The organism is Herminiimonas sp., assembly GCF_030655415.1.
In genome coordinates this window covers 400,069-457,489 of the sequence record NZ_JAURVN010000002.1, presented here as the reverse complement: position 1 = coordinate 457,489, position 57,421 = coordinate 400,069, and the positions used below count along the sequence as shown (strand labels likewise).

The 57,421-nt window shown below is 62.8% G+C and carries 47 protein-coding genes and 1 tRNA gene (2 of these 48 running past the window's edge); 16 read left to right on the top strand and 32 right to left on the bottom strand.

What is annotated here, in order from left to right:
• On the top strand, nt 1-4,897 hold the 3' portion of the coding sequence (locus Q7T66_RS02215) for a GH36-type glycosyl hydrolase domain-containing protein (RefSeq protein ID WP_304931622.1). The gene continues 3,470 nt to the left of window position 1, outside the view; only the last 4,897 of its 8,367 coding nucleotides appear in the window; its start codon lies beyond the left edge, outside the window; its stop codon occupies nt 4,895-4,897.
• Here the strand turns inward: Q7T66_RS02215 and Q7T66_RS02210 are convergent.
• From Q7T66_RS02210 to Q7T66_RS02200, 3 genes are all read right to left on the bottom strand, one after another.
• On the bottom strand, nt 4,892-6,064 hold the full coding sequence (locus tag Q7T66_RS02210; protein ID WP_304931621.1) for an AI-2E family transporter: 1,173 nt from the start codon (nt 6,062-6,064) through the stop codon (nt 4,892-4,894). The two genes, Q7T66_RS02215 and Q7T66_RS02210, sit on opposite strands and share 6 nt — an antisense overlap.
• A 220-nt stretch (nt 6,065-6,284) precedes the next feature.
• Complete coding sequence (locus Q7T66_RS02205; RefSeq protein WP_304931620.1) at nt 6,285-7,031, bottom strand: LytTR family DNA-binding domain-containing protein; 747 nt, start codon at nt 7,029-7,031, stop codon at nt 6,285-6,287.
• Nucleotides 7,028-8,089, bottom strand: coding sequence for a sensor histidine kinase (locus tag Q7T66_RS02200; protein WP_370691596.1), 1,062 nt, complete (start codon nt 8,087-8,089; stop codon nt 7,028-7,030). Before Q7T66_RS02200 ends, Q7T66_RS02205 begins: the two co-directional genes overlap by 4 nt.
• A 237-nt stretch (nt 8,090-8,326) precedes the next feature.
• On the opposite strand from Q7T66_RS02200, the gene argH reads away from it, so the two are divergent.
• Both argH and Q7T66_RS02190 read left to right on the top strand, forming a co-directional pair.
• Nucleotides 8,327-9,742 (top strand): argininosuccinate lyase, encoded by a 1,416-nt coding sequence (argH, locus tag Q7T66_RS02195; protein ID WP_304931618.1) that lies wholly within the window; start codon nt 8,327-8,329, stop codon nt 9,740-9,742.
• Between the two features lie 60 nt (nt 9,743-9,802).
• A complete protein-coding gene (locus Q7T66_RS02190; RefSeq protein ID WP_304931617.1) occupies nt 9,803-10,951 on the top strand; it encodes an alpha-hydroxy acid oxidase in 1,149 nt (382 codons plus the stop codon).
• A gap of 19 nt (nt 10,952-10,970) precedes the next feature.
• Here the strand turns inward: Q7T66_RS02190 and Q7T66_RS02185 are convergent, their stop codons facing one another.
• The gene (locus Q7T66_RS02185) at nt 10,971-11,933 is read right to left on the bottom strand and encodes a BLUF domain-containing protein (RefSeq protein ID WP_304931616.1); all 963 of its coding nucleotides are present in this window, start codon (nt 11,931-11,933) and stop codon (nt 10,971-10,973) included.
• Nucleotides 11,934-12,096: 163 nt separating this feature from the next.
• Between Q7T66_RS02185 and Q7T66_RS02180 the strand changes: the two genes are divergently transcribed.
• A complete protein-coding gene (locus tag Q7T66_RS02180) occupies nt 12,097-13,377 on the top strand; it encodes a DNA polymerase IV (protein ID WP_370691595.1) in 1,281 nt (426 codons plus the stop codon).
• 25 nt (nt 13,378-13,402) lie between these two features.
• Here Q7T66_RS02180 and queF read toward each other — a convergent pair whose 3' ends face one another.
• The 5 genes from queF to Q7T66_RS02155 form a co-directional block, all read right to left on the bottom strand.
• Entirely contained in the window at nt 13,403-14,230 is an 828-nt protein-coding gene (gene queF / locus Q7T66_RS02175) for an NADPH-dependent 7-cyano-7-deazaguanine reductase QueF (protein ID WP_304931614.1), read from the bottom strand.
• Between the two features lie 61 nt (nt 14,231-14,291).
• Nucleotides 14,292-15,065, bottom strand: coding sequence for a peroxide stress protein YaaA (yaaA, locus tag Q7T66_RS02170; RefSeq protein ID WP_304931613.1), 774 nt, complete (start codon nt 15,063-15,065; stop codon nt 14,292-14,294).
• 76 nt (nt 15,066-15,141) lie between these two features.
• The gene (locus Q7T66_RS02165) at nt 15,142-15,732 is read right to left on the bottom strand and encodes a DUF3501 family protein (protein WP_304931612.1); all 591 of its coding nucleotides are present in this window, start codon (nt 15,730-15,732) and stop codon (nt 15,142-15,144) included.
• 15 nt (nt 15,733-15,747) lie between these two features.
• Complete coding sequence (locus Q7T66_RS02160; protein ID WP_304931611.1) at nt 15,748-17,097, bottom strand: heterodisulfide reductase-related iron-sulfur binding cluster; 1,350 nt, start codon at nt 17,095-17,097, stop codon at nt 15,748-15,750.
• A 94-nt stretch (nt 17,098-17,191) separates the two neighbouring features.
• Entirely contained in the window at nt 17,192-17,614 is a 423-nt protein-coding gene (locus tag Q7T66_RS02155) for a rubrerythrin family protein (RefSeq protein WP_304931610.1), read from the bottom strand.
• A gap of 285 nt (nt 17,615-17,899) precedes the next feature.
• Between Q7T66_RS02155 and Q7T66_RS02150 the strand changes: the two genes are divergently transcribed.
• Complete coding sequence (locus tag Q7T66_RS02150; RefSeq protein ID WP_304931609.1) at nt 17,900-20,809, top strand: valine--tRNA ligase; 2,910 nt, start codon at nt 17,900-17,902, stop codon at nt 20,807-20,809.
• A 130-nt stretch (nt 20,810-20,939) separates the two neighbouring features.
• On the opposite strand, the gene Q7T66_RS02145 is transcribed toward Q7T66_RS02150, so the two are convergent.
• Nucleotides 20,940-21,944 (bottom strand): D-isomer specific 2-hydroxyacid dehydrogenase family protein, encoded by a 1,005-nt coding sequence (locus Q7T66_RS02145; protein ID WP_304931608.1) that lies wholly within the window; start codon nt 21,942-21,944, stop codon nt 20,940-20,942.
• A gap of 111 nt (nt 21,945-22,055) precedes the next feature.
• Here Q7T66_RS02145 and galU point away from each other — a divergent pair, with 111 nt between their 5' ends.
• Complete coding sequence (gene galU, locus Q7T66_RS02140; protein WP_304931607.1) at nt 22,056-22,937, top strand: UTP--glucose-1-phosphate uridylyltransferase GalU; 882 nt, start codon at nt 22,056-22,058, stop codon at nt 22,935-22,937.
• 38 nt (nt 22,938-22,975) lie between these two features.
• On the opposite strand, the gene Q7T66_RS02135 is transcribed toward galU, so the two are convergent.
• Complete coding sequence (locus tag Q7T66_RS02135) at nt 22,976-23,203, bottom strand: sulfurtransferase TusA family protein (protein ID WP_304931606.1); 228 nt, start codon at nt 23,201-23,203, stop codon at nt 22,976-22,978.
• Between the two features lie 68 nt (nt 23,204-23,271).
• Nucleotides 23,272-24,882 (bottom strand): iron ABC transporter permease, encoded by a 1,611-nt coding sequence (locus Q7T66_RS02130; protein ID WP_304931605.1) that lies wholly within the window; start codon nt 24,880-24,882, stop codon nt 23,272-23,274.
• A gap of 113 nt (nt 24,883-24,995) precedes the next feature.
• Between Q7T66_RS02130 and Q7T66_RS02125 the strand changes: the two genes are divergently transcribed.
• Entirely contained in the window at nt 24,996-26,060 is a 1,065-nt protein-coding gene (locus Q7T66_RS02125; protein WP_304931604.1) for an ABC transporter ATP-binding protein, read from the top strand.
• 84 nt (nt 26,061-26,144) lie between these two features.
• On the opposite strand, the gene Q7T66_RS02120 is transcribed toward Q7T66_RS02125, so the two are convergent.
• From Q7T66_RS02120 to Q7T66_RS02065, 12 genes are all read right to left on the bottom strand, one after another.
• On the bottom strand, nt 26,145-26,930 hold the full coding sequence (locus tag Q7T66_RS02120) for a 1-acyl-sn-glycerol-3-phosphate acyltransferase (protein WP_304931713.1): 786 nt from the start codon (nt 26,928-26,930) through the stop codon (nt 26,145-26,147).
• Between the two features lie 5 nt (nt 26,931-26,935).
• Nucleotides 26,936-28,228, bottom strand: coding sequence for a dihydroorotase (locus Q7T66_RS02115; protein WP_304931603.1), 1,293 nt, complete (start codon nt 28,226-28,228; stop codon nt 26,936-26,938).
• A 232-nt stretch (nt 28,229-28,460) separates the two neighbouring features.
• Complete coding sequence (locus Q7T66_RS02110) at nt 28,461-29,423, bottom strand: aspartate carbamoyltransferase catalytic subunit (protein ID WP_304931712.1); 963 nt, start codon at nt 29,421-29,423, stop codon at nt 28,461-28,463.
• 37 nt (nt 29,424-29,460) lie between these two features.
• On the bottom strand, nt 29,461-29,973 hold the full coding sequence (gene pyrR / locus Q7T66_RS02105; RefSeq protein ID WP_304931602.1) for a bifunctional pyr operon transcriptional regulator/uracil phosphoribosyltransferase PyrR: 513 nt from the start codon (nt 29,971-29,973) through the stop codon (nt 29,461-29,463).
• A 65-nt stretch (nt 29,974-30,038) separates the two neighbouring features.
• Nucleotides 30,039-30,455, bottom strand: coding sequence for a Holliday junction resolvase RuvX (gene ruvX / locus Q7T66_RS02100; protein ID WP_304931601.1), 417 nt, complete (start codon nt 30,453-30,455; stop codon nt 30,039-30,041).
• On the bottom strand, nt 30,452-31,039 hold the full coding sequence (locus Q7T66_RS02095; RefSeq protein WP_304931600.1) for a YqgE/AlgH family protein: 588 nt from the start codon (nt 31,037-31,039) through the stop codon (nt 30,452-30,454). The genes ruvX and Q7T66_RS02095 overlap by 4 nt, the downstream gene beginning before the upstream one ends.
• A 97-nt stretch (nt 31,040-31,136) precedes the next feature.
• On the bottom strand, nt 31,137-37,148 hold the full coding sequence (locus tag Q7T66_RS02090; RefSeq protein WP_304931599.1) for an Hpt domain-containing protein: 6,012 nt from the start codon (nt 37,146-37,148) through the stop codon (nt 31,137-31,139).
• Nucleotides 37,149-37,204: 56 nt separating this feature from the next.
• Complete coding sequence (locus Q7T66_RS02085; RefSeq protein WP_304931598.1) at nt 37,205-39,484, bottom strand: methyl-accepting chemotaxis protein; 2,280 nt, start codon at nt 39,482-39,484, stop codon at nt 37,205-37,207.
• A gap of 32 nt (nt 39,485-39,516) precedes the next feature.
• Nucleotides 39,517-40,047, bottom strand: a complete 531-nt coding sequence (locus Q7T66_RS02080) for a chemotaxis protein CheW (RefSeq protein ID WP_304931597.1) — start codon at nt 40,045-40,047, stop codon at nt 39,517-39,519.
• Between the two features lie 23 nt (nt 40,048-40,070).
• On the bottom strand, nt 40,071-40,436 hold the full coding sequence (locus Q7T66_RS02075) for a response regulator transcription factor (protein WP_304931596.1): 366 nt from the start codon (nt 40,434-40,436) through the stop codon (nt 40,071-40,073).
• Entirely contained in the window at nt 40,436-40,834 is a 399-nt protein-coding gene (locus Q7T66_RS02070; protein ID WP_304931595.1) for a PleD family two-component system response regulator, read from the bottom strand. Before Q7T66_RS02070 ends, Q7T66_RS02075 begins: the two co-directional genes overlap by 1 nt.
• A gap of 79 nt (nt 40,835-40,913) precedes the next feature.
• A complete protein-coding gene (locus Q7T66_RS02065) occupies nt 40,914-41,087 on the bottom strand; it encodes a rubredoxin (protein ID WP_304931594.1) in 174 nt (57 codons plus the stop codon).
• Nucleotides 41,088-41,170: 83 nt separating this feature from the next.
• Here Q7T66_RS02065 and Q7T66_RS02060 point away from each other — a divergent pair, with 83 nt between their 5' ends.
• Nucleotides 41,171-42,136, top strand: coding sequence for a bifunctional hydroxymethylpyrimidine kinase/phosphomethylpyrimidine kinase (locus Q7T66_RS02060; protein ID WP_304931593.1), 966 nt, complete (start codon nt 41,171-41,173; stop codon nt 42,134-42,136).
• Nucleotides 42,120-43,436, top strand: a complete 1,317-nt coding sequence (gene hemL, locus Q7T66_RS02055; RefSeq protein ID WP_304931592.1) for a glutamate-1-semialdehyde 2,1-aminomutase — start codon at nt 42,120-42,122, stop codon at nt 43,434-43,436. Before Q7T66_RS02060 ends, hemL begins: the two co-directional genes overlap by 17 nt.
• A gap of 18 nt (nt 43,437-43,454) precedes the next feature.
• On the opposite strand, the gene purH is transcribed toward hemL, so the two are convergent.
• From purH to dusB, 3 genes are read right to left on the bottom strand one after another with little or no spacing between them, the layout of a single operon-like run.
• Nucleotides 43,455-45,050, bottom strand: coding sequence for a bifunctional phosphoribosylaminoimidazolecarboxamide formyltransferase/IMP cyclohydrolase (gene purH / locus Q7T66_RS02050; RefSeq protein ID WP_304931591.1), 1,596 nt, complete (start codon nt 45,048-45,050; stop codon nt 43,455-43,457).
• A gap of 40 nt (nt 45,051-45,090) precedes the next feature.
• A complete protein-coding gene (locus Q7T66_RS02045) occupies nt 45,091-45,327 on the bottom strand; it encodes a Fis family transcriptional regulator (protein ID WP_304931590.1) in 237 nt (78 codons plus the stop codon).
• A complete protein-coding gene (gene dusB, locus Q7T66_RS02040; protein ID WP_304931589.1) occupies nt 45,324-46,394 on the bottom strand; it encodes a tRNA dihydrouridine synthase DusB in 1,071 nt (356 codons plus the stop codon). Before dusB ends, Q7T66_RS02045 begins: the two co-directional genes overlap by 4 nt.
• A 142-nt stretch (nt 46,395-46,536) precedes the next feature.
• On the opposite strand from dusB, the gene Q7T66_RS02035 reads away from it, so the two are divergent.
• Entirely contained in the window at nt 46,537-47,028 is a 492-nt protein-coding gene (locus Q7T66_RS02035) for a YqaA family protein (RefSeq protein WP_304931588.1), read from the top strand.
• Between the two features lie 7 nt (nt 47,029-47,035).
• Here the strand turns inward: Q7T66_RS02035 and Q7T66_RS02030 are convergent, their stop codons facing one another.
• The 3 genes from Q7T66_RS02030 to Q7T66_RS02020 form a co-directional block, all read right to left on the bottom strand.
• Nucleotides 47,036-47,785 (bottom strand): rRNA pseudouridine synthase, encoded by a 750-nt coding sequence (locus tag Q7T66_RS02030; protein WP_304931587.1) that lies wholly within the window; start codon nt 47,783-47,785, stop codon nt 47,036-47,038.
• A gap of 123 nt (nt 47,786-47,908) precedes the next feature.
• Nucleotides 47,909-49,000: a redox-regulated ATPase YchF gene (ychF, locus tag Q7T66_RS02025; protein ID WP_304931586.1), complete on the bottom strand. Its 1,092-nt coding sequence runs from the start codon at nt 48,998-49,000 to the stop codon at nt 47,909-47,911.
• Between the two features lie 146 nt (nt 49,001-49,146).
• The gene (locus Q7T66_RS02020; RefSeq protein WP_304931585.1) at nt 49,147-50,049 is read right to left on the bottom strand and encodes an MOSC domain-containing protein; all 903 of its coding nucleotides are present in this window, start codon (nt 50,047-50,049) and stop codon (nt 49,147-49,149) included.
• Between the two features lie 87 nt (nt 50,050-50,136).
• Here Q7T66_RS02020 and Q7T66_RS02015 point away from each other — a divergent pair, with 87 nt between their 5' ends.
• From Q7T66_RS02015 to Q7T66_RS02005, 3 genes are all read left to right on the top strand, one after another.
• The gene (locus tag Q7T66_RS02015) at nt 50,137-51,261 is read left to right on the top strand and encodes an FAD-dependent monooxygenase (RefSeq protein ID WP_304931584.1); all 1,125 of its coding nucleotides are present in this window, start codon (nt 50,137-50,139) and stop codon (nt 51,259-51,261) included.
• A 19-nt stretch (nt 51,262-51,280) separates the two neighbouring features.
• A complete protein-coding gene (locus Q7T66_RS02010) occupies nt 51,281-52,000 on the top strand; it encodes a DsbC family protein (protein ID WP_304931583.1) in 720 nt (239 codons plus the stop codon).
• Nucleotides 52,001-52,140: 140 nt separating this feature from the next.
• The gene (locus Q7T66_RS02005; RefSeq protein WP_304931582.1) at nt 52,141-53,961 is read left to right on the top strand and encodes a M61 family metallopeptidase; all 1,821 of its coding nucleotides are present in this window, start codon (nt 52,141-52,143) and stop codon (nt 53,959-53,961) included.
• 15 nt (nt 53,962-53,976) lie between these two features.
• Here the strand turns inward: Q7T66_RS02005 and Q7T66_RS02000 are convergent, their stop codons facing one another.
• On the bottom strand, nt 53,977-54,489 hold the full coding sequence (locus Q7T66_RS02000; protein WP_304931581.1) for a hypothetical protein: 513 nt from the start codon (nt 54,487-54,489) through the stop codon (nt 53,977-53,979).
• A 418-nt stretch (nt 54,490-54,907) separates the two neighbouring features.
• Here Q7T66_RS02000 and Q7T66_RS01995 point away from each other — a divergent pair.
• The 3 genes from Q7T66_RS01995 (at nt 54,908) to miaB (ending at nt 56,976) form a co-directional block, all read left to right on the top strand.
• Nucleotides 54,908-54,984 (top strand) — tRNA-Met (locus Q7T66_RS01995).
• A 93-nt stretch (nt 54,985-55,077) separates the two neighbouring features.
• Nucleotides 55,078-55,548, top strand: a complete 471-nt coding sequence (locus Q7T66_RS01990; protein ID WP_304931579.1) for a hypothetical protein — start codon at nt 55,078-55,080, stop codon at nt 55,546-55,548.
• Between the two features lie 81 nt (nt 55,549-55,629).
• On the top strand, nt 55,630-56,976 hold the full coding sequence (gene miaB / locus Q7T66_RS01985; RefSeq protein WP_304931578.1) for a tRNA (N6-isopentenyl adenosine(37)-C2)-methylthiotransferase MiaB: 1,347 nt from the start codon (nt 55,630-55,632) through the stop codon (nt 56,974-56,976).
• Nucleotides 56,977-56,987: 11 nt separating this feature from the next.
• Here miaB and ffh read toward each other — a convergent pair whose 3' ends face one another.
• A protein-coding gene (gene ffh / locus Q7T66_RS01980) for a signal recognition particle protein (RefSeq protein ID WP_304931577.1) crosses the window boundary here: on the bottom strand, nt 56,988-57,421 show its end. The gene runs 925 nt beyond the window's last position; 434 of the gene's 1,359 nt are visible here — the last part of the coding sequence; its start codon lies off the right edge, out of view; the stop codon is at nt 56,988-56,990.

Here is a 57,421-nt window from a genome sequence, read left to right as displayed (position 1 = left end):
CGCTTCGCGTACTGCGCTGCCCCCCGAGGGGGCTGAACTTGGCTTGGGCGGCCCGGCGAAAAATTTGTCGGCTCCCCATGTGGAGCAGGCTGCGAGATTGAATCATTTGGCCGACCGTTGCGAGCGGCTGTGCATGGCCATGGACTTCCGCGGCCTGTACAACCCCAAACGCCATCTCTTTCATATCGGCTTGCGTATGCATGAGCAGGCGCTCGATGCCAGCTACTACGATCTGATGGCTTCCGAGGCCAGGCTGACGAGTTTTCTCGCGATTGCCAAGGGCGACGTGCCCCGGCGCCACTGGTTGGCGCTGGGCCGCGCATTTCTGACGGTCGGCAGCACGCCCGGGCTCAAGTCGTGGTCAGGCTCGATGTTCGAGTACCTGATGCCCTCGCTGGTCATGACCGAACCCGACCACGGCCTGTTGCACGTTTCCGGGCTGGCCGCCATCAGGGAGCAGCAGGTCTTTGGACGGGCGCAGCATCTGCCCTGGGGCGTTTCGGAGTCGGCCTATTTCGCGCAAGACCATACGCTGGCCTACCAGTACGCGCCCTTCGGCGTGCCGCGGCTGGCCCTGCGCCGAACACCGCCCGGTGACCGTGTTGTGGCGCCCTATGCCAGCGTGATGGCGGCCATGTTCGCGCCCCGCCAGGCCGTCGCCAACTTGCGTCAACTCGAAAAACTCGGCGCCCGAGGAGAATTCGGCTTCATGGATGCGGTGGACTTCACGGCCTCCAGCCAACCCGCTACGCAGGCACTGAGCGTGGTCAACACCTTCATGGCGCACCATCAGGGCATGTCGCTGGTGGCGCTATGCAATGTGCTGCGCGAGGAAGCGCCGCGCCGCTGGTTCGCCCTGGCGCCGCTGGTGCAGGCCCACGAGTCGCTGCTGCATGAAAAGACGCCGCGCCAGATCATCGAAAGCGCCGATCCACGCCGCCTGCCCGAGCCCGACGACGCTGAGAAGCCCCAGCTTTACCAGTCGCGCGAAGTCGATCCTGCCGTCCCAGGCTGGCAGCCCACCCAGTTGCTGTCCAATGGCCGCTACAGCGTGGCGCTGCGCGCCAATGGCGCGGGCGTGAGCCGCTGGCGCGCCCAAAACCGCACGTACAACATCACGCGCTGGCGCGATGATCTCCTGCGGGATGCGTGCGGCAGCTTTCTTTACCTTCACGTCAAAGGCCAGGCGCGGGTTTCGTCACTCACGCTCCACCCCGCCCCCAACCCCGACTGGAATTACAAAACCACCTTTTTGGCGGACCGGGTCCAGTTTGACGCGACATCGCAAGACCTGGAGGCGATGACCACCGTGCTGGTCAGCCCGGAGGACGACACCGAAGTGCGGACCCTCACCCTGCGCAACCTCTCCAGCGCCGTGATGACCTTCGATGTGATCTCCTGCTTTGAAGCCGTGCTGACCGACCCGCGCGCCGACGAGGCCCACCCCGCGTTTTCCAACCTGTTTGTGCAAACCCAGTGGTATCCCCAGTGGCGCGCCTTGCTTTTGTCGCGCAAGCCCCGCCTGCAGGATGACCCGGCCATGGTCGTGGCGCATTTTCTCGCCGATTCGGACGCCAATGTACGGGCAATCGACTTCATCGCGGACCGGCGGCCTTTCCTCGGCCGCAACCGGGTGGCCGGACAGCCGGCCCTGCAGGCGCAAGCCAGAACGGCGGATGGCTCGCCCGTCAACGGGCTGGACCCGGCGGCAGGCTTGCGCGTGCGGGTGCGCATCCCGGCGGGTGGCGCTGCACGGCTGAGCTTTGCAACGGCCGCCGCGGAAAACACCGAAGAGCTGATGACGCGCATCGACAAATACCTGCAACCCATGCACGTGGAACGCGCCGCCCGCATGGCGGCCACGCTGGCACAGGTGCGGTTGCGAGATCTCGGTGGAGACCCCGAAGAAAATGCGGCGCTGCAGGATCTCAACACAGTGCTGATGTACACGACCACCCGTCCTGCGGCCGAACGGGGCCTGGTGAACCAGCGTCAACTGTGGCGTTTCGGCCTCTCGGGCGACAAGCCCATCGTGCTGGTGCGCATCCACGCCAGCAACGGACTGGCGCTCGTGCGCTCCTTGCTGCGCGCTGAACCGGTGTGGAGTTTTGGCGGCATAGCCGCCGATCTCGTGATCCTCAACAGCGAAGTCAACTCCTACCTGATGCCTCTGCAGCGCGACATTCTGGCGCTGCGTGACCACACGCTCCAGCAGGCGGAAAACAGCTTTCCGCGAACGGAGGCAGCCGGTTTTTACCTGTTGCGCGAACATGAGGTTGCGCCGTCCGAAAAGGCCGCGCTGGCGGGCCTGGCGCGTGTCATCTTCATCGCAGATGGGCGCCCGCTGGCGCAGCAGGTGGCGGCTCTGCGAAGCACCGCCAATCTGCAGCGCCGCGCCATGCCGGCCGCCACCACCCCCTTGCTCGCCGCGCTGGCCGAGCCCTTGCCCGGACAGGCAGCCGCCGTGCAGCCGCCCCTGGGCCGTTTCGATGCCGTCACCGGAGAATTTCAGTTTGAAGTAGACAGCCGGCATCGCCCGGCGCGCCCCTGGGTGAACGTGATTTCGAATCCGTCTTTCGGGTTTCAGGTTTCCGAAGCGGGTGCCGGCTACACCTGGGCGGTCAATAGCCGGCTGCACCAGCTCACCCCCTGGTCCAACGATCCGGTGCAGGACCCCGCTTTCGAGCACTACCTGCTGCAGGACCTCGACACGCGCCAGCCCCTCGCCTTGAGCCCGTCCGCCGAAAACGGCTCACCGCTGGCATACCAGGTGCGCCACGGCCAGGGCTACACGGTGTTTGAATGCCAGCATGGCGACATGAAAGTGGAAACCACTTTCTTCGCGGACCGCAGCGATGCCGTCAAGATCGTGCATGTTCGCCTGCAGCATCAGGGTCCACCCGGAACCAGCAAACGCAATCTGCGCGCACTGGCGATGGTGGAGTGGCAGATCGGCGCAGCCCGCCACGAACGCCGTACCGTTCATGCCTGGAAAGCCAAGGAGCTGCCCGCCCTGTTTGCACAGCAACGCGAAAGTCGCGCCGGGTTCGGCGGCAGCACCGCCTTTTTGGCGCTCGCCGGATTGACCGGCCCGCTGCAGTGGACTTGTGACCGGAGCGAGTTTTTTGATGCGGCAGGCCGCCTGGTGCTTCCTGACGTGATGGGCCAGCAAGCCAACAGCGGCACTGACCCCTGTGCCGCGCTGTCGAGTGATTTCACCTTGTCCGCAGGCCAGAGTCTGGACCTGGCCTTCCTGCTGGGCCACGCAGCCGATGCGGCGCAGGCCGAGCAACTGGCGCTCACCTGGCAAACAAGGGATGTGAAGCAGGCGCTCGTTGGCGTGAAAACCTACTGGTCGGGTCTGCTCGGCAAAATTCAGGTGCGCACGCCCGATCCGCTGTTTGACGCCCTGGTCAACCGCTGGCTTCTTTACCAGACCCTGACATCACGCCTGTGGTCCAAGGCCGGCTTTTACCAGGCCGGCGGCGCCTTCGGATTTCGCGACCAGTTGCAGGACGCGATGGCCTTTGCGCTGATCGATGCCGGCCGCTTGCGCGAACAAATTGTTTTGAACGCATCGCGCCAGTTCCCCGAAGGCGACGTGCAGCATTGGTGGCATGCGCCCGGCGGTGAAGGCGTTCGCACGCATTTTTCGGACGATTTGTTGTGGCTTCCCTTTGCCTGCGCGCACTATGTGGCGGTGACGGGCGACACCGGCATTCTTGACGAAAACGTGGCGTTTATCGACGGGCCGGCCATTGCCGAAGGCGCGGAAGACGCGTACTACGCACCCCAGGCCAGCGCCCAAACCGCGTCCGTCTTCGAGCACTGCGCCCGCGCCATCGACCGCAGCCTGGCCACAGGCGTTCATGGCTTGCCGCTGATGGGCACAGGCGACTGGAACGACGGCATGAACCGCGTCGGTCACGAAGGACGCGGTGAATCGGTGTGGCTGGCCTGGTTTTTATGCAGCGTGGTCACGCGCTTTGCACCCCTCGCACAGGCGCGCGGCGACACGGCGCGTGCCGCACGCTGGCTTCAATGCCGTCAGGCGTGGATAGCCGCACTGCACGGCGATGGCTGGGATGGCCAATGGTTCCGCCGCGCATTTTTCGACAACGGCGCGCCACTGGGCTCGTCAAGCAACGAAGAATGCCGGATCGACCTGATCGCGCAAGCGTGGTCGGTGCTGTCGGGCGCTTCCAGCGACCAGTACACCGTGCCGGCCCTGCAATCCATGAAGCGCGAACTGATGGATCACGATGCCGGACTGCTGCGCCTGCTGCACCCGCCGTTCGTCAAGTCGGAAAACAACCCCGGTTACATTCAGGCCTACCCCCCCGGCGTCCGGGAAAACGGCGGCCAATATTCGCATGCCGGCGTGTGGGCCATGATGGCGCAGGCCCAAACAGGCGACGCGCAAGCCGCCTGGGAAAGCTTCCAGGCGCTCAGCCCGGCTCATCGAAGCCAGCATCCGGAACGCGGACCGCTTTACGAGATCGAGCCCTATGTGATGGCGGGCGACATCTACAGCGCAGCGCCCTATGCCGGCCGCGGCGGATGGAGCTGGTACACCGGCTCGGCAGCGTGGCTGCATCGCGCCGCGCTGGAAAACCTGATCGGCTTGACGGTGCATCAGGGCAAAATTTCCCTGTCACCGTGCCTGCCCGCCCACTGGCCCTTTGTAGAGCTGACGCTGGATGTGCAGGAACGCATTTTGCACATTCGCTGGCAACGTGCCGGTGTGGCGGCCGGGGACGGATTCAGGCCGGATCGCGTCGTGTCGGAAGGGCAGTGGCTGTCGCTGGCAGACCTTCCGGCGCGCTCCGTATTGCTTGTGCAGGGGGCTGTGGCCGATTTGCAGCCGATGCTGGCCAAGTCAGACAGGTTGTCATGACCCGAGAAACTCGCCAATCGGCTTCAGGTCATCGACCCGGTCGCAAATGGACTTGACGATCATCAGGATGGGAATGCCGAGCAACAGACCCCAGACGCCCCAGAGCCAGCCCCAGGCCAGCAGTCCGACAAACACCGCCACCGGGCTCATGCGGCCGGTGCGGCTGGTCAGCCAGGGGGTGATCAGGTTGCCGACGAGGGTGTGGATGAGCAGCGAGGCACCAGCGACCAAGAGCGCCATGTTGAGCGAGCCGAACTGCAAAAATCCGACCAGCGCCGAGGCCACTGCCGTCACCAGTGCGCCCACATAAGGCACCAGATTGAGCACGCCTGCGGCAATGCCCCAGACCGCGGCATTATCCAGCCCAATGGCCAGCAGGGCCAGCCAGGTCAACACGCCCACCAGTACACTGGTCAGCAGTTGCACCTGCAGGTAGCGCTGAATCTGGCCGGTGATCTCGTTGAGCGCCTGCAGCGTGATTTTCTTGCCGCTCAGGCTGGGGCCTGCCAGCTTGATGAGCTTGCGGCGAAAGGTGTCGCCAGAGAACATCAAAAAATAAGTGAGAAAAATGACCGCCGTGGTCTGACCGATCAGGGCGATCAGGCCGATGGTGCCCGTCCACAAATAATCTTTCACGTCGAAACGCGACCGCTCGACGACCACACGCACGGCCCCGCGGGTCGCGCCGGAAACTGCACCACTTTCCTGGGCCGCCTGCTCAATTTGCGATGCGGCTTTCTGCACGGTTTTCAGCGTGCTGTCGGATCGGTCGCCTCGTGTTTTCACAGCCTGCCTGAATTTTTGGGCCGCCGCCGGCAGCGACTCCAGTAATTGCGCCGCCTCATCACGAAGGGAATAGGCGGTCGAGCCGATCACACTGAAAATCGCCAGCAACAGCAGCGCAGCGCCCAGCCAGCGCGGCACGCGTTTGATCTCCATCCAGTTGACCACTGGCGAGAACGCGTAGCTGAACAGCACGCTGAGCATCACCGGGATAAAAACCGCCTTGGCCCAATGCAGCACAAACAGACTGGCCAGGCCCGCCAGCACGACCAGCGACATGCTCCGAATGTCCACCGGCATGTGCAAAAGCACCCGCTCCGGCTCTGGCAAAGCCACCGCCTCCACTTGGGCCAGCGGCGGGTCCGTTGGGTGTTCTTCAGTCATTTTTTCTCCTCGGCGACGTCCGTTGGCGCAGCCGCGCCAGCACACGCCAGCGAGCCCGCCATCGAGCGATTGCATTGTGCGTCCATTGCAACCGAAAAACAAAGGCCGCCGTGTAGGACAGCGGCCACGCCGGGAACCGGCCAAAGCGCCCTGGGGCTGCCGCGGCACCCGGACCCGGCCGCTTATGCGGCCCCGTAGCCCTTCTCAGCTTCTCAGCCCGTCAACCCGCAATCGCTTCCCGCACCGCACCAAGCTGGCGTCGCGAGACCGCCAGCAATTCGTTGATGCCCGTGAGCCGAACCGCCCAGCCTTCGCCTTCTTCGGGGTCAAAATGCTTTTCCAGCGCGCGCACCGCGCGGCGCGCCACCAGTGCATTGCGGTGGACACGCATGAACTGCCGGGCATAGCGTTCCTCGAGTTCGTTGAGGCTGCCGTCGAGGATGTAGCTTTTTCCGGCGGTGCGCACGGTGATGTATTTCAGTTCGGCCTTCAGGTACAGCACCTCGGCCAATGGCACGCGTTCGGTCCGGCCACGGTCCTGGATGACCAGGTGTTCTTCATTCGAATCGGGCGGTATCCCTTTTTTTGCAAGCGCAAGGCGCTCGACTTTTTGCAGCGCCTGCTGCAAGCGCGCCAGCCGCACCGGTTTGGTCAGGTAGTCCGCCGCTTCGAGCTCGAAAGCCTGCACCGCATGCTCGGAATGGGCGGACACGAACACCACCGCCGGCGGTTGCGGCAGCTCGGCAAGGGTCTGCGCCAGCGTGATGCCGTCGGCGCCCGGCATACGGATGTCCAGCAGCACGACATCGAAGTTGTCGCGGCGCAATGCGGCTATCGCCTGCACCGCGTGCGCGGCTTCGGCCACCACCGTGGCGGACGGCTCGGTGCATTCACCCAGCAGTGTGCGCAGGCGCGAACGCGCCAGCGCCTCGTCGTCCACAATCAGTGCCCTGAGGTTTGCCGTCATAAGGGAATCTCCAGCCTCACTTGAAAAACACCGTCCTTGAAAACGGTCTTGAACTGCGCCTGTACATCGTGCAGCAGCGCCAGGCGTTCGCGCACATTGGCCAGCGCCAGCCCGTGGCCGCGCTCGCCGACGCCGGCCGGCGAAGAATTGGTTACCTTGAGCACCACCATGCTGCCACGACGCGCGGTCGAGATTTTGACCTGCGCGCCCTGGGCGCTGGGCTCGACGCCGTGCCGCACCGCATTTTCAACCAGCGGCTGAAGCAGCAGGGGCGGCAGTTTGGCCGGCTCGGCCTCGGGATCCAGGCGCCACTGAACCCGCAGGCGCTCGCCAAACCGGATCTGCTCGATCGCCAGGTAGCGCTGCGCCAGCGCAATTTCCTGCCCCAGCGTGACCGACTCGGCCTGCTCGGCCAGCGCGTGGCGAAACAGCTCGCTCAGGTCTTCCAGCACGGCCTCGGCCTTGGCGGGCTCGGCACGCACCAGCGCAATGGCGCTGTTCAGTGTGTTGAACAAAAAATGCGGCCGGATGCGCGATTGCAGCTCGGCCAGCCGTGCCGCGGTCGCCGCCGGTGTGCGCGCCTTGGCGCGCCAGACCAGCCCGGCGACCAGCACCGACGACAGCAGGGCGCCGGCTGCGGCGCTGGCCAGCCACGGGGCCGGCGCCAGCAGACCCATCAGGGCCAACAGGCCGCAGCCGTACAAGCCCGCCAGCGCGCCCAGGCCAATACCGGCCAGCCACTGGTACCCCGTGCGCAGCCGGGCCAGGTAAGCCTTGAGGACACAGGCCCCGATCAGCCAGGTCAGCGTGGCCGGCAGCACCCCCCCGGTCAGCAGCGCAAAGCGCAGCAGCCAGTCGGCCAACAGGCTGGTGCCGAACATCGCGCCGACACCGACCACCGCCTCCACAAACAGCACGGCGCGCAGCACCACCCCGACATTGCAGGCATCGAACACATTGACGCGGGCCGGCAGGCGGACAGTCGGGTCTTCAGGCTGGCTAAGGCCGCCCAGCGCTGTGGACTCGTCAAATGGCAATAAAGCGGACTCGGGATGCATGAAATGGGTTGACCTGTCTCTTCCTGGTCGATTTTGCGGCCTGTTTTTTTTGAGGTTCGACATCCATTCTTTCAGGTCGCCCGGCACACAGATAAAATCGACCTCGTTAGTATTGCAGCATCGGCGGCCTTAAAACCGGCGCCCAACCCGTACTTTCACGAAAATAACGCCAGTTGCCGCCCGGCCCCGGCAATGCGCCATTGCTGCCGGCAGACAGCCGCCCAAAGAAAGCCCGACGTGAGCCAACTCGACAAAAAATCCCAAGCCTGGTCTGCTCTATTCTCCGAACCGATGAGCGATCTGGTCAAACGCTACACCGCCAGCGTCTTCTTTGACAAGCGCCTTTATCAAGCCGACATCGCCGGCTCGCTGGCCCACGCCGAGATGCTGGCGGCGCAGGCCATCATTGGCGCGGCCGACCATGCCGCCATCCAAAAAGGCCTGGCGCAAATCACGGCGGAGATCGAGTCGGGCGCCTTCGAGTGGAAACTTGACCTGGAAGACGTTCACCTGAACATCGAAGCGCGCCTGACGCAGCTCGTCGGCGACGCCGGCAAGCGCCTGCACACCGGCCGCTCCAGAAACGACCAGGTCGCCACCGATGTGCGCCTGTGGCTGCGCGGCGAGATCGACCTGATCGGCGCGCTGCTGCTTGATCTGCAAAAGGCGCTGGTCGCTATTGCCGAGAAAAATGCCGAGGTCATCCTGCCCGGCTTTACCCACCTGCAGGTCGCACAACCGGTCAGTTTTGGCCACCACATGCTGGCTTATGTCGAGATGTTTTCACGCGACGCCGAGCGCCTGCAGGACGTGCGCAAGCGCGTGAACCGCCTGCCGCTGGGCGCCGCCGCGCTGGCCGGCACCAGCTACCCGCTGGACCGCGAGCGTGTCGCCCGAACCCTGGGCATGGTCGATGAACAAGGCCTGCCGCAGGTCTGCCAGAACAGCCTGGACGCAGTGAGCGACCGCGACTTCGCGATTGAATTCACCGCTGCCGCCTCGCTGGCGATGATTCACATCAGTCGGCTCAGCGAAGAGCTGGTGCTGTGGATGAGCCAGAGCTTCGGTTTTATCGACATTGCCGACCGCTTTTGCACCGGCTCGTCCATCATGCCGCAGAAGAAAAATCCCGATGTGCCCGAGCTGGCGCGCGGCAAGACCGGCCGTGTCGTCGGCCACCTGATGGGCCTGATCACGCTGATGAAAGGCCAGCCGCTGGCTTACAACAAGGACAACCAGGAAGACAAGGAGCCGCTGTTCGACACCGTGGACACACTGAAAGACACGCTGCGCATCTTTGCCGAGATGGTGGGCGGCATCACCGTCAAGCCCGAAGCGATGGAGCGCGCCGCTCTCAGCGGTTACGCGACCGCGACCGACCTGGCCGACTACCTGGTCAAAAAAGGCCTGCCCTTTCGCGATGCCCACGAAGCAGTGGCCCATGCGGTCAAGGCGGCGATTTCACACCATGTGGACTTGTCGGAGCTGCCGCTCACCGTGTTGCAGCAGTTCAACCCGAAAATCGAAAAAGACGTGTACGACGTTCTCAGTCTGCACGGTTCACTCCATGCCCGCAACATCCTGGGCGGCACCGCACCCGCACAGGTGCGGGCGCAGATTGCGCGGCACCGGGCGCGGCTGTCGGCCGTCTGATCACGCCGCGCCAAGCCCGCCACCATGGCCTGATTCATTCAAGACGCAAGGAGACAAGAGATGACCGTGATCACCAGCATCGAAGACCTGCGCGTTCTGGCCAAAAAGCGGGTCCCCCGCATGTTTTACGACTACGCCGACTCCGGCGCATGGACCGAGAGCACCTACCGAGCCAACGAAAGCGACTTCCACAAGATCAAGCTGCGCCAGCGCGTCGCGGTCAACATGGAAAACCGCAGCACCGCCACCCGGATGATCGGCCAACCCGTGGCCATGCCGGTGGCGATTGCGCCGACCGGCCTGACCGGCATGCAGCATGCCGACGGGGAAATTCTTGGCGCGCGCGCGGCCAAAAAGTTCGGCATTCCGTTCACGTTGTCAACCATGAGCATCTGCTCGATCGAAGACGTGGCGGCAGCCACGGACCACCACCCTTTCTGGTTTCAGTTGTATGTGATGAAAGACCGCGACTTCATTGAACGCCTGATTGACCGCGCCAAGGCCGCGAACTGCTCGGCGCTGGTCCTGACGCTCGATTTGCAGATTCTGGGTCAGCGCCACAAGGACCTGAAAAACGGTTTGTCGGCACCGCCCAAGCTGACCGCCGCCACCCTCCTCAACCTGATGAGCAAGCCGCGCTGGTGCCTGGGCATGCTGGGCACCTCGCGCCGCGGCTTTGGCAACATCGTCGGTCACGTCAAGGGCGTCGAGAACATGGGCTCGCTGTCGGAATGGACCGCCAGGCAATTCGATCCCGGCCTCAACTGGGGCGATGTCGAGTGGATCAAAAACCGCTGGGGCGGCAAGCTGATCCTCAAAGGCATTCAGGACGTGGAAGACGCCGCTCTGGCGGTCAACAGCGGTGCCGACGCGCTGATCGTGTCCAACCACGGGGGCCGGCAACTCGATGGCGCCGAGTCATCGATTCGCGCATTGCCGAAAATCGTGGCGGCGGTCGGCAGCCAGATCGAGGTACACATGGACGGCGGCATCCGCAGCGGCCAGGACGTGCTCAAGGCCAGAGCCCTGGGTGCCAAGGGCTGCTACATCGGCCGCGCCTTCCTGTACGGCCTGGGCGCGATGGGTGAAAAAGGCGTGACCAAGGCGCTGGAAATCATTCACAATGAGCTGGACCTGACGATGGCGTTTTGCGGTCACACGACGATCAACACGGTGGACCAGGGGATTTTGCTGCCGGCCCCTGACTGAAACTGCCGACCGGCGTGCCTCAGTCCGCGCCCGGCAGCGGCATCGAATCGAAGCTGGGCGCCAGGCTCAGGTCCAGCAAGGGTTCGGCGGCGTCCCACCAGGCCTGCGCGTCGATCCGCCCCGCGAGATCGCAGTCCAGATAGACCAGCCTGCCGCGGCGAGCCGTCTGCTGCAGCGTGGCGTGATCGCAGGGCAGCGGCCCCAATCCCACCACCACGGGCCGGTGCGCAAGACGCACGCAGGCGGCCACCAGCCGCTGCATCAGATTGCCGTCACGGGTGCCGTCGCCGCTGAGCAACAGAATCACGTGCGAGTAGTCAGGCAAGAAAGCCTGCGTCAGTCCGATGTGCAGGCCATTGCGAGCCATGGCGATCACCCGCCGCACGACAGTGCCGGAATCGAGGTCCACATAGTCGGTCGCCACGTCCAGCCCGTCGGCGCGGCTGCCGGCGAACCGCCGATGCACCACCTCGGCATCATGCCTCTGGCCCAACCAACGCACCATGTCGAAGGAATCCGCGCCCTGGGCCGAGCAGACCATGACGCGCTGGAACCGGTCGCTGACAGCCTGCTCGGCCACGCCGGGATGCGTCAGCGGTGTGGACAGGCGCCGCCACACCGTCGCCGGGTCCGGCACGAGACCCTTGCGGTGCTCCTCGCGCAGGGTCATCACCCGGCGTGCGAAATCGGTGGGGCGCTCGCGCGTCTGCACGATGGCCATGGACCAAGGCTCCGTCAGCCGGCGCGGGCCGCCGCTCGAATGCAGCAACTGAAGGCCGCGGTGGCGCGCGTCGCGCGCCACGCGCCCCATCACGGCATGCACGCCCGCCGGCGGCCCTTCCATCCATTCAACGAACCAGCCGCTCTGATGCAGCAGCGCAACGTGAACCTCGTCCGCCACGTTGCGCTGCAACGCGTGGTCGCGAATGCGGTGCATCTCGGCAAACACCGGGCCGTCGAAACTGCTCAGGCTCGCGTACATGAGACGGTCCACCCCCGCACCCGGCGCGGCTGCCGCGCTGTCCCGCCAATCACTCGTCATCGAATCATGCACCGGACGCCTCTCCTGCGCCCGTCGCGGGCAACCTTTCGATCATGCGCGAACTGCCAAACCACGGTATTGAGCCTGGTCAAGTTTGCCGCGAATCAGGCCTACCGGATGGCCGCCGGACGGGCGCTATGCTTACGCTGTGACCACCCCGACCCGCCGCATCGCCCACCTCGACCTGGACGCGTTTTACGCGTCAGTCGAGCTGCTGCGTTACCCGCAGCTCAAAGGCTTGCCGGTGGTCATCGGTGGCGGGCGGCGCAAGGTCGATGAGCGCCTGGCGCAGGCCGGGCGGCAATTGCGCTTTATCCCGGTGGACGCGTTTGCGCGGCTCAAGGACTACACTGGCCGCGGCGTCATCACCACCGCCACTTACGCGGCGCGGCAATTTGGCGTGGGCTCGGCGATGGGGTTGATGAAGGCGGCCAGGCTGTGCCCCCAGGCGATTTTGTTGCCGGTCGATTTCGACGAGTACCGCCAATACTCGCGTCTGTTTAAAAGCCTGATCACCGAAATCGCGCCGCAGATGGAAGACCGGGGCGTGGACGAGGTCTACATCGACTTCACCGACGTGCCCGGCGGTCAGCGTGAAGGCGGGCGTGTGCTGGCGCGCCTGATACAAAAAGAGATTTTTGACAAGACCGGCCTGACCTGCTCCATCGGCGTGGCGCCGAACAAGCTGCTCGCCAAAATGGCCAGCGAGTTCAACAAGCCCAACGGCATCTCCATCATCGACGAAGCGGACCTGCAAGGGAAAATCTGGCCATTGAGTTGCCGCAAAATCAACGGCATCGGCCCCAAGGCCGGTGAAAAGCTCGCCAAGCTGCATATCCACACCATCGGTGATCTGGCTGCGCAAAAGCGTGAACGGTTGATCGACCATTTCGGAAAGGCCACCGGCGCGTGGATGCACGACAGCGCCTGGGGCCACGACGACAGGCCGGTGGTCACTGAAAGCGAACCCGTCAGCATGAGCCGAGAAACCACCTTTGAGCGCGACCTGCACGCGGTGCGCGACAAGGCGGCGCTGGGCGCCGTCTTCACCGCGCTGTGCGAAAAGCTGGCCGACGACCTGCAGCGCAAGGGCTACGCTGGAAAAACCATTGGCATCAAGCTGCGTTATGACAACTTCAAGAGTGTGACGCGCGACCAGACGATTCAAACCTACACGGCGGACGCCAAAACCATACGCCACGCCGCCGGCCTGTGCCTCAAACGCGTCCCGCTGAACCAGCGCCTGCGCCTGCTGGGCGTGCGCGTCGCTGCGCTGGTCAAGGCCGACACCCTCGAACAGGCCCGCCCGAAAACGCCTGTCGTCCGCACCGGCCCGGGGCAAGAGGCTATTGATCGGACGGCGGGAGCCGGCCAGCTTTTTTGAGGCGCCCGTGACCGCCGCCAGCCGCCTACTGCCGCGCAGTGCGGATGTTAGCCGGCAGCGCCTGCGGATAACTGGTCCGAAACGGGTTGATGTCCAGCCCGCCGCGCCGCGTGTAGCGGGCGTAGACCGACAGTTTCAGCGGCCGGCAGCGGGTCCAGACATCCATGAAGATGCGCTCGACGCACTGCTCATGAAACTCGTTGTGCTTGCGAAAACTCACCAGGTACTGCAGCAGGCCTTCCTGGTCAATGGGCGGGCCGGCGTAGCGGATCTGCACACTGCCCCAGTCGGGCTGGCCGGTGACCGGGCAATTGCTTTTGAGCAGGTTGGACACCAGGGTTTCACTGACCGGCGGCTCGTCGGCATCGGCAAACAGCGACTCCGGCGCCGGCGTGTAGTGCAGGCACTCGACGTCCAGCCGGTCCAGGTTCAGGCCGTCAAGCTCATGAACCGGCTCCTGGTCGAACAGCTCCGGCCCCAGGGTTTTGACCCCCACACCGGCCCCCACCACCGCATTGAGGTCGGCGCGAATGCGCTCACGCACTTCGCGCGCATCAAGAAAACGGGTCTGGTTGAAGCTGTTGAGGTAGAGCTTGAAAGACTTGCTCTCGACAATGCGGGGGGACTCGCAGGGCACGGTGATGTGCGCCAGCGCCACCTGCGGTTTCCCGCGCAGGTTCAGCCAGCTCAGCTCATACGCAGTCCACAGGTCGGCGCCAAAAAACGGCAGCGCTTCCTTCAGACCCAGCTCTTCACGCTTGACGGCGCGAGCAATCGGAAACAGCAGCGAGGCATCGTACTGGTCGATGTAGGCAGAGGTTTTGCCCAGTTGGGAGTTTTCCGGGGTGTTCATCGAAAGGCCTGCGCAGCGCCAGGGGCTTTGACTTCAATGCCGATTAATTTTGCGCTTGTTTTCATGGCTGTCTGCGCCGGAACACCAGGCGGTCCGGCCCGGACGCCGCCGGTTCAAAACGGTAGCCTTCGGCACTGAAGCTCTCGAGTTGTTTGACGCTGCCCAGCTTCTTTTCGATGGCGTAGCGCACCATCAGGCCGCGCGCGCGCTTGGCCATGAAGCTGATGATTTTGTACTTGCCGCCCTTGAACTCTTCGAACACGCAGCTCACCACACGGGCTGTGAGCGCCTTGCGGTCCACTGCCTTGAAATACTCTTCGCTGGCGAGATTGACGATGACGGGCAAGGTATCGGCCGCGGCGCGAACATTCAGGTAGTCGGCAATCTGCGAGCCCCAGAACTGGTAGAGGTTTTTGCCGTGGCCGGTGACCAGCGGGGTGCCCATCTCCAGCCGGTAAGGCTGCATCCAGTCCAGCGGCCGCAGCACGCCGTACAAGCCGCTGAGAATGCACACATGGTCTTGCGCCCAGCCAAGCTGCTGCTCGTCAAGCGTTTTGGCGTCCAGCCCTTCGTACACGTCCCCATTGAAGGCCAGCACGGCCTGTTTGGAGTTTTTGGCGGTGAATTTGCCTGACCAGGCCTGGTAACGCGCCACATTGAGGCCTGCCAGCGTGTCCGACAGCTTCATCAGCGTGCCGATTTGCTGCGGCGTTTTGGTTTTGAGCACGTCGATCAACCGGGCCGACTGCCGCGTGAACAGCGGCTTGCTGTGTACCGCACTATGCGGCGGAGTGTCGTAGTCCAGCGATTTGGCTGGCGAGAGTAAAAACAGCATGACTTTGAGTTTCTGACCGAAAGCCTGACTTTACTTGAGGCGTGGCCCGCCGCCGCAAACAATTCGACTCGGCGCTTTATCGCAAGTCGCAGGCCAGCGAGGCCAGCGTCTCGGCGGCAATCGTCACATGCGCCGGGTAGTGGGTGTGGTCGCAGCCAAGCTTGACGCTGGCACCGGCCTTGACCGCCGCGCGCATGGCCGCATTCAGCTCGAAGCGCACAAAGTGTACGGCCGATGTCTTTTCGTCGTTCTCCCTGGCCATGTCTTCGTCGGCAATCGCATACACCCTGGCGTGGCCTTCGACCTCGACAAACAGATGGTCTTCAACACCGATCAGGCGCGCCAGCTCACGCTTGCGCTCGTTGACGTCGGGGTACTCCAGCATCATGGTGGCTTTCCAGTTGCCGCCGTCAGGCATCAAGGGCGCATAAGCCTCGATCTCCTGCTCTATGCCCTCAGCCTCAAAGATTTTCTCGAGGCGCAGCATTTCCTGGATCTGGTAACGGATGCTGGTTTCACTTTCGAACTGCACGTTGATGTGCTCGCCCAGATGCACGCTGCGGAGCTGGCGGTGCGCCATGATGGCGGGCTTGTTTTCCTTGCGGTACTGGGTGTAGGCCTCCAGGGTCATGAGGCTGTCGCGGGTGATTTTTCCGGTGGTCTGCATAGGGGGCGTCCGAGTTTATTCAAGGCCGTAGGCCGTGCGTATCAGGCTCAAAGGATGTTTTTGCGGCGGTGCGCCCAGGTTGTTGACTTCAAAGCCCTGGGCGATGTGGTGACCACCCAGCGGGCAGTCGCTGCTGATGACGTCGGGCAGGCCGCCGTCCTTGTGATCTGCCATGGCCTTGAACAGCGGCTTGCCGATTTTCATCGCCTGCTGGTGATACGGCACCTTGACGCCAAAGGTGCCGGCATGGCCCGAGCAGCGCTCATGCGTGTGTACGCTGGTGCCCGGCACCATCTTGAGCATTTCCTCGGTCTTCTTGCCGATGTTCTGCACCCGGCCGTGGCAGGGAATCTGGTAGCTGATTTTACCGAGCGGCACGGGAAATTCGGTCTTCAGCAGACCGTCGCGTTTGCGCGCCATCAGGTATTCGAACGGGTCCCACATGTGCGCCTTGACCCGTTGCACATCGGCATCGTCAGGGTACATCAGCGGAATTTCCTGCTTGAACATCAGCGTGCAACTGGGCACCGCGCTCAGGATGGCGTAGCCGTCTTTCGCGTATTTGACCAGCACCGGGATGTTGGCCTCCTTGCTGGCGTTGACCGAATCCAGATCGCCGAGCTCCAGCTTGGGCATGCCGCAACACTTTTCTTTTTCCACCAGCACGTAGGGCACTTCGTTGTGGTTCAGCACCTTGAGCAGGTCGTGACCAATGCCGGGTTCGTTGTAGTTGACGTAGCAGGTGGAATAGATCGCCACCTTGCCCGGCGTCTTGGCGCCGTTTTTCACCGGGTGCGGTGGCGACTCCAGCGCGCCTGAACGGAATTTTCGGGTGGCCAGTTCAGGCAGCCAGGCGTTTTTGTCAACGCCCAGCACCATTTCCATCACGGCGCGCGCAGGCTTGGTCTTGTTGACCGCGTTGGCGACCTGGACCACGATGGGTATGCCGGCAAACTGGCCATGCACATCGGTCGATGACAAGAACTTTTCGCCGGCACCGACACCGCCTTTTTTGAACTTGATGGCCTTGGCGCGCAGCATGGTGTGCGGGAAGTCCAGATTGAACTCGTGCGGCGGCACGTAGGGGCACTTGGTCATGTAGCACAGGTCGCACATGTAGCATTGGTCGACCACCAACATGTAGTCTTTTTTGTCGACGCCCTCGACCTCCCCGGTCGTGCTTTCGTCCACCAGATCGAACAGCGTCGGGAAAGCGCCGCACAGGCTGACGCAGCGCCGGCAACCGTGGCAAATGTCGAAAATGCGCTCCATCTCATGGAAAGTCGCCTCCTCGTTGTAGTAGTCCGGGCCTTTCCAGTCGATGGGATGACGCGTGGGCGCTTGCAGATTGCCTTCTGTGGCCATGGTCTGTCTCTTGTCTTGTTGTGGGTTTCAGAAAAGACTTGTACTCGAAATTTTTTCCAAAACCCGCTACGCCCTGCGGCGCAGCGGGTAACAATCAATCCGCCAATTCAGCCAGGGCCTTGGTGTACCGGTTCGCGTGCGAACGTTCTGCCTTGGCCAGCGTCTCAAACCAGTCGGCCACTTCGTCGTGACCTTCGTCGCGCGCGGTTTTGGCCATGCCGGGGTACATGTCGGTGTACTCGTGGGTCTCGCCTGCGACGGCCGAAGCGAGGTTCTGCCGGGTCGCGCCGAATGGCATGCCGGTGGCGGGGTCGCCGCACTGCTCAAGCCACTCGAGGTGACCGTGCGCGTGGCCTGTTTCGCCTTCCGCGGTGGAGCGGAACAGCGCTGCGACATCTGGCTGGCCTTCAACGTCAGCCTTGTTTGCGAAATACAGATAGCGGCGGTTGGCCTGTGATTCGCCGGCAAATGCGGCTTTCAGGTTTTCTTCCGTTCTGGAGCCTTTGAGAGCAGCCATGGAAATCTCCTTCGTGGTTGGTAAAAATCGTTGCTTGCCTTGAACATCATCGTCAAAGACCGGTCAACCATAGCCGGATTCAGGCGCTGCGTCTAATTGCTTGGCTCAATACTGAGAATTGGCAAAGGCTATGAGCGCCCTTCAATTGACAAATATTCTCAATTAGGCAAGCATGAACCCGGTGTCGGGTTGCACGCTGTCGGCCCAGACCAGCCGGTCGAATAAAATCGGGGCAATTCCCCCAACCCAAGGCGGCATCCCGGCGATGCCGTTTTTCATTGCCCCATGACCGACGCTGCCCCCCCCACGCCCGCCAACGCTGCCGCCGCCGAGACCGCACCTGCCCGGGTGGCCGTGCCCACGCCGGAGCTGGACAGCCTGGCCAGGTCCTTCGAGCCCGCCGCGATTGAAAGCCGCTGGGCGCCGCTGTGGGAGCAAAGCGGCCTGTACGAGCCGACGCTGGACGCCGCCAAACCCTCGTTTTCCATCCAGTTGCCGCCGCCCAATGTGACCGGCACCCTGCACATGGGCCACGCCTTCAACCAGACCATCATGGACTCGCTGACGCGTTACCACCGCATGAAGGGCGACAACACCCTGTGGGTGCCGGGTACCGACCATGCCGGCATCGCCACGCAGATCGTGGTCGAACGCAAGCTGCAGGCCGAAGGCAAAAGCCGGCACGACCTGGGCCGCGAAAAATTTGCCGAGAAGGTCTGGGAGTGGAAGGAAGAGTCCGGCACTACCATCACGCGCCAGATGCGCCGCATGGGCGACTCGGTGGCGTGGAAGCACGAGTACTTCACGATGGACCCGAAAATGTCCAAAGTCGTGACCTCGACCTTTGTGCAGCTCTATGAGCAGGGCCTGATCTACCGCGGCAAACGCCTGGTCAACTGGGACCCGGTGCTCAAGTCCGCCGTGTCCGACCTGGAAGTCGAAAGCGAGGAGGAAGACGGTTTTCTCTGGCACATCCGCTATCCGCTGGCTGATGGCAGCGGTTCGCTGACCGTGGCGACGACCCGGCCCGAAACCATGCTGGGCGACGTGGCGGTGATGGTGCATCCGGAAGACGAGCGTTACAAGCACCTGATCGGAAAAAGCGTGAAGTTGCCGCTGTGCAACCGCGACATCCCGGTGATTGCCGACGATTACGTTGACAAGGAATTCGGCACCGGGGTCGTCAAAGTCACGCCGGCACACGATGTCAACGACTACGCCGTCGGCCAGCGTCACCAACTGCCCATCATCGGTGTCTTGAGCCTGGACGCCGCCATCAATGACAACGCGCCTGAAAAATACCGCGGACTGGATCGCTTCGCCGCCCGCAAGCAGGTCGTTACCGACCTCGAAGCCCAGGGCTTTCTGGTTGAAGTCAAAAAGCACAAGCTCATGGTGCCGCGCTGCGCGCGCACCGGCCAGGTGATCGAGCCCATGCTGACCGACCAGTGGTTTGTCGCCATGACCCAGGTCAGCGACACGGACCCCACCGGCAAATCGATTGCGCAAAAAGCCATTGACGCGGTGGACAGCGGCGCCGTCAAGTTTGTGCCCGAGCAGTGGGTCAACACCTACCACCAGTGGATGGGCAACATCCAGGACTGGTGCATCTCGCGCCAGCTCTGGTGGGGCCACCAGATTCCGGCCTGGTACGACGAGGACGGCAAGGTCTATGTCGCCACCAGTGAAGAAGAAGCGCGGAAACAGGCTCCCGGCAAAACCCTGCGCCGTGACGAAGACGTGCTCGATACCTGGTACTCGTCGGCGCTGGTGCCCTTCTCTTCGCTGGGCTGGCCCGAAAAAACCAGGGAGCTGGACCTCTTTTTGCCGTCCAGCGTGCTGGTCACCGGTTACGACATCATCTTCTTCTGGGTCGCCCGGATGATCATGATGACCACCCATTTCACCGGCCAGGCGCCCTTCCACCACGTCTACATCCACGGCCTGGTGAAGGACGCGCAGGGCAAGAAGATGAGCAAGTCCGAAGGCAATGTGCTGGACCCGGTGGACCTGATCGACGGCATCGAGCTGGCGCCGCTGCTGGACAAACGCTCGCAGGGCCTGCGCAAGCCCGAGACGGCGCCGCAGGTGCGGAAAAACACCGAGAAGGAATTCCCCGCCGGCATACCGGCGTATGGCGCCGACGCGCTGCGTTTTACCTTTGCCTCGCTGGCCAGCCTGGGCCGCAGCATCAACTTCGACAGCAAGCGCTGCGAGGGCTACCGCAACTTCTGCAACAAGCTCTGGAACGCCACGCGCTTCACGCTGATGAACTGCGAAGGCCAGGATTGCGGCCTGGCTGAGCACACCAAGGCTGAATGCGTACCCGGCGCGCCGTTTCACAATTACCTGGTTTTTTCACAGGCCGACCGCTGGATTTCATCGACGCTGCAGCGCGTGGAGGCCGAGGTCGCCAAAGGCTTTGCCGACTACCGCCTCGACAACGTGGCGGGCAGCATTTACCAGTTTGTCTGGGACGAGTTCTGCGACTGGTACCTGGAAATCGCCAAGGTACAGATCCAGACCGGCAGCGCCGCCGAGCAGCGCGCGACACGCCGCACGCTGATCCGCACGCTCGAAGCCATCCTGCGCCTGGCGCATCCGGTCGTTCCGTTCATCACGGAAGAGCTGTGGCAAAAAGTCGCCCCGGTGGCGGGGCTGAAAAAAGGCGCTTACATCGGCCAGGCCGCCTACCCGCAGAGCCAGCCGGAAAAAATGGATGCGCAAGCCGAGGCGCATGTGACCAGACTCAAAACGCTGGTCGATGCCTGCCGCAACCTGCGCGGCGAAATGAAGGTCTCGCCCGCCACGCGGCTGCCGCTGTTCGTGGTCGGCGACAGTGGCTTCATGCGCGGTGTTGCGCCCGTGCTCAAGGCCTTGGCCAAGCTCAGCGAGGTCAAGGTGTTTGAAAGCGAAGCCGAATGGGCCGTGGCCGCCCAGGCCGCGCCCGTGGCGGTGGTCGGCGAGGCCCGGATCTGCCTGCACATGGCGGTAGACGTCGCCGCCGAAAAAACGCGCCTGGGCAAAGAGGCCACACGCCTGGAAAGCGAGCTGGTCAAGGTCCATGCCAAGCTGGCCAACGAAACCTTCGTCGCCAAAGTCCCGCCCGCGGTCCTGGCGCAGGAGCGCAAGCGCCTGACGGAGTTCTCGGCAACGCTTGGAAAAATCCGCGAACAGCTAAGCCGGCTGGGTTGAGCGCAGGCACCGGGCTCGCGCGTGGAGGCCAAATTTCCCGCCGGACCGCCCCAAGGGAAATTAGCCCCCTCGGGGGGCAGCGAAGCACACGAAGTGGCAAGCGTGGAGGCCACACTCAGCGAGCCACGAATCACGGTTCGGACCACTGCGAGGGCGATACGGCGCCGGGCAGTTCCAGTTCCATCGGTGCGCTGGTCGGCACACTGTCCACGCCGCGCTCCTCCGCCGTGATGGCTTCATGGATGCGATGCGCCACATACCAGCTCGAGCGCAGGCGCGCTTCGCGGGTGTGTGAACCCAGCCGGGGCGTGATGAACAGGTTTTTCAGCCCACTGACCGGTGAGCCTTCACGGATGAAATTGTCTTCGGCACCGTCCAGAACGCAGGCTTCGATACGGCCATCACACAAGGCGCCGGCCAAAGCGGCTTCGTCGAACAGGGCACTGCGACTGATGCCCACCCACAACTGTCCGATCTTGCAGGCCGCCAGCAGCTTGTCGTTCACAAAACCGCGAAAGCGCGTGGCATACAGCATCTGCACCGACACCGCATCGGACTGGCTGACCAGCTCGGTCAGGGTCACGGGTTGAATGTGCAAACGCTCCCAGATCGGGGCCGTATGGTGGACGGCCGGGTCATAACCGATCAGGCGCACACCCAAGCCCGTGAGCATGCCTGCCAGCGTGTGCGCGGTCGGGGCCAGGCCCAGAATGCCGACGGTGCTGCCGTGCAGTTCGCGGCCCATCTGGGCCGTCGGGTGACGCCGCCCCATCAAGGCCGAGACGATACCGCGCCGGTACAGCAGCAGCAAGCCGCTCAGCAGGTATTCGGCATTGGAGCGCACATTGGCACTGCTGGCATGGATGACCTTGATTCCGCGCTCATTGCAAGCTTCCAGATCGGTGTTGTCGGTGCCCACGTGCAGCCGGCAGACAGCCTTGAGCCTGGGCAGAAAATCAAGAAAGTCACGGGTCACGACGGTGTGGCGGGGAAACACGACGCCGCGGGTTTTATAGGCCGCTTTACGCAAGGCAACGAGGTCGTCCGCCAATTCGGGACGATAGTCGACGCTGTGCCGGGTCCGGAGCCAGGCCATGGCTTCGGGAACCAATGCGTCAAGAAGTAAGATGTCCATGCAAAGTCCCTTTTTTACTGGCCGCGGTACGCGTTGTTATTTTTGCAATCAGTCGGGTTGCCGGTCTGTGTCAATATCGAGACACTCTAGCCCCATTCAAAAACGATGTCGATGAAAAAAGTCACAACTTTAAACAAGGCCGTGTTCCCGGTTGCCGGCTTGGGAACGCGCTTTTTGCCGGCCACCAAGGCCCAGCCCAAGGAAATGCTGCCGGTGGTGGACAAGCCGCTGATTCAGTACGCGGTCGAAGAAGCCTACGCAGCCGGCATACGCCACATGATTTTCGTCACAGGACGCAATAAACGGGCCATCGAAGACCACTTTGACACCGCCTACGAACTGGAAACCGAGCTGGCAACCGCTCACAAACAGGATTTGCTGGCCTTGGTGCGCTCCGTGCAACCCGACGACATGAATTGCGCCTATGTCCGCCAGCCGCGCTCGCTGGGCCTGGGCCACGCGGTTTTATGCGCCGAGCATCTGGTCGGCCATGAACCGTTTGCCGTGCTGCTGGCCGACGATCTGATGGTCGGCACACCGCCGGTGCTGGCCCAGATGGCGGCCCAATTTGAGCAACTGCAGCAATCGTTGCTGGCGGTGCAGGAGGTGCCTTTGGCCCACACGCGGCGCTACGGCATCGTCGCGGGAGAACCCGTCAGCGAGCAGTTGATGAAAGTCACCCAGATGGTCGAAAAACCCGCGCCGGGTGTGGCGCCTTCCCGCATGGGGGTGGCTGGGCGCTACATTTTGACGCCCAATGTGTTCAAACACATTCGCAATCAGTCCAGCGGCGTCGGCGGTGAGATTCAACTGACCGACGGAATTGCCGGACTGATGACGGAGGAAGGTGTCTATGCCTTCCAGTACAGCGGCAAGCGCTACGACTGTGGCAGCAAGGAAGGTTTTCTCGAAGCCACGGTCGAACTCGCGCTGGCGCATCCGGAAGTTGGCGAGCACTTCCGCAACTATCTGAAAAACCTTCAGGTGCGCTGAGACCTTAAAAGGCGCGAAGCGACAAGCGTGGGGACGAGTCAGCGGCGTTTGAGCACGTGGATGAAGTCGCCACCTTCTGTTTGCTGGTCCACCAGCTCGTTGCCGGTCTGTTTGGCAAAGGCCATGAAGTCGCGGGTGGAACCTGAGTCGGTCGACACCACCCGAAGCAGTTGCCCGCTGCTCATCTCGGCCAGTGCCTTTTTGGCCTTCAGGATAGGCAGGGGGCAGTTCAGGCCGCGGGTGTCGAGTTCTTTGTCGATGTGCATGCGTTTGTCCTTGGATCGCTGCTATTTTAAGCAATTCCGCGAATCGGCCTCTCTGTTTTTTTCAGGTCTTATCTGGCACGCAGTGTGCGACCCAGCAGCAGCACCGGCAACAGCCCCACCAGCACCAGCGCCAGCGCAGGCAGGGCCGCCTCGCCCAGGCGCTCGTCTCTGGCCAACTGGTAGGTCACCACGGCCAGCGTGTCGCTGTTGAACGGCCGCAGCACCAGCGTGGCGGGCAGTTCCTTCATCACATCGACGAACACCAGCAGCCCGGCAGCTCCCACGGAGCGTTTGAGCAAGGGCCAATGCACCCTGGCCAACAGCGCGGCGCCCGTGCTGCCCAGCATCCGCGCGCTGTCGTCAAAACTGGTGGGAATGCGCGAGTAGCCGCTCTGCACGGACTGTAGCGCCACCGCCGTGAAGCGCACCAGGTAGGCCCAGACAATGCCCAGCACCGTCGAGGTGATCCAGTAGCCTGCGGCGGTTTGCGGAGCCGCGGCCTGCAGCCAGCCCACCGGCAACAGCAAACCCACCACGATCACGGCGCCGGGCACGGCGTAACCCAGGCTGGCCAGTTGCACGGCGGCGCGTGTCAGCGCATGGGGCTGGTGGCGCAGCGCGAAGGCCAGACTGAGGGCCACCCCCGTGGCCAGCGCGGCGCTCAGGCTGGCCAGCCCCAGGCTGTTCAATGACCAGCGCACAAACTGCGTCCACGGCAGCTCCCCCCAGCCCGCAACCAGGGGACGCAGCATGAACAGCACCGGCAACACAAAACCCAGTGCAATGGGCAGCGCGCACACCGCCCACGCCATGCCGGCCCGCAGGCCGCTCAGCGGGATGGGCGCGGCGTCCGCCGCGCCGGCGCGGCCGCCTCGGCTGCCGGCAAAACGCATGCGCTTTTGCGCCTGATGCTCAATCTTCAGCAACACGGCCACCACCAGCAGCAAGGCCGTGGCCAGTTGGGCAGCGGCCAGGCGGTTGTCCATGGCCAGCCAGGCTTTGTAAATGCCGGCTGTGAAAGTTTGAATGCCGAAGTAGCTGGACACGCCAAAGTCGGCCAGGGTCTCCATCAATGCCAGCGCCACGCCGGCCGCCACCGCCGGGCGGGCCAGCGGCAACGCGACTTCGCGGATGCGGCGGGATAGCGGCGCGCCCAGCAGCCGGGCGGCTTCCATCAGATGCACCGCCCGCTCGGACAGCGCGGTCCGCGCCAGCAAATAGACATAGGGGTACAGGGCGACCGTGAAGACCAGCACCGCACCGCCCAGGCTGCGTATTTCCGGCAACAGCCTGCCCTGCAGTCCCATGCTGGCACGGAGCCAGCTTTGCAAGGGTCCGGCATATTGCAAAAAATCGGTATACGCATAGGCCACCACATAGGCCGGCATGGCCAGCGGCAGCAGCAGCGCCCAGGAGAAAAACCGCCGACCCGGAAACTCGAACAGCGTCACCGCGCTGGCTGTGCCCATGCCGACCCCCGCAACACCCAGGGCCACCGACAGGCACAGCAGCAGCGAGGTGAAGGCGTACTCGGGCAAAACGGTCTGCAGCATTTGCCGCAGGATGGGCAGGGCCTGGGCATCGAGCTCAAGCCAGGACAGCAGCACCGCCAGCACGGGCAGCGTGAGCACGGCCATTAGCAGAAACAACAGGACGGACGAGATGAAACGACGAAGCATGATGTCCCAAAAAAAGGCGGGCTATCGCCGATCAGGCCTGATATCCGCGCCAGCAGGCCGTCTTGACGTCAAGCCGGCGCAAATGAGAATTGTAAGCATCTACAATCGGGGGAATGTTTTTGAACCTTTCCCACCTGGTGGTGCAGTATGCGGGCCGCTCCCGTCCCGCCGTGGACGGCGTGTCGCTCGGTTTGCTGGCCGGGGAGATCGGCGTCCTGATCGGGCCTTCCGGCTGTGGAAAAACCACTTTGCTGCGCGCGGTCGCCGGCCTGGAGCGGGTCCAGGCCGGCACCCTCTTGCTGGCGCAAGAAACCGTCAGCAGCAGCCATCGCCATGTGCCCGCCGAAGAACGCCGCATCGGTATGGTGTTTCAGGACTACGCGCTGTTTCCGCATCTGGACGCCGGGCACAACGTGGCGTTTGGCCTGGCGCACTTGAAGCCGGCGCAGCGCCAGCAACGTGTCAGCGAAGTGCTGGACCTGGTCGGCCTGGGCAATGTACACAAACGCTACCCGCATGAATTGTCAGGGGGTCAGCAGCAACGGGTGGCTTTGGCGCGCGCCCTGGCCCCCAAGCCGCGCCTGCTGCTGCTGGACGAACCTTTTTCCAACCTGGACGTGGACTTGCGCGAACGCCTGGCGCACGAGGTGCGCGGCATTTTGAAACTGGCCGGCACCACGGCGCTGTTTGTCACGCACGATCAGCTCGAAGCTTTTGCCATCGGTGACCGGATCGGCGTCATGCATGAAGGCCGGTTGCACCAGTGGGACGACGCTTACGCGCTTTACCATCGGCCCGCAACCCGCTTTGTCGCCGACTTCATTGGCCATGGCGTGTTTATCCACGCCCAGATTACGCAGCACGGCGACAACGTGGTGGTGCATACCGCGCTGGGTGACTTGAACGACATGCTGGAATGCCCGCTGCCCGGCGCCTATCCCGATGGCGTGTGCGACGTGCTGCTGCGCGCCGACGACATCGTGCATGACGATGCGGCCCCGGTGAGGGCGCAGATTTTACGCAAGGCATTTCGCGGCTCCGAGTTTTTGTACACGCTGCAGCTCCAGACCGGGGAAACCGTGATGGCGCATGTGCCTTCGCACCACGACCATGCGCTCGGCGAATGGATTGGCATTCGGGCCGAGGTCGATCACGTGGTGACTTTCCCGCGCGAATAGGCTTTAAACCTAGAAACCGCAGTTGACCGCTCATTTTCCGCTGGAGATGCTCATGAATGCTGACATTCTTGACCACGACGAACTTCACCTTTTGGGTGAGCGCGCGACACACCCGATTGAGCCGCCCTGGGGCGGGCCGCTGCGCAGGCGCTCGACTTCTCTTTGCAGATCGGCCGCCCAGGTGCGCCGGTCCCGGCCGGCGCAGCGTTGGGGTGCGCCGAAAATCACGTCGGCGCGAAGGTTTTTGACGCACAGGGTTTCCCAGATCGACACGAAAATGGAGTCGTCATCGATATAACGCGGCGCAAAACTGGTTTGCCCGCTGCCGGCGTCAATAAAACGCAATGCCATCGGCTGCACCGGTGCATCCACAGAAATCGCCGCCTGGAGCAAGTTGGCGTGAAACGGCTTGAGACTGATGCTGTCGCCAGTCGTTCCTTCGGGAAACACGGCAAGCACCTCGCCGAGCTGCAGGCGCTCGACCATGTGATGCACGACACGATGGGCATCGCGCTTGGAATCCCTCTCGATGTACAAGGTGCCGGCACCGCCCGCCAGCGTGCCTACCAGCGGCCAGTGTTTGATGTCGGACTTGGAGACAAAGCGGCAGTAGCGCGCGGCATGCATCACCACGATGTCCAGCCAGGACAAGTGGTTGGCTACCAGCAGCGCGGGGCCGCCGGCCACAGGAATGCCCTGGACGGCCAGCGTGATGCCCACCCCCCGCAGCATGGCCTGGGCCCAGGCATGAACGCGCGCTTCTTTCTCGATTTGCCCAAGTTTTGGAAACAGGGTCAAAATGGTCCAGATGCCCCCGGCAATATGGCCCAAGGCCCACAGCAGGCGCCAGACCGCCCTTGCCCGATCCATGCCGGTCAAGCCTCGTAAGCGAGTTGCCCACCGACCAGGGTCCAGCGCACACGGGTTGGCAACGGGTAGCCGGAAAACGGTGTGTGCTTGCCCTGGCTGCGCAGCGTATCGGGCTGGACCGTCCACTCGGACTGCGCATCGAACACGCAGACATCGGCCACGCCGCCCTGAACCAACTGCCCGGCGCTGGCTTGCAAAGCACCCAGTGAACTGCCGAGTATGCGGGCCGGCTCACTGGTGAGCACCGCCAGAGCGCGGGGCAAACCCACACCGCTGTCCCGGCCCCACTTGCAGGCCAGGCCCAGCAACAGCTCCAGCCCGGTCGCCCCCGGTTCGGCTTCGGCAAAAGGCAGGGTTTTCGCATCGGCTTCCACGGGCGTGTGATCGGACACCAGCGCGTCGATGGTGCCGTCAAGCAGCGCCTGGCGCAGCGCATCGCGGTCGCGCTGCTGGCGCAGCGGCGGGTTCAGGCGCATGCGGCTGTCAAAGTAGCCAATGTCGGTATCGAGCAGGTGCAGGCTGTTGATGCTGACATCGGCGGTCACGCCCAACCCTTCGGCCTTGGCCTGGGCCAGCAAGGCCACCCCTGCGGCGCTGCTGACGCGGCAGACATGGACGCGCGCACCGGTGGCGCGCACCAGCTCGAACAAGGTGTGCAGCGCGATGGTTTCCGCCACCACCGGCACGCCGCTCAGGCCGAGACGGGTGGCCAGCGCCCCGCTGGCGGCCACGCCGCCGCCCAGCCAACTGTCCTGCGGACGCAGCCAGACGGTGTAGCCAAAGCTGGCGGCATATTGCAGCGCACGCAGCAGGACCTGGGTGTTGGCCAGCGGCACATCGGCCTGGCTGAAACCGACGCAGCCGGCCTCCGTCAGCTCGACCATTTCCGTCAGCGCCTCGCCTTGCAGCGCGCGCGTCAGGGCGCCCAGCGGAAACACGCGCGACTGGTGCAGCTTTTCGGCGCGGAATTTGAGCATCTCGACCAGACCGGGCTCGTCGAGCACCGGATCGGTGTCGGGCGGGCAGACCAGGCTGGTCACACCGCCCGCCACGGCGGCCGCCAGCTCGCTTTCCAGCATGCCTTCGTGTTCGTAACCCGGTTCCCGCAGGCGCGCCGACAGGTCGATCAGCCCGGGCGCGACGATGCAGCCCGTGGCGTCAAGCGTGCGGTTCGGCGTGAAATCCGCAACCGTGTTTTTCAGCGACAAAATGCGCCCGGCGGCAATCGCCACATCACCGATTTCGTCGAGCCCGGAGGCCGGGTCGATCACGCGTCCGTTCTTGATCAATAGCTTCATGTTGGTTCTCCGCGGCACGCGAAGCGACAAGCGTGGGGGTCGAAGTTTTTCCGCCGGGCCGCCCCAAGGAAAAATGCGCCCCCTCGGGGGGCAGCGCAGTACGCGAAGCGACAAGCGTGGGGGCCGAAGTGCGCCGCGCAGGGCCGCCCCAAGCAAGCACAGCCCCTTTTTCCCGTGCAAGGGGCGGCGCACCGCCATAGGCACGCGAAGCGACAAGCGTGGGGGTCCATGTTCATGCTTCATTCCCGGCAACAATGCTCATGACGGCCATGCGCACGGCGATGCCGAAGGTGACCTGCGGCAGGATCACGCTTTGCGCACCATCAACCACGGCAGAGTCGATCTCGACGCCGCGGTTGATCGGGCCGGGGTGCATGACGATGGCGTCGGGTTTGGCAAGCTTCAGCTTGTCGTTGGTCAGGCCGAAGCTTTTGAAGAACTCCTGGCTGCTGGGCAGCAAGGCGCCGGACATGCGTTCGCTCTGCAGCCTGAGCATGATGATCACATCCGCCCCCTTGATGCCCTCCTCCAACGTATGGCAGACGCGCACACCCATTTGCGCCATGTCGGCCGGCACCAGGGTTTTCGGGCCCACCACCCGCACTTCAGGGCAACCCAGTGTGGTCAGCGCGTGGATGTCCGAGCGGGCCACGCGCGAGTGCAGCACGTCGCCGACAATCGCCACCGTGAGCTGGCTGAAGTCTTTTTTGTAGTGGCGAATGGTGTACATGTCGAGCAAGCCCTGCGTCGGGTGCGCATGGCGGCCGTCGCCGGCGTTGATCACATGCACATGGGGTGCCACGTGCTGCGCGATCAGGTAGGGCGCGCCCGATTCGCCGTGCCGCACCACGAACAGGTCGGCGGCCATCGCGCTCAGGTTGGAGATGGTGTCGAGCAACGACTCGCCCTTGGAAGCCGACGAGCGTGCGATGTCGAGGTTGATCACATCGGCCGACAGCCGCGTGGCCGCGATCTCGAACGTGGTGCGGGTGCGGGTGGAATTTTCGAAAAAGAGGTTGAAGACGCTTTTGCCGCGCAGCAAGGGCACTTTTTTGACCTCACGGTCGCTGACGCTGACAAAGCTGGCGGCAGTGTCGAGAATTTGCGTCAGTGTGGCTTTGGGCAGTCCTTCAGTGGACAGCAGATGAATCAGTTCGCCGTTTTTGTTGAGCTGCGGATTTCGTCGGTACAACATGGTCAAGCCTTCCGCAAGGCCGCCAGGGCGCAAGGCTTCATGCCGTGACTCCTTGCACTTGGAAACTGAAATGGCCGTCGTCATCGCGCGCCAGCGCCAGCGACTGCGACGCCGGCAGGGCCACGCGGGCAGCAGCAAAGTCGGGCTGTATCGGCAGTTCGCGCCCGCCCCGGTCTACCAGCACCACCAGTTTGACGCTGGCCGGCCGGCCGTAATCAAACAGCTCGTTGAGCACCGCACGAATGGTGCGACCGGTGTAGAGCACGTCGTCGAGCACGATCAGGTCGGCCCCGTTGACATCGAAAGGCAGCACGGTCTGGCCGCCGGCCGATAGGCCGCGCCGGGAAAAATCGTCACGGTGCATGGCAGAAGACAGTGTGCCCACCTCGTCCGCCAGAGCCAGGTCGGTGCGCAGGCGCTCGGCCAGCCAGACGCCGCCGGAAGCCACGCCCACCAGCCGGGGCGCTTGAGCATGGGTCGTCACGAGCTGCTGCATGCCGCGAAGGACCTCGCGGTACAGCGCTTCGGCATCCAGGGTCAAGCTGGTCATATCGGTCCTCACGCTTCGCTGCCCTCCCGAGGGGACCTTCTCCGGTTGAAGCGGTTCCGCACTGCTCATGAAAGGCTCCTTAAAAACTGCTCCAGAATTATGCAGGCAGACGCCGCATCCGCATCGGATGCGCCCTGGGACAAAGCCTCGGTGGTGCTGTAGCGCTCATCAACCTCGAACACCTGCAGGCCAAACCGGCCGCGCAACTGACGGGCAAATTTCAGGGCGCGAACGGTATTGTCGTGGCTGGCGCCGTCGGGGTGGAAAGGAATGCCCACCACCAGCGCATCGGGTTGCCACTCGCTGATTTTCAGGGCGATGGCCGAAAAACGGGCATCGCCCTCGGCGGCAATGCTGCCTTGCGGTGTGGCGGTGCGCGTGAGCCGGTTGCCGGTGGCGACGCCGGTACGCTTGAGGCCAAAATCGAAAGCGAGGAATGTTTGCAGGTCAGCGGTCATGGCAGGCTGAGCCACTGCGCTCATGCGTGCCCTGCCTCGGGCGACAGCATCCAGCTCTGCAGGCCAAGCAACATCAGCGCCTTGTCGTAACGCTGCGCGACCGGCGTGTCGAAAATCAGCGACAGGTCCGCCTCGACGGTCAGCCAGCTATTGGCGGAGATCTCGGACTCCAACTGACCCTCCCCCCAAGCCGAATAACCCAGCGAGACAAACACCTTGCGCGGCCCGGCCCCGGTCGACAAGGCTTCGAGCACGTCCTTGGAGGTGGTCATCTCCAGCCCGCCAGGAATCGTCATGGTCGAGGCATACACCGATTCGCTGCCCGCGAGCATGCACTCGTGCAGCACAAAGCCCCGCTCGGTCTGCACCGGGCCGCCCTGGAACACCGGGGATTCGGTCAGATCACTGCGCCGCAATGGCAGCGCCACCTTGTCGAACAGGCTTTTGAGGTTGATCTCGCTGGGCTTGTTGATCACCAGCCCCAGCGCGCCACGGTCGCTGTGCTCGCACATGTAGACCACGCTTTTTGCAAAAGCCTCGTCATCCAGTCCGGGCATGGCAATCAAAAAGTGATGCGTCAGGTTGATCGATGCAAAATCCATGGCCATGCCGCCATTTTACGCACAGCGGGCCTGAGCGGGAAGAAAAACCATCGCCATGCAGCGCCAGCGCGCTTGCAGCAAGGGGAAAAGGCTTTCTTTCTTCCTATGAAACCGGGGCCTCTGCGGTGCAATAGTGGCGAATCAGGCTGAGCAACGCATCTTCGGCGTAAGGCTTGCCCAGGTAATGGTCGACGCCGAGCTCTTTGGCGTGTTCGCGGTGCTTTTCGGCAATGCGCGACGTGATCATGATGATGGGCAAACGACTCAGGCGCACATCGCCCCGGATATTGCGCGCCAGATCGAAACCATCCATGCGCGGCATTTCAATGTCGGACAGCACCACCGTGGGCCGCTCTTCCTGCAGGCGCTCCAGGGCCTGCAACCCATCGGCCGCCATGGACACGCGATAACCCTCGCGCTGCAACAGGCGCTGCGTCACGCGCCGCACCGTGATGGAATCATCGACCACCAGGATCAGCGGAATTTGTGACACTGCCGCCGCCGGCAAGGCGACAGGCGCACGCCCCTCCGTAGCCGTTTGAACACCGGACTGCTCCAGCATGTGCGGCTCGGCGCTGTCGGAACTCCATGCGCGCGCCTGTTGGCCATACACGGTGGCCAAAGCCACCGGGTTGTAGATCAGCACCACCGCGCCCGAGGCCAGCACCGACATGCCGGCCAGACCCGGTAGACGCGACAATTGGGGACCGAGGTTTTTAACCACCACCTCCTGGTTGCCGAGAACTTCATCGACGTGCAGCGCGAGCCGTTGGGCGGCACTGCGGAAGACAAGCACCGAGGCGGTTTTTCCTTGCGACTCGCTGCTGCGGCGCGAGGCCTGCAGCAAAGCGCCTGACCAAAAGAACGGAACGGCCTCGCCGGCGACATCAAGCACACCCGTGTTATAGGCCTGCTGCAAATCCTTCGCTGAAATCCGGCGCACGGTTTCAACCACGTTCGCCGGCACACCCACCAAGGAGGTGCCCGCGCGCAGCATGACCACCTGCGTCACCGCCGTGGTCAGCGGCAACACCAGCTTGAAGCTGGTGCCTTTGCCGGCCACCGTGCTGGTCTCAATGTGGCCGCCCAGCGCGTTGACCTCCGCGCGCACCACATCCATGCCGATGCCCCGACCGGCCAGTTCGGTGACCTGGGAGGCGGTGGTAAAGCCGGGCATGAAGATCATGTTGGCGGCTTCGTCGTCACCGATCTGCCGGCCTGGCGCCAGCAAGCCCGAGGCAAGCGCCTTCTCCCGGATACGCTGCAAATTCAGGCCGGCGCCATCGTCGCTGAACTCGACAGACACGTCATTGCCTGATTGCAGCAGGCTCACGGTGATCAGGCCGCTCGGGTCTTTGCCCGCGTCCGCGCGGGCCTGGGGAGATTCAATGCCATGGGCCACGCAATTGCGCAGCAAGTGTTCGAACGCCGGTGTCATGCGGTCCAGCATGCCGCGGTCCATCTCGATGGTGCCGCCCTGCAGATCAAGGCGGACCTGCTTGCCGGTTTCCTTCGAAGCCTGGCGTACCACGCGGTACAGCCGTTCGGAAATGCCTTCGAACTCCACCATGCGGGTGCGCAGCAGATCGCGCTGCAATTCACGGGTCTGGCGCGCCTGGGCGATCAAATCGTCCTCGGTCGCTTCGACCGTTCGCTGCAAGGTCCGCTGCACGGTTGCCACGTCGTTGACCGACTCGGCCATCATGCGGGTCAGTTCCTGCACCCGTGTAAAGCGGTCGAACTCCAGCGGGTCAAAGCCGAGCTGCGCTTCCTTGGCCTGCTGCAGGCGCGACTGCATCTGTGTTTCAGAGTGAAGTTCAACGTCACGCAGTTGCGCGCGCAAACGGTCCAAGTTGCCGCTCAGATCGTCGAGCGAACCTCGCAACTGGTTCAGCTCGGCCTCCAGACGGGACCGCGTGATCATGACCTCGCCGGCCTGGTTGACCATGCGGTCGAGCAACTGCGAACGCACGCGTATCGAGCCTGAGGCAGCCGTTCTCAAAGGCTGCAATGCTGTGGCCTGTGCCAGGGAACTCGTGACTTTGCGGCCGACAGGCTGCGCCCCCACAGCAGGGGTGTTCTTGTTCTGCGCCTCTTGCGCGTCAGCCGGTACCCGGCCCTCTGCCTGGGCAGGCTGCGCCAAAGGTTGAAGAGGTGCCCGCGCTTCAGGCGCCGCGCCTGGGTGACGCAAGGCCTCGAAGTTGGCTTGCATCGCGTCAAAGGTCACCAGCAGCGATTCAAAATCCTGCGAAGCGGCCGCATCGGTGCCCAGATGCTCGATATCGGACTCGATGCGGTGCGCCATTTCACCCAGCCGCATCGCACCGGCCAGCCGCGCACTGCCCTTGAGGGTGTGCAGGACGCGCAACACCTCGTTGCGCACGCCATGGTTGTCAGGGCGAGCCGCCCATTGCCGCAAAGCGCCGCCCAGTTGCGGCATCAATTCGGCGCCCTCTTCTTCAAAAATCGGGAACAGATCCGGATCGATCACGTCAACCGCATCAAACTCATCGTCCACGTCTTCACTGAAGGCGGCTGCCCCAGGCGGCTTGGCGGCCGCCGGCGCATCGGAAACAGCAGGAGCGGCGGGATGCATCGCTGACGGCAAAACCACGAGCCCATCGGCCACTGCTTTGGCGATAAGGCGCGCAGTCAGCCCTGCTGCGGGCGCGCTGGCGCTGGCCGCCTGCGCGGGCTCAATGGGTGGCGCCGGCACGACCGGCTCGATGCTGACTTCCGCGGCATTCGCACTTTCGACGACACGGGACCCGGCAGCCCCCGGGTCGGAAAAATCGATTTCGCGCAATGCCCGCAAAATCTTCGGGTCGGGCTGCTTGAGAAAGCCGGCTGCAAACTGATGCAGCAAGCGCCGAATATCTTCGGCAGCATCGATAAATAATTGGCTGTGCCTGGCCCCTCCGCGTCCATGCTGGACTTGCGACTGCTGCAAGGCATGCTCAAGCGCACGGGCCATTTCCGACAAGGCTTCAAACCCGACCGTCGCCGAACTGCCGGCCAGCGAATGGGTCAGCGCCAGGGCCGAATCCCCGATGGGGCCGTCCTGCTCCATCGTCCACTCCGTGACTTCAGTCACCAGCCGACGGGACCATTCGTCAGCCTCGTTCAAATACACGTTGTACAACGGAATACCGATGCGCAAGGAGCCAATCGCCTTGACCTGCTCGTCCCCGGCAGTTTCGCTGAGCGCCGGCTCGGCGGGAAAGTCAAAAACTTCAGCGCCCAAGGTTCCGGGCACCTCCTGCAAGGCGGACGGCGCTTGAACGGCCCGGTCTTCGGAAACGGTTGGGGTGAGGAAGTGCGCATCAAAATCAGTGACCGACAATTCGATCGGATTGGCCTCTGCCGCAGGCGCCAGTTCTGCGATGTCGAACTCGAAAATACCATCAACCGGTACCTGAGCTGCCACAGGAGCATCGGCACTGAGTCCCGTCAGCGCAGACAGGCTGTCAAAGTCAATGCCCTGTATATCGGCCAGAGGCTGCCCGGCTGGCGGCGTCTGCACATCCTCCAGCACAAAGTCAAAATCCAGACCCGGTGCAACCAGCAGGTCGGGAGTGTCCTGCACTGCTTGGACGACTGCGCTCGCCGGTGCGGACTGCTGCGGCACCGCCGCAGGCGCTGCCGGCAACCTGAGCGCGCTAAAACGTCCTTCCACGCGCATGGCATCGGCGCTGGCGCGAAACGCCGCGGATTTCCACGACGCGTCGCGGTTGGCCGCGATGTCTTCAATCCAGGCGGAAAACCCGTCCATCGCCTGTACGCACAAGGTCCGGAATTCGTCATTCGAGGGCTTTTGTTCAGCCAGCCAGCCATTGAGCATTTGCTCCATCGACCATGCGGCCTCGCCAAACTCGTTGAGCCCAACCATGCGTGAGCTGCCTTTGAGCGTATGAAAAGCGCGGCGCAGTATCGTCAGCTCACTGATATCCCTCGGTTCATCGGCCAACGCTGCAATAGCGGCTTGCGCCTGCCCGGCGACCTCGCGTGCTTCCTCCAGGAAAATATCGCGCAAGTCGTCTTCTTCCAAATCCACGGAGGCGGTCGCCGAGCCGTCCGGCGCGGCGACCGGCGCTGCGGCTGCAACCAGATGCATCAGCGAACCGGGGGCTGACTTCTCACTGTTTCCAGCCACGGCGACAGCCGCGTCACGGGCGGTCTGCGCGAGGCTCGGCTGGTCGGCCAGCGCAGCGTGGGTTGCCAGAACATCAAGCTTGATGCTCAAATTCTCGGCCGAGGCGCCCGCTTTGGCGTCCTGAACAACGGACAACACTTTCCGGGATAAGCCGCTGTCGACGGCCACTGCGGCGGCAGCATCAAAGGCGGTGTGGATACGCCCCATCAGGGGTTTGAGTTCGCCCTTCAGTTCGTCGTAGACAAAAAGTTTTTTGGCCAGCGCAGGCTGGTAATTGAGCATGTCAATCAAAAAGCTCAATGCGCCCAGGTTGTTGCCCAGTTGGTCAAACGCTACGGCGGCATCGGCCAGCTTCTCGTCACCTTCCACCAGCATTTGCTCTACGCTTTCACGCATACGCAGAACCGCCTGAGAGGCCTGGTCAAGCCCCAGCACGGACAGAACACCCCGCATCTGCGAAAGCTGGCCGGGGACGGCGGTCAACGCCGTTTTGTCCTGCGGATTTCGGAAAAACAGATCCAGCGATTTTTCCAGTTCACCGAGAGCAATGCGCAGCTCGCCCACGACACTTCCCATGGTCTGTTTGTCACTGACGCGCCGGTACAGCTCTTCCATCCAGGGCTCAAGAGGCTGCGCTTCGCCGCCAGTTCGGGCGTTTTCAAGCCGCTCCGCGAGCCGGGCGGCACGGACCACCAGTTGCGGATCGTTGGGATCGAGGTCATCAAAGGCGGCCTCCAGGTAGAGCACGGCCGTGGCCACCTCCAGCGCCAGTTCGATGGGCGGGACTTGCGCCGAGCGTACCGTGGTATCAATGACCCGCGACAAGGCCAGCGCCAGCGGCTGGCTGGGCGGGTGCAATTTGACCAGCGAGTCCGTCACCAGACTGAACTGGTCGGCCACGGTCTTGAATTTGTTGACCTCTCCGGCTGTCAGCGAAGACCATGTTTCCTTGACCGAGACAATCCGCTTGCGGGCTTGTGCCAGCAGCGCCGGATCAAAGCGTCCGAACTGGACCGCCTCATAGTCAACCGGTTTGAACCGGGCCAGTCCGCAGCTTGTGCGAACCGCCGACAACACCGGCGTGTCGCTGGCGCGAGGCGCCACCGCTTGCGAACAGAAGAAAAGCAGATCCTGCGCGAGCCGGTCCGACGCATCGGTACTGCCCTGGGCCAATGCCCCGTACTGCAGCAAGACGCGCGAAGCCGCCCGTTTGACGTAGAGATCGACCTTCAGCAAACCGTGCGCCAGCGCCTCAAAATAACCCGCAGCGATTTTCCAGAACACCCTGGGTTCGCCCTGCGCTTGCGCTTGCGCGAAACCCAGGCACACATCCCTGAGGCTTTGCGCCGCCTGCGGATCACCCGTGCGCATGATCTTCAATACCAACTGGTCAAACAACTGCCTGGATGCATCGTCGTAAGCCCTGGCATCGACGGTTAACGCCAGCGCCGGCTCTATCCAGCGCCACTCAAACACCCAGAGATCCGCCGGATGAATGCGATCCGCGCCGACCAAGCCCTGGATATCACGGTACTGGGGAAACAGGGACACGGCAGACACCGGTTTGTCCGCCAGCACCCCTTCGAGGTATTCGGTCAGGGCAAAACTGGCCCGTTCGACCTTGGCCACTGCGTCCTGATTGCATTGCTCAGGCCGTTGGACAAACCTTTGCACCGCCGCTTCCATTGCGCGCAAAACCAGTGCCGGCGCGCTCAAGCCCACCATCTCCAGCGCGCCCACGGCCTGGTGCAATTGCTGGCGGGCTATGCGCAACTGGCTGGCGTCAAGGGCGGCGAGATCGGAGCCACGCGCCAACTCGGCGTCCCGCACAAAGCGCTTCAAGGCCTTGGCAGACCCGTCGAGTGATTTCCGGAGTTCGTCCAGTACCCAGGCCAGCGGCCCCAGATCATTGACGGCCAGATCGAGTTCAGCAGTTGATGAATTCGGGGCGTTCGATTGCATAAATGGCAGGCCGGTTCATAAATCGGAGGTCACGGACAGGGAAAATCAGGCCTGTATCAGGCGATCTTGAATCGCGAGACGGACTGCCTGAGCTCTTCGGCCATCCGGGACAAGTCACGCACCTGCTGGGCGGTGGATCGCGTACCTTCTCCGGTTTGTTCCGTCACCGCGAAAATGTGCTGCATGTTGCCGGCAACCACGTTCGCCGATTCGGCTTCCCTGGAAGCCGCGGCGGAAATCTGCTCAATCAGCTCAGCCAGCCGGCGTGACACCTGGTCGATTTCGGTCAGTGCCGTACCGGCATTGTCGGACAGTTTGGCTCCTTCGACCACCCCTTGCGTGGAGCGTTCCATGGCGGCTACCGCATCCTGGGTATCGGTCTGAATCGCCTTCACCAGCGCCGAAATCTGTCGTGCCGCATCGGCGGAACGTTCAGCCAGACGCTGCACCTCTTCGGCCACCACAGAGAAGCCCCGCCCGGCTTCGCCGGCTGACGCGGCCTGAATGGCGGCATTGAGCGCGAGCACGTTGGTCTGCTCGGTAATGTCGGAAATCAGCTCGGTGATCTCGCCAATCTCCTGGGACGATTCCCCCAAGCGTTTGATCCGTTTGGAGGTTTCCTGAATCTGATCGCGGATCGAGTTCATGCCGGTAATGGCGTTTTGCACCGCCTGCAAACCCGATTCGGCGGCGGTCAGCGATTGGCGCGCCACCTGGGAAGATTCCTGCGCCTGGCTGGACACCTGGTTGATTCGGGTCGCCATGTCGAGCACCGACTGGCCGGTTTCGCGAATTTCGCGCAGTTGCTCGGTGGACGCCGCCAGCAGTTCGGTGGACGTGCTTTCCACCTGAGCGGTCGTTTGCGCCACCCGTGTCACCGTGTTTTGCACGTTGCCCACCAGTTGACGCAACTCTTCCACCGTGTAGTTCACCGAGTCGGCAATAGCGCCGGTGATGTCCTCGGTCACCGTCGCCTCCTGGGTCAAGTCGCCTTCAGCCACTGTCTGCAATTCGTTCATCAATCGCAAAATGGCGGCCTGGTTGGCATCATTGACGCGTTTGGCATCCTGCTCCTGCTCTTTGGCTTCCAGCCGCTGGCTCTCGGCAACACCCTGGCGTTGCCGGCTGTCCAGAATCTGCAAGCGGGCCAGACCTGCGGCGAAAAGCAGCGCAAAAGCGGCGGCCACCGCCAAGCTGGTCAGCGCCGCGACACCCAGACCGGTCTGCGATGACAGCTTGTGCAGAATATCCTCCAGGCCGCGACGCAAGGCCTCACTGTCGGAAATAATCAATGCTTGGGCCTCACGCGCCGACACCAGGCCCTGCAAGTTGCCCAGAATCGCACCCGCCTGTACGCGGGTCTGCTCATACACCACCAGCAGGGCTTCGAGCCGCTCCCGTGTTTGCGGGTCTTTGGAAGCTGCCAGACGCAGATCGGAACTGCCTCCGAGCAAGCCCTGAGCGATTTCCTTGAACGAATTCAAATCCTTGCCCAGCAAAAAGACGGCCTCCGGACTCACGCCTTCCATGGTCAGAAACTCATTGGCCGATTTACCGATACGCTGCGTCAGCATCACCAACTGGCCGGCTGCGGCAATTTCTTCCGGGGCCGCGTTTTGTTGAAGCTTGAGCGAGGAGACCGTTTCGGCGATTTCAAGCAGTTCCGAGGACTGCCGGTTAATCGTGCGCAAGGCGTTGCCCACCTGGGTCAAAATCGCCTGCTGCCCCATCACCGTCGCCGAGTTTTTCTCGGCGCGCTCCATGAGCGGCGTCACCGTGGCGACATCCGCCTGAAGCTCGTCGGCAACCGGCTCCAGGTGCATCGACGCCTCGCCGGCCTTCAGGCCGCGCACGGCTTTGGCCAGCGCGTCGGAGCTCTCGCGCACCTCGGGAAAGGCCGGGGCACTGCCCAGCATCGCCTGCGACACTGCTTTCGCAAGACGCTGCGCCTGCATCATGGAGTCCCCGGTAGCCGCCACCTGCTGCGCGACTCTGTCGGCCTGGTTCAGGGCGACAAATGTCACGGAACCCAGCACGACCACCGCGAAACCCAGCAAAATCACCAATATCCGCTGGTGCTCCCCCATGGGCCGCCGGCCCAATACCGGCAGCGACAACAACTCGGCCTTTTCAGAGGCGTCCCCCGAGGCCAGGCTGTCAGGGCCGGCGTTGGCACCATCGCCCGCCCGAGCCATGGCGGTCGTGCTGCTCGTCGCGTCCATCGCCCCCGTCGCCGAAGGATCGGCCGACATGTCCAGCGAAACATGATCCATGCTGTCCTGGCGTGACACGGGCTTTGTTTTGAATAGTTTCTGAATTTTTTCAATGACAGACATGGTGAGCCTTCCGGGGAAAACGTGATAACGCGCTAAGCGCTGATGGTCAAAAAATGGGCTTGCTGCGCAAGCGACTGCAGGTTGATTTCCTGCCAGGTGTCGCCGTTGGCATCGACGTAGCTGTGGCCGAAAAATTCCGGTGATTCGGGCAACTTTTCGGAAAAATCGGTGAACTCTTCCGGATGGCGCAATCCGGTCAGCTTGTCGATCTGCAGCGCACAATTGATTTCAAGCGCGCTGTTGAGCGCAACCAGCCGTGATTCGGTGCGCGCCAGTTCGCTGCGTGGCGGCGGGACTTTTCCGGTCACGAAACTCGCCAGGTCCACAATGCCATACAAGCCACCGCGCAAATTGGCAACGCCCGCAAACCAGGCTTGCGTGTAAGGCACATTTTGCGCACCGACCCACGGGAAAATCTCTCCGGACTGGTTCAGGGGAAACAGGTATTTTCCATCCCCCGCCTCCACGGCCAGCCAGGAAGCCGTCACACCCTGGGTCTTGGCGGCCTGCAGCCTGTCGGCCAGGCGGCTTTGCAACTCTCTAAGCGCTTGTCGGTTGGCCATGCTTTAGTAAAATTGGTGGGGGATCAGCCCAGCGCCTTGATTTTGACCATCAAGTCGCCAACATCGACCGGTTTGGTGATGTAGTCCTTGGCGCCCTGACGCATCCCCCAGACACGGTCGGTTTCCTGATTCTTGCTGGTACACATGATGATGGGTACATCGGCATACAGGGGATCCCGGGTGATGGCCCGCGTGAGCTGAAAGCCATTTTGCCCGGGCATCACCACATCCATCAAAATCATATCCGGTTTTTCCTCGGCAAGCCGACGAAAGGCGTCTTCCGCATTCTCGGCGGTTTTCACCGCGAAGCCTTTCTTGACCAGAAGATCGGTCATGTACATCAACTCGGTTTTTGAGTCATCCACGATCAGAATTTTTTTAATTGCCATTACGCTACTCCTTGTTTTGCGCTGCCAAGCTCCTGAACGGTTTGTAACAGCTGGTCTTTGGTGAACGGTTTGGTCAGGTAGTCTTGGGAGCCTACCATCCTGCCTCTTGCTTTATCGAAAACGCCGTCCTTTGAAGACAGCATCACAATCGGTACACTTGAAAATTTCGGGTTGCGCTTGATGATCGCGCAAGTCTGGTAACCGTCCAGGCGAGGCATCAGAATGTCGCAGAAAATCAGGTCGGGCAGATAGTCATTGACTTTGGAGAGGGCATCGAAGCCGTCGTCCGCGAGCAATACCTCATGGCCACCCTGTTTCAAGAATATCTCGGCGCTGCGCCGTATGGTGTTGCTGTCGTCTATGACCAAGACCTTGATCCCGGAACTGGTAATACTCACTGACTGCGCTCCTTATGAACGTGCCGCCGGCACCATGACGCCGGCGGCACGCTTGGCTAGTTAGAACTGACCGGGCCATTCAGACCTGAACCATTTCAAAATCTTCTTTTCGCGCCCCGCATTCGGGACAGGTCCAATTCATGGGAACCTGCTCCCAAGGAGTTCCCGCCGCAATGCCATGTTCTGGCGCGCCAATCGCTTCATCATAAATCCACCCACAAATTAAACACATCCAGGTCATCGTTTGAGTCACAGCTTAAGTTGCCTTCGAATAGAATGCAACAATTGTATCGAGGCGGCGTTGCTTATTCGTGTACAAGGCAAAAATCCAAGCCTATGGCAAACCCCAACCCACCTCCTCTGGATACGCTGCAAATCGAAGAAGACGACAGCGAAACTTCTCCCGCCTGCGTCATGACCTTCAACGCCAATGACCCCAGCGGTGCGGGCGGCTTGACGGCAGACATCACCGCCATGACGTCTGCCGGCGCACACGCGCTGGCGGTCGTCACCGGGACTTATGTGCGCGACACGGCCGAGATTTTCGACCATATTTCCTTCGATGAAGAGGCTGTCGCCGAACAGGCGCGCACCACGCTCGAAGACATGCCGGTCAGCGCCATCAAGGTCGGGTTTGTCGGAAATCCGGAAAATATCAGTGCCATCGCAGAGATCGCATCAGATTACGCCGATGTGCCGCTGATCGCCTACATGCCCAACCTGTCATGGTGGGAGGATGAGGCCATCGACAACTACCTGGATGCTTTCCGCGAGCTGATGTTGCCGCAAACCACCGTGCTGGTGGGCAACCACAGCAGCTTGTGGCGCTGGCTGCTGCCGGACTGGGCCGGCAAAAAAAGCCCGTCGGCACGAGATATCGCCAAGGCAGCCTCCGACTTCGGCGTGCCTTACACGCTGGTCACCGGCATCCCCTTGCCCGAGCAATTCATCGACAATGTGCTGGCCACGCCGCAAGCCGTTCTTTACAGCGAAAAATTCGAGCGTTTTGAAGCGGTGTTTGCCGGCGCCGGCGACACGCTGACGGCTGCTTTGTCTGCCTTGGTGGCCAATGGTCACAGCCTGCAGGCCGCCACCGCCGAGGCGCTGGCCTACCTCGATCACAGCCTGGATGCGGGTTTTCACCCGGGCATGGGCAACATCGTGCCGGATCGCCTGTTTTGGGCGCAGACGGACACCGGTGAGCAGGACGACGATGATGACGAGGCGGCAGACGGTGACCCGGACGACCCCCTGCTTCCCCTGCCCCCTTTCGATTTACCGACCCATGGCACCAAACACTAATCTTGACAATTCCCGCAACGCGATCTTGTTCGAGCGCGCCAAGGCGCTGATCCCCGGCGGCGTCAATTCGCCGGTGCGCGCCTTCAAGGCGGTCGGCGGCACACCGCGTTTTGTGCAGCGCGCCAAAGGAGCGTATTTCTGGGACGCCGACGGCCAGCGCTACATCGACTACATCGGCTCCTGGGGGCCGATGATTCTGGGCCACGGCCACCCCGCCGTCGTCGCGGCCGTGCAGCAGGCCGTGCTGGAAGGTTTTTCCTACGGTGCGCCGACCGAACGCGAGGTGGAACTGGCCGAAGAAATCGTGCGACGGCTGCCTTCCATCGAGATGCTGCGCCTGGTCAGTTCCGGCACAGAAGCGGCGATGAGCGCGATCCGGCTGGCGCGCGGCGCCACCGGCCGCAGCAAGATCATCAAATTCGAAGGCTGTTACCACGGCCATGCCGATGCGCTGCTGGTCAAGGCCGGCTCCGGGCTGGCGACCTTTGGCAACCCGACCAGCGCCGGCGTACCGCCCGAGGTGGTGCAACACACGCTGGTGCTCGAATACAACCACATCGCTCAGCTCGAAGAGGCCTTTGCACTGCATGGCCGCGCCACCGCCTGCCTGATGATCGAGCCGATTGCCGGCAACATGAACTTCGTGCGGGCCAGCGTGCCCTTCATGAAACGCTGCCGCGAGCTGTGTACCCAATACGGCGTGCTACTGATCTTTGATGAGGTGATGACCGGTTTTCGGGTGGCGCTGGGCGGCGCGCAAAGCGTTTATGCGAAAAGCATCCCCGGCTTCCAGCCCGACATGACGGTGCTGGGCAAAGTCATAGGTGGCGGCATGCCGCTGGCGGCCTTTGGCGGTAGCCGCGCGGTGATGGAGCAACTGGCGCCGCTGGGCCCGGTGTACCAGGCCGGCACGCTGTCGGGCAACCCGGTGGCCACGGCCTGCGGACTGGCGACCTTGCGTGAAGTCGCCAAACCCGGGTTTTATGAAGCACTGGGTGAACGCACCCGCAACCTGACCAACAGCCTGACGCAAGCCGCAACCAAAGCCGGTGTCACCTTTTGCGCCGACAGCGAAGGCGGCATGTTCGGCTTTTTCCTGCTGGACCGGCTGCCGCAAAATTACGCAACGGTGATGACGACCGACAGCCCGGCCTTCAACCGCTTCTTCCATGCCATGCTGGACAAAGGCGTGTATTACGCGCCGGCACTTTACGAGGCGGGCTTCGTCAGTTCGGCGCACACGGCGGCCGACATTGAAGCCACGGCGGATGCTGCCGCGCGGTTTTTCGCCGGGGGCTGAGCAGCGCAAGAAACCGGTTCAGTGCCGGAAGTGACGCACACCGGTCAGCACCATCACCACGCCGCGCTCGTCGGCGGCGGCAATCACTTCTTCATCGCGCATACTGCCACCGGGCTGAATCACGCAGGTGGCCCCCACATCGACCACCACATCGAGGCCGTCGCGGAAGGGAAAGAAAGCGTCGCTGGCAACCGCCGAGCCGGTCAGCACCAGGCCGGCATTGGCTGCCTTGATGGAGGCAATCCGCGCCGAGTCGATGCGGCTCATCTGGCCGGCGCCGACACCCAGGGTCATGCCGCCGGCGCAGAACACGATCGCATTGGACTTGACGTATTTGGCCACTTTCCAGGCGAACAGCAGGTCCTGCAATTGCGCCGGTGTGGGCTGCAGCTTGCTGACCACCTTCAGGTCGGCCAGCGCCAGCTCGTGGTTGTCGGCGGTCTGCATCAGCAGGCCGGAGCCCACGCGCTTGACGTCCATCAGGTTGCGGCCCTGTTTCCACGCGGTATCGCCGCCTGGCGGCAGATCAATCTGCAGGATGCGCACGTTGACCTTGGTCTTGAACACTTCCAGCGCCTGCGGCGTGAAGCTCGGGGCCATCAGCACCTCGACAAACTGTTTGGAAATCTGCTGCGCGGCGCGTTCGTCCAGCGTGCAGTTCAGCGCAATGATGCCGCCGAAGGCCGAGGTCGGGTCGGTCTTGAAGGCCTTGCCGTAAGCCTCCAGCGCATCGGCGCCGATGGCCGCACCGCAGGGGTTGGCGTGCTTGACGATGACGCAGGCCGCGGACTGTTCAAGTCCGCCTTTGGCGTCCGTGGTGAAGCTCTTGACGCATTCCCAGGCCGCGTCGGCATCGGCGATGTTGTTGTACGACAGCGCCTTGCCCTGCAACTGTCTGGCCGTCACCAGCGAGCCGGGAGCTGGGTGCAAATCGCGGTACAGCGCGGCCTGCTGGTGCGAATTTTCGCCGTAACGCAGGTCCTGCACCTTGATGAAGCGGCCATTGGCTTGGCCGGGGAACAGGCTGTGCGTGCCGTCGGGCTGGATGCCCGAGAGGTAATCGCTGATGGCGCCGTCGTACTGGCTGATGCGGTTGAACGCGGCCACCGACAGCGCAAATTTGGTGGCGTCACCGAGCTTGCCGGTCTTGATCTCTTCGAGCACGCCGGCGTACTGCGATGCATCGGTCAGCACCGCCACGTCTTTCCAGTTCTTGGCCGCCGAGCGCACCATGGCCGGGCCGCCAATGTCGATGTTTTCAATCGCGTCTTCCAGCGTGCAGCCGGACTGGGCGACAGTGGCTTCAAACGGGTACAGGTTGACGACCAGCAGGTCGATGGTATCTATGCCGCGGGCCTTCAGCGCGGCCATGTGCTCAGGCACATCACGGCGCGCCAGCAAACCGCCATGCACATTCGGATGAAGGGTCTTGACGCGGCCGTCGAGCATTTCGGGAAAACCTGTCAATACGGCAACTTCGGTGACCGGCAGACCCTGCTCAGCCAGCAGCTTGGCGGTGCCGCCGGTGGAGATCAGCTTGATGCCCAGCGCGTGCAGCGCGCGTGCAAATTCAACGATGCCGGTTTTGTCGGAGACGGAAATCAATGCGTTCATGCGTTTCTTTTATTTTCTTGGAGGCCAGGGCGGCCCCGGCTCACTGGATCAATTTGTGTTCGACGAGTTTTTTACGCAGCGTGTTGCGGTTCAGGCCCAGCCATTCGGCGGCCCGCGACTGATTGTGCTCGGCGTGCTGCATCACCACCTCCAGCAGCGGTTTCTCGACCACGCGCACCATCATGTCGTACATGCCATCGGGCTCGGTACCGCGCAAGTCCTTGAAATACCCCTCCAGACTGGTGCGCACGCACTCTTCTATGTATTTTTTGCTCATGCAGGCTCTCCCTCCTTCTTGTCCTGATGTTCATTGTCGCCCGCCGCAGCCTGCGCTGCATCATCCGCCGGCACCGGCATGCGGTCCACGCGCTGGCCCAGCGCATCAAAAAAATCGGCCACGGCCTGCCACTGCGCCTCGCAGTCCTCCAGCAGGTTCATGCGCCCGCGAAAGGCTTCTCCGCCCGGCAGCGCCCTGACATACCAGCCTATATGCTTGCGCGCGGTATGCACGCCGCGGAAAGCGCCATACAGTGCGTAATGGTCCAGCAGATGATCGAGCAGCAGGCGTTTGACCTCGGCCACCAGCGGTGGAGCAAGATGTATGCCGGTCGCCATGAAATGCGCGATTTCGCGAAAAATCCAGGGCCGGCCCTGCGCTGCACGGCCAATCATCACCGCGTCGGCCCGGGTGTAGGTCAGCACATCGCGGGCTTTTTCGGGCGTGGCTATGTCGCCATTGGCCACCACCGGGACAGACACGGCCGCCTTGACGGCAGCAATCGTGTCGTACTCGGCCTGCCCCTTGTAGCCCTGCGCGCGGGTGCGGCCATGGACGGTGATCATCTGTACGCCGGCGGACTCCAACACGCGCGCCAGTGCGACGGCATTTTTATGCGACTCGGTCCAGCCGGTGCGCATTTTCAGGGTGACCGGAACGCCCTGCGGCGCGCAGGCGGCGACGACGGCCTCGACGATGGCCAGGGCCAGCGGCTCGTCCTGCATCAGGGCCGAGCCGGCCCATTTGTTGCAGACCTTCTTGGCCGGGCAGCCCATGTTGATGTCGATGATCTGCGCGCCGTGATCGATGTTGTAGGCGGCCGCTTCGGCCATCATCCGCGCGTCGGTCCCGGCGATCTGCACCGCAATCGGCGCCACTTCGCCATCATGGTTGGCGCGGCGCGAAGTCTTCAGCGTGCCCCGCAGCTCGCGCCGCGAGCTCACCATCTCACTGACCGCGTAGCCCGCCCCCAGCGCTTTGCACAAACGCCGGAATGGCCGGTCGGTGACACCCGCCATCGGCGCGGCAAACAGATTGTTTGCCAAAACATAAGGGCCGATGTTCATGGGACGTGCGAAGTGAATCAATGCTGAAGAACGAAGGTCAATTGTAACTGCCTAAAATTTGGGCACTGAAAAAATCAACGCGCATTTGTAAGCGTCTTGCCTGCCGGCTAAACGTTTCCACGCTGCCTATACTCGGCGTTACATGGAAATATGGCTACGACACCTGATTGAAGCGCTGGCTTTGCCCGAGTATGGTTTGAGCACGGTGTTCGTGGTGTCGTTCATCTCCGCCACCCTGCTGCCGCTGGGCTCCGAGCCGGTGCTGTTCGGACTCGTCAAACTCAACCCGCACCTGTTCTGGCCGGCGGTGCTGGTAGCCACGGCAGGCAACACGCTGGGCGGCGCGCTGGACTGGTGGCTGGGTTACGGCGCGCACAAGGTGGTTGACAAATACGCGCACTCGACACATCACGGCCGGGCCATCCGCTGGCTGGAAAAGCTGGGGCCCAAAGCCTGCCTGCTGGCCTGGCTGCCGGCGGTCGGGGACCCGTTGTGCGCCGTCGCCGGCTGGCTCAAATTCCCATTCTGGCCATGCGTGGCCTATATGGCGGTCGGCAAGTTTGCCCGCTACGTCATGATGACAGGCACGCTGATCTGGGCCTTCCCGGGCGGCTTCAAATTTCTGGGCGCCTAGGCGTCGGCTAAAAGCGTTCGTGCGGCAGCAGATAGCGCCACTGGCCTGTCGGCAGGCTGCTCATGGGCACGCGGCCGACACGGAGACGCTTCATCGCCTGCACGCTGAGCCCGACGCTTTCGCACATATAGGCAATCTGCCCGGGCCGCTCGCCCTTGAGCGCAAAGCGCAGGCGGGTTTCGTTTTGCCAGCTCACTTTGGCGGGCGGCAGCAGCACCCCATCGAAAGTAAAACCATGCTCGATGCGGTTGAGCCGCTGCAAACCCTCGGGGGCGAGAGCACCGGTGACTTCGACAATCACCTCGTGTTCCATCACCGAGGCGTCTTCGCTGAGCTTGCGCGCCACGCGCCAGTCCTGCGTGAATACCACCAGGCCGCTGGCCAGGGTGGCCAGCGGCGTCGCCAGCGTCTGCGCGCTGAAATGTTTTCTCAAAGGCCGGATGCCGGAGCGGTCGTCCTTGAACTGGTTCGCCGCAAGGAGCAACTGCGCAGCCGGCGTGGCGGGCCGGGCCGGACCAGCATCCAGGCCGGCCTCGTAACCGTCCGGCTTGTGCAGCAGCAGAGTCACCGGCGCCAGCGCCAGCAGGCTGGCATCGGGATCGAGTTCGATTGTTTGCGCCAGCACCCGGAACTGCGGCTCTTCGACGACCACGCCGTCCACCCGCACCCAGCCGCCCTCGATGTACTGCTCGGCCTCGCGACGTGAGCAGGCCAGCATCTGGGCCAGGCGTTTGGCGAGGCGGACGGGTTCTGTCATGGGCAATGGCCTCTCGAAAGTCTTGAATAATTTGCTATTAAATTAATAGCTTATACGCCCATCAATAAAAGAGGCATGAAACACGCACAACCCGGCGGCAAATAGGCCCTTTTCAGACCCTGCTCAACTGCTGAACAAAAAGTTCATCACGTCGCCGTCCTTGACAACGTAGTCCTTGCCTTCGCTGCGCATCTTGCCGGCGTCCTTGGCGCCCTGCTCGCCCTGGTAGGTGATGAAGTCATCAAACGCAATCGTCTGGGCGCGGATGTAGCCCTTCTCGAAGTCGGTGTGGATCACGCCCGCGGCTTGCGGGCCGGTGTCGCCGACATGGATGGTCCAGGCGCGCACCTCTTTCACGCCGGCGGTAAAGTAGGTTTGCAGGCCCAGCAGCTTGTAGGCGGCGACGATCAGGCGATTCAGGCCGGGCTCGTCCTGACCAATTTCGGCGAGAAACATTTTCTTGTCCTCTTCCTCCATGTCGGCCATTTCGGCTTCCATCTTGGCGCAGATGGCCACCACCGGCGCGTTTTGCGCGGCGGCGTAGGCCTTCAGGCGGTCCAGGAAGGGGTTGCTTTCAAAACCGTCTTCGGCCACGTTCGCCACGAACATCGCGGGCTTGGCGGTGATCAGGAAAAACTGTTTCAACAGCGGCTGCTCTTCCTTGCTGAACGCCACGGTACGCACGGGCTTGGCTTCATTGAGCGCCGCCTGGCATTTCTCCAGAATGGCGACCAGCTTGATGGATTCCTTGTCGCCAGAACGCGCGGTCTTGGTCACCCGGTGCAGGGCTTTTTCGACCGCCGCCAGGTCCGCCAGGCACAACTCGGTCTGGATCACTTCAATGTCGGAGATCGGGTCCACCTTGCCGGCCACGTGGATCACGTTGTCGTCTTCAAAACAGCGCACCACATTGATGGTGGCGTCGGTCTCGCGGATGTGCGCCAGAAACTTGTTGCCCAGACCCTCACCGGTGCTGGCACCCGCCACCAGGCCGGCGATGTCGACAAACTCGACAATCGCGGACTGAATCTTCTCCGGCTTGACGATGCTTGCCAGCGCCGCCAGACGCGGGTCGGGCACTTCCACGATGCCGACGTTGGGCTCGATCGTGCAAAAAGGATAGTTTTCCGCCGCGATGCCCGCTTTGGTCAATGCATTAAACAGGGTGGATTTTCCAACATTGGGCAAACCTACGATACCGCACTTCAAACTCATGACAAACCTTCAAAAACAGGCCCTAAGAAGTGTATGCGATATGCGGCCAGCCGGGGACCAGGCTGCCTGTTGGCAGTCATGCTGTCGACCGCATTCTGCGTGATGTCGTCGCCGTGGGCCGGGTGGCCGGGTTGATGCGGCACGTCTTACGCAAAGCGGTAGTTCGCCGTGATGCTTTGCCCCACCTTGAGCAGGTGGTCGCTGCCCTGCAGCACGATGGCATTCATGCCAAAGCTCAAGGCCCCCTGCAGCCGCGGGTCCTGCCGGTAGGTCTGCAACATGTCATTGACTTGCGGGCTGCTGATGGCCGTGGCGGGGTCGATGTTGGGAATCGGGCAACGCGCGCAGGGCTTGACCGGCTTGAGCCGGACCAGCCCCTGCCCGGTGCCGATCCGGAGTTCATCGAGACGGTCCTCGTCATGGGCAAGCAATCCATCCGCAGTACCCCCGTCCGGATTGCCGAGGACGATGTTCGGCCGGAAGCGCTCCATGCCGACGGCCGCTGCGCCGCGCGCCCGCAGTTTTTCATTCAAAGCGGCGAGCGAGGCCTCGCCGAGCAGCAACAGGGGATAGCCGTCGCTGAACTGGTTCAGCGCTTCCACGCCCTCGGTCCACTGAGGGCTGGACACGCGCTTTTCAACGGGATCAAAACGCACCAGGCGCACTTTGGCGCCCAGAAAATCGCTGAACCATTGGGCCGCGACCGGCCCCATGTCATAGGCCTTGACCTCGTCGTCCCAGACCCGCACGCGCACCGGCTCCTCCACCTGATCGAGCGCAATGTGCAAAGCCAGCATGCCCGGCGCGCGCAGCACCATGTCACGGCCTTTGAGCTGGGGGCGGATCAACGCCATGCGCGGCAGCGCGCGTTGCGTCACAAAGACGCCGTACACGTCCACCACCATCCAGGCCCGGTCAAACGCCAGCCCGGTAGCCAGCAGCAGCGCTTCCTGCACCGGCACCCCGGCGCAGGACTTGACGGGATAAACCCACAGACCGGTGATCGCCGCCTTGACGTCGGCTGCTTCGACGCCAGATATTTCGCTCAATGCGTGACTCACTTGACAAGTCCTTCTAATTTTTCAGTTCGTATTCCACACCAAGTCGCGATTTTGCACTGCCTTCTAAAATGAGCCATGTCCAAGCCATTTGATGTGTGTATTCGCGGCAGCGGTGTGGTGGGCCGCACGCTGGCCCTGCTGCTGGCGCGCGAGCGCTTGCGCGTGGCGCTGGTCGCCCGGCCCGCCCAGGGCGGCAGCCCGGCCGAGCCCCCCCCCCAGGATGTGCGTGCCTACGCCTTGAACAGTGCGTCGCGGCAACTGCTGGAGTCGCTGCGGGCCTGGCCGGACGCACCGTTTTCCACCGCCGTGCGGGAAATGCACGTTTGGGGCGACGATGGCGGCAGGCTGGATTTCGCGTCCGAACCCGGCAGCAGCGCCGCCCTCGCGTGGATTGTCGATGTGCCGGCGCTGGAGCGGCAACTGGCCGAGGCCGTGCGTTACCAGCCGCAGATAGAAACCGTGCCTGAGCCGGTCAAGGCGGCGCTCACCGTCATCTGTGAAGGCCAGAAAAGCAGCAGCCGCAACGAGTTCGGTGCGGCATGGACCGTCAAGCCCTACCCCCAAAAATCCATTGCAGCCCGCCTGCAAAGCGACCAGGCTCACCATGGCGTGGCCCGTCAGTGGTTCAATCACGGCGAGATACTGGCTCTTTTGCCGCTATCGGGCGCCGACGGGAACTCCGTGGCGCTGGTCTGGTCTACCTCGGCAGGGCGCGCCAACGCGCTGGAAAAGCTGTCCCGGGAAGAATTTTCTGCCGCGGTGCAAACTGCCTGCAATAAAGAAGTGGACGAGGTCGGACGTCTGCAACTGGACAGCGCGCTGTCCAGTTGGCCGCTCACCCTGTCCCGGGCCGAACGCTGGGTCGGTCCGGGCTGGGCGCTGGCCGGTGACGCCGCCCACGCGGTCCACCCGCTGGCCGGGCATGGTTTGAATCTGGGGCTGGCCGACGCGGCGGGGCTGGCCGCCGTGATTCACGAACGCGAATACTGGCGCAGCCTGGGCGACGAGAAGTTGCTGCGCCGTTATGAACGCTCGCGCAAGGCCGATGTGGCGGCCATGGGCGCGGTAACAGATGGTTTGCACGGGCTGTTTGCGCAAACCGATGCGCGCTGGCAGGCTTTGCGCAATTGGGGCATGAAAGGTTTTGCACGCAGCGGCCCGCTCAAAGCATGGGTCACGCGCCGGGCCATGGGTTTATAGAACGACAGAACGGGAAAAAATGAAATTATTCAAATCAATCGTGACCGCTACCCTGCTGGCACTGAGCCTGGGTTCCACCTTTGCACAGGAGGCGGCGATCCGCAAGAACCTGGCCGAGCGCCTGCCCAATTTCCCCAAGATCGACGAAATCAACAAAACGCCGATGGCCGGCCTGTATGAAGTGCGTGTCAACGGCATGGATATTTTCTACACCGATGCCGAGGGCAACTACCTGATCCAGGGCAACCTGATCGATACCAAAGTCAGGCGCAATCTGACTGAAGAGCGTGTGGAAAAACTCAACGCGGTGGCTTTTGATGCACTGCCTCTCAAGGATGCCTTCGCCGTCGTCCACGGCAACGGCAAACGCAAGATGGCCGTGTTTGAAGACCCCAATTGCACTTATTGCAAGCGCTTCGAGCGCGACATGCAGAAGGTGAACGACGTCACCATGTATGTGTTTTTATACCCCATCCTGAGTCCGGACTCGACAGAAAAATCGAAAAACATCTGGTGCGCCAAGGACAGGGGCAAAGCCTGGCAGGACCTGATGCTGCGGGATCAGCCGGCGGCCAGCGCCAGTTGTGACGCCAGCGCGCTGAACCGCAATATCGAGCTTGGCAAGAAGCACCGTATCACCGGTACGCCCACCCTGATTTTTGCCGACGGCTCGCGGGTGCCCGGCGCCATCAGCGCCCAGCAGGTCGAAAAGTATTTGACCGACGCCAAAGCCCAGTAGCTTGCGGGTGCTGAACACAGATTGGACCAATGAATACGGTCGCAAGCAGCTATTGTTTTAATCGCTAATCGACCCGGACCTCGACAGCGCCCGGGTGCCGGATCGCCGCTGTGGGGTGTTCGGGTATTCTTTGAATCCCTATGCCCAAAAGCCGTACCAAGCCCCGCACCCCTGCGTCTGCAGCCATCCATTACCGCGTCGAGATGGCCGACCTCCATGCCCACCTGTTTCGCGTCACGCTGACAGTCGCCCGGCCCGACCCGCTGCAGCGGGTCGCCCTGCCGGTATGGATTCCGGGCAGCTACCTGGTGCGCGAGTTTTCCAAGAACCTGCAAGGCCTGCGTGTACGACAGGCAGCGCAGGCCCTGCCTGCGGGCCAGGTGCAGCAGTTGGACAAGTGCCACTGGCAGATTCGGTGCATGGCAGACAAGCCGCTGGTGCTGACTTACGAGGTCTACGCCCACGACGACTCGGTGCGCACCGCCTGGCTGGATGCAAGCCGCGGTTTCTTCAACGGCAGCTCACTGTGCCTGCGCGTGGAGGGTCAGGCGCAGGCTCCGCATCTGCTCGAAATTGTTGCCGCCCCATCGACCACGGGCTGGGCCGTGGCCACGGGACTGAGCCCGCAGAAGGTCAACAAGCAGGGTTTTGGCGGCTACCTGGCGTCCAACTACGACGAGCTGGTCGACTGCCCGGTCGAGATGGGCACGTTCTGGAGCGGCTCTTTTGTCGCCTGCGGTGTCCCGCACCGCTTTGTCGTGGCCGGGGCAGCCGCCAGTTTTGACGGTGACCGGCTGCTGGCCGACACCCGGAAAATTTGCGAAACGCAGATACGCTTCTGGCATGGTGGCAAAAAACCGCCGCATAAAAACTACCTGTTCATGCTCAACGCCGTGGACGACGGTCATGGCGGGCTGGAGCACCGCAACTCCACCGCGCTGATCTGCAAGCGCAAAGACCTGCCGCGTCGCGGCGACAGCAAAACGTCCGAGGGGTACACCACGCTGCGCGGCTTGATCAGCCACGAGTACTTTCACACCTGGAACGTCAAACGCCTGCGCCCGGCGGAGTTTGAACACTACCGGTACGGCAGCGAAAACTACACGCAGTTGCTCTGGTTTTTCGAAGGGTTCACCAGTTATTACGACGACCTGATGCTGCGCCGCGCCGGACTGCTGGACGACGCAGCCTACCTGAAGCTTCTGAACAAAACCGTCAATCAGGTGGTGCAGACACCGGGACGGCTGGTCCAGTCGGTCGCGCAGGCCAGCTTCGATGCCTGGGTCAAGTACTACCGCCAGGATGAAAATACACCGAACGCCACCGTCAGCTACTACACCAAGGGGGCCTTGGTGGCCCTGTGTTTTGACCTGAGCCTGCGCGCCGAAAGCAAGAAAACCACGCCGGCAACGCTGGACGATGTGCTGCGTTTGCTGTGGCTGCGTTGCCGGGGCGGCGCGATGAGCGAAGCAGACTTCGCCGCCGCGCTGCAAGAAGTTGGCGGGCGCTCCTACGCCCGGGAAATCGCCGGCTGGGTGCATGGCACCGGCGAGCTGCCGCTGCTGGACCTGCTGCAGCGCCACGGCGTGGGCGTGCTGCAGGAGCCCGCGCAGTTGGCCCAGGCGCTGGGCCTGCGCGTGCTGGAAACCAACGGCATTCAGGTCAAGACGGTCTTGCGGGGCGGTGCTGCAGAACGTGCCGGTTTTGCCGCAGGCGATGAATGGCTGGGTATCGAGCCCATCGTTGCGGCAAAAAAAACAACACCCGCGAACGGCTGGCGCTTAGCCAAGCTCGAAGATCTGACGCTGTATGCCGGATCGTGCAAAAAAGTGCTGGCGCTGGTCGCCCGCGACAAGCGCCTGCTGCGACTGGAACTGCGCTTGCCGGCTGCCGTGTGTACCTGGCGGCTGGTCTTGCGCGATGCGGCCCTGGCCGGGCGCTGGCTCACACCGGCCACCTGAACAGCACGCGCCGAATCAGGCCTGCGGCGTATGGGGTTCGATCTGCGCAATAAAACGTTCTGCCGCGGAAGCGCCCTTGATATCGCGCACGACATCTCTGGCCCGTTTGACGGCGCTGACAAATTCCGCCAGGTTGCCGGCGGACTCGATTTTCATGCACAACACGTCCGAAGTGGGCCCCAGCATGTCCACCAAGAGGTGCGAGGTGAAGCGCTTCGCTTCAGGCAGCGAAGCCGCCACCAGCGGTGCCGGTGTGGTCGCCACCCTCTCGGGGAAAGGAGCGTCAGACGCCGCACCGACAGGCAGGGTACCGCCGACCGGCTCGATCAGGCCGTCCTGCACCAGTTGCGACAACATCTGCTCGCAATCTCCGTCCGCGGTGGTCAGCGCAGTCAGATCGGGGTACGCGCGCTTGCCGTCGACCATGATCAACAGCGAACGCAGTTTGGGCGACAGGCCCGATTGCCGGTTCGCAATCGCTTGCGCCCCTTTTGGCGTCTTGTGGTAAATCGCTTGCTTGTCAAGCATGGGGAGTCTCCAGAACTTGCTGGCGTTTCAGTGTAAGGCCGAAGCCGCGCCACGTCGAGAGGGGTTTTAAGGCCCCCACGCTCGTCACTGCGTGTACTTCGCTGCCCCCCGAGGGGGCTGAACTTGCTCGGGGCGGCCCTTCGCTGCGTTCGGCGGCCCCCACGCTCGTCACTGCGTGTACTTCGCTGCCCCCCGAGGGGGCTGAACTTGGCTTGGGCGGCCCTTCGCTGCGTTCGGCGGCCCCCACGCTCGTCACTGCGTGTACTTCGCTGCCCCCCGAGGGGGCTGAACTTGGCTTGGGCGGCCCTTCGCTGCGTTCGGTGGCCCCCGAGGAGTCCGATTTCATGCAAGATTTTGGGCGAAACGGACTACTGGCATGAAGCACCCGCTTGCCAAGTCGCTATAATACCGGTCGCGCGGTGATATAGCTCAGTTGGTTAGAGCGCAGCATTCATAATGCTGATGTCGGTGGTTCAAGTCCACCTATCACCACCAAGAACTCCCCGCCGGATTTCCACGAATTCGGCGAAACCCCCAGAAGTCTTTAGCGCTGGGGCTCTATCACCGCACAGCCTCTGGACACACACCATGAAACGCTGCTCCCGGAACGACTTGTTTGGCCTGCGGGCCGCAGCGCTGGCCGTTTTGCTAACGCTGGCCGGCCTGCTGGCCGCGCCCGCTGCGGCGCAGACCAGCGACGCCAGCGCCAGCGTTCGCCGGTTCCCCCAAGCCGCCTTGCGCGGCCTGCTGGTGATGTGGACCCCGCCCGAGATCAGCCTGAACGGCAAGGCCGAGCGCCTGTCCCCCGGCGCACGCATCCGCAATACGAACAACAACCATGTGCTGCCGGGCGCGTTGGTGGGCCAGGAACTGCTGGTCAATTACACTCGCAACAGCGCTGGCCTCGTGCATGAGGTATGGATACTGAGCACCGAAGAAGCCCAGGAAAAGCGCGACGGCCTGCCAACGCGCAATTTCAGTTTCGGCTTTGAGTCTACTCCCGCGCCGCAGGACGACGGCAAGACGCCCTACCACCAACTGCCGAGCTACAAGCAGTAAGTCCGCTGTTTTTTCAAACCCAATCGGCGTTTGGCCCCTATTTAACGGGCACAAGCAGCTATTCGTCAAATAGCCAAAATCATGAGCAAAAAAGTCTTTATCAAGACCTTCGGGTGCCAGATGAACGAGTACGACTCGGGCAAGATGTCCGACGTGCTGCACGCGACGCAGGGCTACACGCCCACCCGCAATATCGATGAGGCCGACCTGATCCTGTTCAACACCTGCTCGGTGCGCGAGAAGGCGCAGGAAAAAGTGTTCAGCGACTTGGGGCGCGTCAAGCACCTCAAAAAAAAGGGTGTGCTGATCGGCGTCGGCGGCTGTGTCGCCAGCCAGGAGGGCGACGCCATCATCGAGCGCGCGCCGTATGTGGACGTGGTGTTTGGTCCGCAAACACTGCACCGCCTGCCGGACCTGCTGTCCAGACGCATCAGCCTGGGCCGCCCGCAGGTGGACATCAGCTTTCCCGAGATCGAAAAATTCGACCACCTGCCACCGGCCCGCGTCGAAGGCGCCAGCGCTTTTGTCAGCATCATGGAGGGTTGCTCCAAATACTGCAGCTATTGCGTGGTGCCCTACACCCGCGGCGAAGAAGTCTCGCGCCCGTTTGAGGACGTGCTGGTCGAAGTCGCCGGCCTGGCCGACCAGGGCGTCAGGGAAGTCACGCTGCTGGGCCAAAACGTCAACGCCTACCGCGGCCCCATGGGCGCCAGCGCAGAGATCGCCGACTTTGCGACGCTGCTGGAGTATGTGTCCGACCTGCCCGGCATTGAGCGCATCCGTTACGTCACCAGCCACCCCAACGAATTCACGCAAAATCTGATCGAGGCCTACGGCAAACTGCCCAAACTGGTGAACCACCTGCATTTGCCGGTGCAGCACGGCTCCGACCGCATCCTGATGGCGATGAAGCGCGGCTACACGGCCATGGAATACAAGAGCACCCTCCGCAAGCTGCGCGCGATCCGCCCCGACCTGGCGCTGAGCAGCGATTTCATCGTCGGTTTTCCGGGCGAGACTGATGACGACTTCAACAAGATGATGAAGCTGATTGACGATGTGGGCTACGACACCTCGTTCAGCTTCATCTTCAGCCCGCGGCCCGGCACGCCCGCCGCCAATCTGGCGGACGACACACCGCACGAAATCAAGCTGCAACGCCTGCAACGCCTGCAAGCGGCGCTTGACGACAGTGTGCGCGCCATCAGCGCCAGCCGGCTCGGCACGGTGCAGCGCATCCTGGTCGAAGGCGCGTCGCGCAAAGACCCGTCCGAGCTGATGGGCCGCACCGAATGCAACCGCGTCGTCAACTTCAAGGGCCAGCCCCGGCTGGTCGGCCAGATGATCGATGTGACCATCACGGAGACCTCGCAGCGCTCGCTGCGCGGGCAAGTACTGCTGCACGAAGAGGCGGCCTTACCGGCCTGAGCCCGCGTCGATCAGAACTTCGGCATGCCCTTCATGCCGCCCATGCGTTTCATCATTTTCATCATGCCGCCGCCCTTCATCTTCTTCATCATGCCCTGCATCTGCTCGAACTCGTTGAGCAGGCGGTTGACCTCCTGAACCTGCACGCCGGAGCCGGCCGCGATGCGGCGCTTGCGCGTGGCCTTGATCAGTTCGGGCTTGCGGCGCTCCAGCGGCGTCATGCTCTGGATGATGCCTTCCTTGCGGCGTATGTCTTTTTCGGCCTTGTCCATGTCCACCTGACCCGCCTTGGCCGCCATTTGCGCCGGCAGCTTGTCGAGCAGGCTGGACAGCCCGCCCATGCTCTTCATCTGCTGCAACTGGTTTAAAAAATCATTGAGGTCAAAGCCGCTGCCGGACTTCAGTTTGGCGGCGAGTTTTTGCGCCGCTTCCATGTCCACGCCGG

Excerpts from the sequence above, each read along its gene's own strand:
- Q7T66_RS02210 (WP_304931621.1), bottom strand. The coding sequence starts at position 6,064 with ATGACTGAAGAACACCCAACGGACCCGCCGCTGGCCCAAGTGGAGGCG.
- Q7T66_RS02205 (WP_304931620.1), bottom strand. The coding sequence starts at position 7,031 with ATGACGGCAAACCTCAGGGCACTGATTGTGGACGACGAGGCGCTGGCG.
- Q7T66_RS02200 (WP_370691596.1), bottom strand. The coding sequence starts at position 8,089 with ATGCATCCCGAGTCCGCTTTATTGCCATTTGACGAGTCCACAGCGCTG.
- Q7T66_RS02190 (WP_304931617.1), top strand. The coding sequence starts at position 9,803 with ATGACCGTGATCACCAGCATCGAAGACCTGCGCGTTCTGGCCAAAAAG.
- Q7T66_RS02185 (WP_304931616.1), bottom strand. The coding sequence starts at position 11,933 with ATGTACGCGAGCCTGAGCAGTTTCGACGGCCCGGTGTTTGCCGAGATG.
- queF (WP_304931614.1), bottom strand. The coding sequence starts at position 14,230 with ATGAACACCCCGGAAAACTCCCAACTGGGCAAAACCTCTGCCTACATC.
- yaaA (WP_304931613.1), bottom strand. The coding sequence starts at position 15,065 with ATGCTGTTTTTACTCTCGCCAGCCAAATCGCTGGACTACGACACTCCG.
- Q7T66_RS02165 (WP_304931612.1), bottom strand. The coding sequence starts at position 15,732 with ATGCAGACCACCGGAAAAATCACCCGCGACAGCCTCATGACCCTGGAG.
- Q7T66_RS02160 (WP_304931611.1), bottom strand. The coding sequence starts at position 17,097 with ATGGCCACAGAAGGCAATCTGCAAGCGCCCACGCGTCATCCCATCGAC.
- Q7T66_RS02155 (WP_304931610.1), bottom strand. The coding sequence starts at position 17,614 with ATGGCTGCTCTCAAAGGCTCCAGAACGGAAGAAAACCTGAAAGCCGCA.
- Q7T66_RS02150 (WP_304931609.1), top strand. The coding sequence starts at position 17,900 with ATGACCGACGCTGCCCCCCCCACGCCCGCCAACGCTGCCGCCGCCGAG.
- Q7T66_RS02145 (WP_304931608.1), bottom strand. The coding sequence starts at position 21,944 with ATGGACATCTTACTTCTTGACGCATTGGTTCCCGAAGCCATGGCCTGG.
- galU (WP_304931607.1), top strand. The coding sequence starts at position 22,056 with ATGAAAAAAGTCACAACTTTAAACAAGGCCGTGTTCCCGGTTGCCGGC.
- Q7T66_RS02135 (WP_304931606.1), bottom strand. The coding sequence starts at position 23,203 with ATGCACATCGACAAAGAACTCGACACCCGCGGCCTGAACTGCCCCCTG.
- Q7T66_RS02130 (WP_304931605.1), bottom strand. The coding sequence starts at position 24,882 with ATGCTTCGTCGTTTCATCTCGTCCGTCCTGTTGTTTCTGCTAATGGCC.
- Q7T66_RS02125 (WP_304931604.1), top strand. The coding sequence starts at position 24,996 with ATGTTTTTGAACCTTTCCCACCTGGTGGTGCAGTATGCGGGCCGCTCC.
- Q7T66_RS02120 (WP_304931713.1), bottom strand. The coding sequence starts at position 26,930 with ATGGATCGGGCAAGGGCGGTCTGGCGCCTGCTGTGGGCCTTGGGCCAT.
- Q7T66_RS02115 (WP_304931603.1), bottom strand. The coding sequence starts at position 28,228 with ATGAAGCTATTGATCAAGAACGGACGCGTGATCGACCCGGCCTCCGGG.
- Q7T66_RS02110 (WP_304931712.1), bottom strand. The coding sequence starts at position 29,423 with ATGTTGTACCGACGAAATCCGCAGCTCAACAAAAACGGCGAACTGATT.
- pyrR (WP_304931602.1), bottom strand. The coding sequence starts at position 29,973 with ATGACCAGCTTGACCCTGGATGCCGAAGCGCTGTACCGCGAGGTCCTT.
- ruvX (WP_304931601.1), bottom strand. The coding sequence starts at position 30,455 with ATGAGCGCAGTGGCTCAGCCTGCCATGACCGCTGACCTGCAAACATTC.
- Q7T66_RS02095 (WP_304931600.1), bottom strand. The coding sequence starts at position 31,039 with ATGGCCATGGATTTTGCATCGATCAACCTGACGCATCACTTTTTGATT.
- Q7T66_RS02090 (WP_304931599.1), bottom strand. The coding sequence starts at position 37,148 with ATGCAATCGAACGCCCCGAATTCATCAACTGCTGAACTCGATCTGGCC.
- Q7T66_RS02085 (WP_304931598.1), bottom strand. The coding sequence starts at position 39,484 with ATGTCTGTCATTGAAAAAATTCAGAAACTATTCAAAACAAAGCCCGTG.
- Q7T66_RS02080 (WP_304931597.1), bottom strand. The coding sequence starts at position 40,047 with ATGGCCAACCGACAAGCGCTTAGAGAGTTGCAAAGCCGCCTGGCCGAC.
- Q7T66_RS02075 (WP_304931596.1), bottom strand. The coding sequence starts at position 40,436 with ATGGCAATTAAAAAAATTCTGATCGTGGATGACTCAAAAACCGAGTTG.
- Q7T66_RS02060 (WP_304931593.1), top strand. The coding sequence starts at position 41,171 with ATGGCAAACCCCAACCCACCTCCTCTGGATACGCTGCAAATCGAAGAA.
- hemL (WP_304931592.1), top strand. The coding sequence starts at position 42,120 with ATGGCACCAAACACTAATCTTGACAATTCCCGCAACGCGATCTTGTTC.
- purH (WP_304931591.1), bottom strand. The coding sequence starts at position 45,050 with ATGAACGCATTGATTTCCGTCTCCGACAAAACCGGCATCGTTGAATTT.
- Q7T66_RS02045 (WP_304931590.1), bottom strand. The coding sequence starts at position 45,327 with ATGAGCAAAAAATACATAGAAGAGTGCGTGCGCACCAGTCTGGAGGGG.
- dusB (WP_304931589.1), bottom strand. The coding sequence starts at position 46,394 with ATGAACATCGGCCCTTATGTTTTGGCAAACAATCTGTTTGCCGCGCCG.
- Q7T66_RS02035 (WP_304931588.1), top strand. The coding sequence starts at position 46,537 with ATGGAAATATGGCTACGACACCTGATTGAAGCGCTGGCTTTGCCCGAG.
- Q7T66_RS02030 (WP_304931587.1), bottom strand. The coding sequence starts at position 47,785 with ATGACAGAACCCGTCCGCCTCGCCAAACGCCTGGCCCAGATGCTGGCC.
- ychF (WP_304931586.1), bottom strand. The coding sequence starts at position 49,000 with ATGAGTTTGAAGTGCGGTATCGTAGGTTTGCCCAATGTTGGAAAATCC.
- Q7T66_RS02015 (WP_304931584.1), top strand. The coding sequence starts at position 50,137 with ATGTCCAAGCCATTTGATGTGTGTATTCGCGGCAGCGGTGTGGTGGGC.
- Q7T66_RS02010 (WP_304931583.1), top strand. The coding sequence starts at position 51,281 with ATGAAATTATTCAAATCAATCGTGACCGCTACCCTGCTGGCACTGAGC.
- Q7T66_RS02005 (WP_304931582.1), top strand. The coding sequence starts at position 52,141 with ATGCCCAAAAGCCGTACCAAGCCCCGCACCCCTGCGTCTGCAGCCATC.
- Q7T66_RS02000 (WP_304931581.1), bottom strand. The coding sequence starts at position 54,489 with ATGCTTGACAAGCAAGCGATTTACCACAAGACGCCAAAAGGGGCGCAA.
- Q7T66_RS01990 (WP_304931579.1), top strand. The coding sequence starts at position 55,078 with ATGAAACGCTGCTCCCGGAACGACTTGTTTGGCCTGCGGGCCGCAGCG.
- miaB (WP_304931578.1), top strand. The coding sequence starts at position 55,630 with ATGAGCAAAAAAGTCTTTATCAAGACCTTCGGGTGCCAGATGAACGAG.